This is a genomic window from Microcoleus sp. T3_A4 (assembly GCF_036700465.1).
In the GTDB taxonomy this organism is placed as follows: Bacteria; Cyanobacteriota; Cyanobacteriia; order Cyanobacteriales; family Microcoleaceae; genus Microcoleus.
In genome coordinates this window covers 14276-71946 of the sequence record NZ_JAUBOY010000030.1, presented here as the reverse complement: position 1 = coordinate 71946, position 57671 = coordinate 14276, and the positions used below count along the sequence as shown (strand labels likewise).

The following is a 57671-nucleotide window of genomic DNA, read 5'->3' as shown; positions in this document are numbered from 1 at the left end:
AGCCGGTTCCCTGTAACAAAAGTCAGAAGTCAAAACTCAAAAGCCAAAAGTCAGAATTTATTAGGAAGAGGGCAAAGGGAAGAGGGAAGAGGGAAGAATTTAGCAACGGAAATTTATGAAAGAAAATTTACCCCATCGCCTCGAATTTTCTCTCCGACACCCCAGTCCTCCGTCTCCTCTGTTATTCTTCGTCCCAAGCTTCTACAGCTATCAACTCGCTCACGGGGTCTTGCATAGAAAAATCAAACTCTAGCAATTGCTGTTTCCAGTACGGCCATTCGTCGCCGTAAAGCAGAGCAATTTTCCAAATACTGTCTGTGGGCTTGATAATGTCAGACGTGACGAGAGAATGCACCTGACGCTGGAACTTAACCATCGGCTGTATCACCTTCTGGCTCATAATACCTCTTGAATTGTTTAAATCTTGTGTAATTACCACTTCCCAGCGCACACTCTTTATCGCAGTTTCGCCAAGAACAGTTTAGCCAAGATACGTGTAGATTTTAGTCGGGAAGCTACATATTCAACTTGTATCTCAACACTGTTCGTTTTGACAAGGCCCTATAAGCAAGACTGAATAGTCAAGACCGACTTCAAAGAATTAATCATCTGTGAAATGTCGCACTGTATGCTGTCGATCGGCAGTGGAAGGTTTGCCGCCTCAATTGTTTCCACATAGTAGCATATGCAAGGGCTGCGCTCGGCTTGTTCTGGAAAAGGCTGAGTTTGCGTAGGAGAAACTGCAACTACTGCGCTTTCGCTGCTACAGCGTAATTTCCGCTTTCCTGCGGGTAAACCACACCTGTTTCACCTTCGACGCTGGGTTCGCTGTGAGAGTGGGATGTGAACTACATAAACTGATTATAGCTCTACTCACCGCAAAAGCGATCAAAAATTGTTGGATACTGTTGATCGCCACCCCTAAATGTCGATCGAACATTCAAAGGCGACAGCAGACCGGGCGTACAAGCAAGTTCCAAACCCATCGTCCGTCCTGATTGAGTCAATCTCAAATCTCAAATCTCAAATCTCAAATCTAAAATTGTATGACTTGGACAAGGCGACACATTCTCACTCTGGCTGATTTTACCTCGGACGAATACGATACGGTGCTGCAAACTGCAGCCAGTTTTCGGGATGTGCTCGGCCGCCGCACGAAGAAAGTGCCGGCCCTGCAGGGTCAAGTGGTCGCGAATTTGTTTTTTGAACCTTCTACCCGGACTCGCAATAGTTTTGAGTTGGCGGCGAAGCGGCTGTCAGCGGATACGCTGAATTTTACCCCTGGAAGTTCTTCTCTAACGAAGGGGGAGACTATTCTGGATACGGCTAAGACTTATCTGGCGATGGGAACGGATTTGATGGTAATCCGGCACGAACAAGCTGGAGTTCCGAGCACGATTGCTTCGGAAATGGATCGCTTGGGTTCGAGAGTCAGCGTTCTCAATGCTGGAGACGGCCAGCACGAACACCCATCGCAAGGTTTGCTAGACTTATTTACTATTTGTGCTCTGTTAGATACCGAACGTCCGCGGCTGGAACTTTTAGCGGGTAAAAAAATTGCTGTGGTGGGGGATATCTTACATTCGCGGGTGGCTAGGTCTAATATTTGGAGTCTAACGGCTTCTGGGGCAGAGGTTCATTTGGCCGGGCCGCCAACTTTGCTACCGCTGTTGTTTGCTGAGTGTGGCGATGGTAGGGAAGGCAAATTATTTTTGCATTGGCAGCTTGAACCGGCTTTGGCCGATGCTGATTTTGTGATGACTTTGCGGCTGCAAAAGGAACGGATGAGCGACCATTTGCTGCCGAGTTTACGAGAGTACCATTCTTTGTACGGGATTACGCGCGATCGGCTGAAACTTTGCAAGCCGGATGTGAAGGTGTTGCACCCTGGTCCAGTTAACCGCGGCGTGGAAATTAGTTCGGATTTGATGGACGATGCCCAGTTTAGCCTGATTTCTCAGCAAGTTACCAGCGGCGTGGCGGTGCGGATGGCATTACTTTATCTAATCGGCGGCGGTAAAGTTTAGGCTGTTAGTTGTTAGTCATGAATTTCGGATATTCGATTATTTTCAGGATCGATCGCCTCTTTAAAATAATCGTTACCCAGTATGGCCGGGTAACGATTAAAACTCTTTCTAGAAATGTAAAGTGCTCTAGTTAAGAGTTAGGAGATCCAGGACGCAGACACCCAGCCACCGCCTTTGAGTTGGGCCCAGCCGTTTTTGTAACGACCAGTCAATTTGACGTGATCGCCATAATATAACTTGCCGATTACATGAGAACAGCTATCGGGGCGGTTGCGGATATTCAGTCGGCCGCCATTCGTAACAACTTTGGCGTAGTTGTGATGGCCGTGATGGGCGCGATGGCCACAGCGTTTGTAGCAACCTGCGGCCTGGGCTTCGCCACCGACACTCAGAACAGATAGAGCTACTGCCATACCTGCAACGCCTATCCATGCAGAATTAGGAATTTTCAAGCCCAGTTGGTCTAACGACTTGACTTGGAGTTCGGACTCTGGAGATTCATAAGCAACAAAAGAGTGGCTCAATGCTAGTGCTTCCATAGTTTCCTCGTGATTGTTGTTAACCTTTCTTGGTGCAGACTCAGGTCAAAACCTCAATTAACAGCCCAAATTATTAACTTATGTTTCATAAAATCCACAAAAGGGCGTTAAGGTCTTGCTGTTGCCGAGTATTGGCTAATGTTCCTGAACCCTGCACAGGTATATCATGTCATTTATGTAGCTTTCCGGAACAAAAAAATAAATAAAGTTTACATCTGCTGCTAAAAATTTTGCCGACGCGGATCAGAACTCCGGGCAGAATTAAACTTAACTGTGTCATTAAAAAGGGAACGAAGTTATCGATTGGGGTTGGGAATTGCTTGTACTGAGTTGCGAATGACACTACTTATTTTGGTACTTATTTATTGAATTGCTACAGCAAGATGGGCAGTTAATTCGATCGAACAAGCATCCGGCTCGTCTTCAAGCACAATCTTAATTTGCTTCGGGTCAGTCATAGTGTAGCCGATCGCACTCGTGCAGAAGTTCGGGGCGATGGCGCCGGGCCCTCGGCCGTGCTACAAGATGGGTCTCAAGATTAGTCGCCCTAAGTCCCCGACAAGAATGCAAGACAAATCCATCGCGACTTGATTTGTGTCAAGATCAATTAACTTCTCCAGCACCACTTCTTTCGCAATGAACTCCTTCGCTACACTTTCGATCGGCACAATTCCTCAACGCCATGCATCAGACAGCTTCGCCATTACCTTAGCGCCGTTGTCTGTAGAGGAAATATACGCTTTGGCAGATGACCCCGCGAACGGAGCCGTGGTAATGATGAGCGGTACAGTCCGCAACCAAACTGACGGTCAAGCTGTAGTTTCCCTAGAATATCAAGCCTACGAACCGATGGCAGTGCGAGTATTCCAGCAAATCGCTACTGAAATCCGCCGCCAGTGGGCCGATGTCAATCGGGTCGCCATTCACCACCGCGTCGGACACTTGCAGGTGGGCGAAATCAGCGTACTGGTGGCTGTTGGCTGTCCCCACCGGGACTCAGCCTTTGCAGCTTGCCAGTACGCCATAGATACGCTCAAACACAATGTACCGATTTGGAAAAAGGAACATTGGGCTGACGGTTCTAGCAGTTGGGTTAGTATTGGAGCGTGCGAGGTTGTCGGGCATTAGTCAAGGGATTTAAGATTTGAGATTTGAGATTTGAGATTGCAGAGGGGAACTTGTTACGATCCCCTAACGTCAAAAAGTGTGGAATGTTCGATGAGCCAATTCCACCGATGAGCGACTTTATTTCCGTGTCCTGGTCTGCGGTTGTGGCGACCGTTCAAAGAGTGCAATTGCCAGCCGAAAAACTCTCTAATTATGACTTGGTGTTGCGGTGTCAGGAAGGAAATCGACCTGAGACCACGGCCTTTTCAGAACTGTTGAAGCGGTATCAGTCCCACGTAGACAGGGTTCTCTATCACTTGGCCCCTGACTGGCAAGACCGAGCAGACCTGGCTCAGGAAGTGTGGATTCGGGTCTACCGCAATATTAACCGTTTGCAAGAGCCTGTTAAATTTCGGGGCTGGCTGAGCCGCATCGCCACTAATTTGTTTTACGATGAGTTGCGGAAGCGCAAACGGGTGCGAACTCCGCTGTCGCTGGACGTACCCCGTACTCTGGAAGATGGCGAGGTTGATTGGGAAATTCCGGCAGACAGTCCGGGGCCTGATGAAGATTTGACGACTAGAGAATTTTACGACCAGTTGCGGGTGGCGATCGCAGATTTGCCGGAAGTATTCCGCACGACCATTGTTTTAAGAGAAATAGAAGGTTTAGCCTATGAGGAAATAGCCGAAATGACCGGAGTTTCTCTGGGAACTGTCAAGTCGAGAATTGCTAGAGCTCGCCAAAGATTGCAGTTGGAATTGCAAAAATATCTCGATGGTAATTAGCAAGAGTAATTTCAGAGGCGGGTTAAGAAGATTTGGTGAGGTTTGCTGTGACATCAAAACTTCTATTTTAAAATATAAATAAGCAGTAAATCATTCTAATAGCGAGTGCGTGATTCCCCAATTAGAGCAAGTCGGAAATTATGAATGGTAACTTTGAATCCGATAAAAATCAGAATCTGCAGGGTGTGGGGGATTCACTCGCTGAAACTCAAGTTAACAACAATTATGCCCAGGGCAATGTAACTACTATGATGCGCGATCGCTTTGAATTGCTAAGTGCCTACCTCGACGGTGAAGTGACGGCGACAGAACGCCGGCAAGTTGAGGAGTGGCTGACAAATGACCCCACTACGAAGCGTTTGTACTCGCGACTGCTGATGATGCAGCAGAGTTTTCAGGCAATGCCGGTGCCTCCTGCAGAACAATCTGCCGAGGAGTTGGCGACGAAGGTTTTGCAGCGGGTGGAACGCAAGCCCAAACAAACTTGGATTCTGGGTGGAGGTGCAATCGCAGCTTTGTTGATTGCGGTGGTGTCTGGTGTCGGTGGCGGCCGCCAATTGTTTGCTCCCCAGTTTGCTCAATCGCCCGTTCCTGCTGAATCTGACGGTTTGATTATGGCTTTAAACGAGCCTCTGGTGGAGATGGTTAATCCCAACGATTTGATGCTTGGGGTGAATGCACCGATCATGGATATTCCCAAAGTTGATGTAGCAACCCCTCAAAAGTCCTTGCCAAAGGCGCAGTAGGATTTCTGTTTGGAGCATAAATGAAGTTGCTAAGCTCCCTAGAAAAGGGGGCTTTTTGCTGTTTGTCCCAGTTTTTCAAGGTGGATATATCCTTTGACATTTTCCTGGCTTGGAATGACTTATTGTGGGGTGATCGCATCTTAATATCGGAGTAGGTAGCGAGTGGAATTAGAGCGGGCGATCGCACTTGTCACGTGTTTTTTGGATATTGGCGATCGGCAACAGCAATGTCTCCTCAATTTCCTGCCGCACAGCAGGAGATACATTACAACCGCTATTGAGGCAATATACCAGCAATTTATTAGCATCGTAATACTTCCTCAGCAAGGACTTCTGCTGTTTGCTAAATTGCCAATCGTGACCTATATTGCGATAGGAAATTATGATTTGTCTTAATTCCCTAGTCCAAACTTGTCCGTTAGCTTGCCACCATTCCCTAAATATTTCCTTGTCACCATCAGGGTGAGGGAGTTGTTTCTTAAGTTTTTGCAGTGCTTGCATCAGTTCAGGTTCAACAAGAGGGACAAGAAGAATGTCGTGGGCAAGACTAAGGGCTGGGTCAATAGCACCGTCGAGTACAGGCAAAATGGCAAGGTCAAGAACAAGGTCAAGGGTAAATTCAACAGCAGGGTCAAAGGTATGTTTAACGGCAAGGTAAAGGGCTGGGTCAAGGAAACGTTCAGGGTGACGATTAAGAGCAAGCTTAAGGCATGGAAGAAGGGAAAAGTAAAAGAATCTTACTGCCGCAGGTTTGTACGGAAAATCAACAGAAAGGGATTTTTGGTTGACCCACAGTAGGAATTGCTGTAACTGCTCATCCTTAGCGATCAGCCCATCAACTTGCTGTTTGATTAACAGCAACAAGTCATCAGCTTTTTGCAACATCCCAACTGCTAACAACAAAACTTCTCGCCAACGCTTCTCTGTCAGGTGACTGACCAGTTTTCCCAAAGCTTGTGGAGCGGAATTATGAACTATTTCTGTAGCAGTCAAATACTCTTGAAATGTTAGATGAGAAAACGAATAAATCCCTCTTGCCCTCTCCACTAATAATCCATGTTGTGCCTCGATCGCCTTCAGGACAACCTCACTATCCATTTCTAACTGAACGCGGTCAGTTGTGGCATCGGGTAAGTTAGCCAGATAGTCGGCAATCAATTGCTGAACAGTATTTTTTTCAAAAAAATAATCGCCATGCTCAAAAGTAATAGCTGCCACAAAAGCAAGTAAATGTTGTTTGCGGGAAAAATTCAAATCTCGATAAACTTCATCCCGTTGAATGCCTCTGGTTTCATCCCATTTTCTGAGCATAATTTCCATTCCTTCCTCATACAACTTGGCTCGGTTGGATGGAAAATCAGCTTTGGCTTGGAATACTAAACAAGTCAGATTAAGCAAAATTGGCGTTACTGCCAGTTCTCTGATTGGCTGATTTTTTTGCAGTTTCAGCTTCTCTACAAATTGAGATGCTAAAGCTTTCCCTGCCTCCATATTCTGGGAAAAAGCGACAAACCAATTGCTCGCAAAGGCAGCGGTTTGATCGCAAGTAAAATCCGCTACCTCAACACAGGTAAAGGCTTCGTCGTGAAATCGGTACTTAGCAGCGGCAATTCGACAGGTAATAATAAACTGATTGTTGTAATACTTTTGGACAAACTGACGAATCTGTCTGACGACTGCATCGCTATCTGATTCTGGCACTTCGTCTAAGCCGTCCAATAAAATCAAACCTCTGCCTTGACTGAGTATGAATTCTGTTTGCGAGCGCCCTTCTACTCCGCAACTGGCAAATTCGTCGCTGATATATTCTAATAAGTCAAGATTAGGGATTTCAGCAAAGGTTTTCAGAGGGATAAAAATCGGTATTTTGTTGGCTTCAAATTTGGCGCGATCGCACTGAATGGCGATGTGTTTCAAAAAAGTAGTTTTACCGGAACCAGGTTTGCCGAGTACCATCAATTTAGAGTGAGATTTCACCGCATCCAATCCTGGCACTCGTTTCTGGCATACTTTACCTAATCCCAAGCGGTTAAAGTTATCCGCATCTGGGTTGAAGTCTCTGAGTAAATCGCGAATTTCTCCCGGCTGCCAACTGGTAATTTCCTCCAAAATGTTGACTTCAACGTACAGGTTGCTGACATCAACAGGCTGTGCAATATCCAACAGTTGCATTTTGCTGTAAAGCTGTTGGATTTTGGTGTGGCATTTTTGCCGTATTTCTTGCACTAAGGAATCAATGTCTAAATTCCGTGGCTGCGGATTTTCTGGTGGAGGACGATCGACAATTTCTTCCCAATTCAACTGCAAAACGGTGCAGAAAGCCTTGAAAGCATTGGCTTTAATAGGTTCTTGTCCTCGTAAAAAACGCCTCCAAGTTGGCAGCGACAGGCCATCGGCATAGGGCCCGGCTTCTGTCCAAGTTCGATCGGGTTCTAATGTTTGACTAGCTTCTACTAACCATTTGGGGTCTTCTATAGTCGAGCCCCTTTCTCTTCTAGCTTGCCTAATTTTTACTAATCCCTCCTCAGAGGCTTTGAGGGTCGTCATTATATAATTTACTTCTCTAATTGTCAATGTCTGTTTTCGCTCAGTTTAGCGATCGCAAACTGAGTTTGTCAAGACCCCAGCAACAAAGAGAAAATGATCCTGACAACAACTGCACGACCTACGGCAAAAGTCAGGCATAAATCATGCAAAATTTATTGTTCAGAATGCCACTCTTTTTTGTAGGCGAACAACACCCATTAAATGATGACAAAGGAGGGAAACATGAGAAATAATGCAGAGGAAATACCGTCAGGTGGGATAGGTATAAAACTAATTAGCAAAATTGCAGATGAGCTAAGTTATACCCGCACTTCTGAGGGGCGAAACTGTCTGTTAATTGTGAAATATTTTCAGCTTGATCTAATGCCAACCCAACCTACCACTCAGCTTGGTTATTTTAAACAGGCAATTCATGTTTTGAATGCCTTTAATTTGCCGTTTCACAAACAACGAATTGGTTCATTCCATAGAAGTTGTCACCAGCAAATTAAAACAATTAACCTTCAACTAAATACTGACCTCAAGAGTGTTGCTCAAGTTTTATGGTGGGTCGAGGAGTTAGACTATCTACGCATTCCCGAAGCAGTTTTGCAGCAGTGCAAACTTGCTACGATCGAAGGGTTTACGAATGCTGTTCGCCACGCCCACAAAAATCTGCCCTTAGAAACTCCGATCAACCTTGAAATAACCGTATTTAACGAACGCCTAGAAGTCAACATTTGGGATATGGGAGAGCCTTTTGACCTCCAAGCCAAGTTGATTGAAGAATTGCCAATTATTTGGAACGACCTGGGCTTTACTCTTGACTAAGGCACTTCTGAAAGTGCCAGCTTTCCATTGACAACAGAAAGGAGCTTTTTGGTGATGATTACTGATAATACTGCCAAGATTTTAGTTGTGGATGATGACCCATCCATCCGCAATTTAATTCATCGCTTTTTAAATCATAAATATCAAGTATATTCGGCCGTAGATGGCGAGACTGCTTTAGCATTGTTTGAGAAAGTAAAGCCACTGCTAGTAGTTCTTGATTGGAATTTGCCGGATACTACAGGCTATCATCTCTGCCAGGAAATGCAGCGCCGTACTAATGCTTTTGTGATCATATTAAGCAGCCGCACAGACGAAGCTGATAAACTTAAAGTCCTTTCTGCAGGCGCTGATGACTATATCTGCAAACCATTTGCTCTGGCCGAGTTGGCAATTCGTATAGAAGTTGTGTTGAGACGCATGAGGTCTGTCACTTGATCGCGTATTGTATTCGATCAATTCGCGATCGATTCAGCGCGTCGGGAAGCAACACTCAACGATCGCATTATAAAGTTAACAGGCATGGAATTTAAGATATTGTATTTTTTGGCAAGTCATTCCGGTCAATCTTGGAGTCGCCAACAGCTAATCGAAAACATCTGGGGGTGGAACTGCCACGACACAGGAGAAAAGCAACTTGTTAGCGTACATATCGGTCAGATTCGCAAGAAAATGATTGAAGTTGATGCTACTGGATCGCAGTTTATTAAAACTATTCGGGGTTACGGTTACAGGTTCGAGCCGCCTTCGCCCACTGCAATGGCACTTTCCTAAGCTCATCGGCATTAACCACTTTATTTGGTGAAAAACCTATTTTCCCACCTGCCGTCGGGCAGCCAGATGCCTCCTAGGGAACGAACGCGATCGGGTAACATGAAGTAAGCCCAAGCCGTGCCTAAAGGTTTGAGGTGTCGATCGAAGATTTCGATTTCCTGCCGCTGATATTCGTTTTGTGTCGGTTCCCGCAGCGGATGATAGTCTTCCAATCGGTCTAAATCGTCCAAAATAGCCGAGTTTGCGAAACAGAGGAGAAAACCGCAGACTTTGCCATCTCCGGCCATCATCGCAGGATAGCCGATCGGCAGCGCAAAAAGTTGACCGCGGGCGATCGCGGGGCAAGCATCCACAACTTTTCCTTCGCAGTAGCGGAGGTAGTTGGACTCCCCCGGTTTGAGTGTGCCGTAGACAAAGACTTTCATCGGGTAGGGCTTAACCGCTAGTTTTTGCTAACATAGATGGCTAAGCTAATAGTTTAAGTCTCGCGGGCGATCGCGACTGCAATCTTGATAAATTTCGTTGTTTACCCTTTCTTATAATTCATGACTCTAGCAGTTAGTTTTATTGATTTTGGACTTCGGCCTTTGTACTTGAGCTCTTTTTTGCCGTCCCTGCCCCTGGACAGCTTGTTTTCGACTCAAGGGATTATGGTGATGCTGCTGGCTGCCTATGCGGGGGCGATGTGGATGTTTCTCACCAGTGCTCCGAAGGTACACACGGTGATGGTATCGGATCTCGGACAAGCGAGGGAGTTCTATGAAGGTATGCTAAACTTGCCAGTAGCAGAAGTGCCGCTGCACTACTACTACAATTACGAGCAAACTTTGGGCACAAGTGGTATCGATCCGCTGTATTTGTCGCCGAATGTCGGGAGGGCAACGACCTCTCAAACGCTGGGGAGTCCCGAGGGTTTGTGGTATCAGTTGATGAAAAATACCCAACTGCACATCATTAGCGGGGCCGGTGCAGGGGAAAAAAATCGCCAGCGTCACGTTTGTTTCGATCGCGATTGTTTGGATCAGCTATTGATGAGGGTACAAACTCGCGGCATTAGTTATAAAATTCGCCGGGAAAAGCCTCTGAATTTTTTGGTCAAAGATTACGATGGTCGCGTCATTGAAATGTCTGAGGTTAGTAATTAAGCTGACAGGCAAAAAATTTTAGATATAGAAATCCGGTTTCTCCCAGAAAGCGGGTTTCTAAAGCTACGAGTTTGCCAGTCATTGTTGCTATGACTTCTTCGTCTCCGTTACAACTTAACTAAATCTTTAATTTCTCCCAAACATTGTTTAAAACCGAGAACTTGATTCAAGAGGTAAAGCAGATGGGACAGACAAAATTAGTCGAGCAGTTTAATCAAGATGGATATGTTAAGCTACGGGGCTTTTTTTCAGAAGCCGAGATGAGAATACTGATCGAGGATATTAAAGAAGCCGATCCGAAGCACATTGACAATAATCTGAATAAAGGAAGCTTAACTTTTCACAGTCAGCTATTCCAATACAGTGAAAAGATCCAAAACTTCATCTCTCAACCCCGACTTGTGGAACTGCTTGCACAATTCATTGGTTCAAATTTCTGGGTGCGGTGGGATCAGGCAGTAGCCAAAGGACCAGGAGCAGAAACCTTTCCTTGGCATCAGGACAATGGCTATAGCAACCTTAAGGATAATCACTATCAACTGTGGATTGCACTTACCCGAATGACCCCCGAAAATGGTGGGCTGTGGTTACAACCGGGCAGTCACAAAAAACGGCTGCCGCACAAAGTTGAAGGTAACTATGCTGTGTATGATGGAACTCCTGACAGTCCACTCTTCATTGAAGCAGAAGCGGGGGATATTGTTTTGTTTTCCTCGCTGACACTTCACAGTACCACACCTAATGTTTCCCAGGAAACCCGCTGGGCTTACGTGATTGAGTACATGTCTCTCAATCACGTCGATCCTTCTATCAAACCACCCTATTTTGTGGTTGCCCGTAACGGTAAATCCCAGCCAGAGTTTGTTAATCTTCATACAGGTTTGCTGAACCCCTGGAATCATTTGAAATACGTTGGTTATCGCTGGAATCTCAAGCAAATGTGGCCAAGCAGGCTGAAACTACTTCTAAAGAGAGCAGAGTTGGTAGGAAAGAAGTAATACCAATTCTTACTGTACCCTCACTAGGTGAAGCCCGAACGTACTTCGCAAGTCATTCGTACTTCACCTAGAACCCTAGAAGCATTAGGTTGATTTAACCGGATTTGATATCACTTAGTGATTACTTCAACGCCCGATCGCTCTAATTCTATATCTGTCAAAGAGACTGCTTTCCGGCTGAAAATTTGGAAGTAGAGAGAAACAAAAAACTCTTTGACTGGAAAAACGATAAAAGTCAAGGGATTAATTGTCACGATGATATTCCGGGCATCGGCTTTAGCTTGTTTGACAACTTGCTGCGCTACCCAGTCGGGAGACATGATGCCGATCGGGTTTAAGTTGCTTTTAAATGGCCCTAAAATCAGTTTGCGAACGATGCAGGGCGCGTCCAGCCGCCGCAGGGTGACTAAATCTCCCAGGGCGCGCTTGCTGAGTTCGTACAGGGGACTGACAGCGGGAATTACTTCTGCTTCGGAAGTGTTGATCCAGACTTCTTTGCAAGCGATGTTTTCGTTAGTGCGGACTGTTAAGAAAAACAGTTCCATCAGCCGCCACGCGGAAAAAGTGTTAATTTCATAGGAGTTTGCGATCGCCTCTCCTGTTCTTTCTCCCTGTACGTTAATTCCGTGATTGATGACGAGAATATCGACTTTTTCTAATAATTCTGCTAAATCTGCCTCTTGACCTATTTGCCAATTTATGGTTTTTACAGGCAAATTTTCGCCGTCAATATTCAAAGTAATTGTTTGATTTCCCGATGTGAGGGCGATAACTTTTGCACCAGCTTTGTGCAGGTGTTTGAGAAGCAAACGCCCTAAAGTTCCCGATGCACCGGTGACGGCTACAGTTTTGCCTTTGAGAGAAAGTGCTGTACCCATAAGTTTATCTATTAAGGTGAAAGTACCGCAATAGTAAGCATTTTGATTGTCGAAGTGATGCCGCCAGTGATAAGGCTTATTAACTAACCACTTGCCCGGGGGAGTCAGAAAGTCTCCCGGTTGGTGGGTGATGTCGGTTAATTCGTCTGCGCCTTTGATGCCGCACCCGCGGGCGATCGCGCTCAACAAAAAGCCTAAAGTATAAATACAACCGGCTGCTGCACCCCAGTGGTATTGCGGCAGCCGAAAATAAGCTACAACCCACAGCAACAAGCCCAAAACCATCATCGCCGCACCTTCGGGCACGTCGTGACGCCAGTGTGCTTGCTTGTAAATTGTCTCGCTGACGGGGGTCAAATTCGGGCGGAAAACGCGGTGATGCCAAGTGTGCAGCTTTTGCAGGGGTGCCCAATAATGGGACACGACGTGATAAAAGTCTCGTATTATTTCTGCCCAGCAGACAGAAGCTATTGCCACAGCGCCGACTATCAAGTAATTTACCATGCTCGCATTAGTTTGAAATTTGAGATATTAGAGATTGTCTGTTTTGAAAGATAACTCAAAATGGCTTTTATTGCTAGTCTGGAAGTTGACTCAGGCGTTTTAAAATCTGCAAAACGCGGTACAATTCATTGCCGGGATTGGAAATAACAAATTCAGCCGATCGCGCATACTGGGGAGTTTCGCCTCTAACTAACTTGACAAAATTGAAGTTAGCACCTGTGGCAATCATCCCAAAAGTAGGATTTTCTGGGTTCGGATCTGCCAGCATATATGTCAGGAGTTGGGCAAGTGCTTCGTCAGTTGAAAACGAAAGTTGTTTGGATTCTATTACTGTCACCCACAAGTTTGCTTTCATAATTAGGATATCTATTCTGCCTTCGATTATTCTGCCTTCGTCTTCCTCTTGAATGGCGATCGACTTTTCGGCTTTGACTTGAAAAGGAGACTCATACAGACCGGCAATAAACAAAATGGGGCTGATGATTGTTAGCTTGACTGCATTTTCCAGTACAGGCGGGGGGTCTACCAAGTTGAAGTATATGTCTTGAACGCGATCGAGCAATTGTTTTTCCGAGTCGGTTACTTCGGGTAAGTTTTCTTGCCATTCTCGGAAAAATTCGCTGTTGCGAACTCGCTGCAAGCCGAAGTTATCGATTAGATAGCGGAGGTTGATATCTCTTGATTGTAGTTTTTGCATTGTGATTAATAAAGGGTTTTATGATTATTAATAAGTTTAGCATAATTGGGATTTTTAACCGCAGATGAACGCAGATGAACGCAGATGAAATTCTGAGTAAGTTAATTGGGCCCAGATGTCTGTTCATGGGGATTTTTGATTGCCAATTCGCTGTTTTTGTCCAGCTTGCATTTCCAGCAATTGTGGCACGGTGACAAAACGATATCCCTGCTGTTTAAGTTTGGGAATAATTGCAGATAGCGCCTCGACTGTTTCCTGGCGATTTCCCCCGCCGTCGTGCAATAATACGATCGCCCCCGTTGAAGCTTGGGATAGCACGGTAAGGGCGATCGCAGCAGCCGGAGGTTGCAGAAAGTCTTTAGGATCGATCGACCACATCACCACTACATAATTCTTCTTTTGAGCGTCATTTGCCAAACCGTTATTTAAGTGGCCGCTGGGGGACGAAACAAGAAACTTTTTGCCCCAGTCGATCGATAAATATGAACGCCAGTATTATCTATTTCATCCGATGCTGTTTTTTCGGTAACATTGTGAGAATAGTGATGCCAAGTATGATTTCCGATCGCATTTCCCGTTTGCACAACTCTTTTCGCAATTTCTGGATACTCCCGCAAATTTGCACCCAAGCAAAAAAATGTAGCGGCCGCGTTATGTTTCTGCAAAATTTCTAATATTTTCAAAGTTTCAGGCGAAGGGCCATCGTCAAATGTCAGGGCGATAACTTTTGAGTTGTTAATACTGGCTTTATAAACAATTTTGCTGCGAAATTGCGCGGGCGGTGCAAAGACTAAAGGTTGTTCGGGAGGTTTGGGAGAGGGAGTTGCGGGGGGAGAATGTGGTGTTTTTTGTTTGGGAGGTTTCAGCAGGTTTGGTGGGGGATTTTCAACGGGTGCGATTTGTTGGGCGAGCGAATTTGAGTTTGCAGTTTGTCGCGTTTCAGAAATAAGGGAAATTAGGGCGATCGATCCGATTAAAAACAATATTTTTAGCGCCCATTGACTGGCCAATTTGGTACTCATTTGCCACAGCATTTATTTCTGATAATATAACTCTGGCTTACAGCTATGCCGAAAATTAGATAAAATCGCAAGATACCGACGCATAACAACAGGAGAAAAGCCATGATTGCTCCCGCAAATCTCAGCCGCATCAGCATCCCTCCTTTGGAAAATGGCGATTTGCTCACCCGTGCCGAATTCGAGCGACGCTATACAGCAATGCCGGGACTCAAAAAAGCAGAATTTATCGAAGGAATTGTTTATATTGCTTCACCCTTACCCTTTGAACCCCACGCCGAACCCCATGCTCGCCTGATGACTTGTCTTGGCTTCTATGCTGCTTTTACCAAACATACTTGGCTCGGCGATAACCCCACCGTGCGTCTCGACGTGGATAACGAATTCCAGCCCGATGCTGTACTGCTAATTGATTCCCGACGCGGCGGTGCAACTAGCCTCAGTGATGACGGCTACATTGTAGGCGCGCCGGAATTTGTTGCCGAAATTGCTGCTAGTACCGCTACGCTCGATCTGCGGGACAAAAAGCGAGTTGACCGCCGCAGCATGGTGAAAGAATATCTCGTTTGGCAAGTAATCGATCGCCGGATTGATTGGTTTTCCTTGCAGGAAGAAGAATATATTTCTCTGCTACCCGATGCAGAAGGAATTATCCGCATCCTTGTTTTTCCGGGGTTGTGGCTGGCTGTTCCAGCACTCTTAGACGGCGATATGCCAAGTGCGATCGCAACTCTTCAAGCCGGCTTAAACAGTGACGCACATCAAGAGTTTGTCCAACAGTTAGCTGCTTTCCCAAATCCCATTTTGTAGAGACGCTACAAATCGCATCTCTACAAATAATCCCTCTACAATCGGCAAGTTTGCCGTGCCCTTTCATCCTCCGGTTCTTGCCACCCAAAAGCAAAATGACTCACCGCATTAATTTGTGGCGTCGCAGAGCGAATTGCCGCCATTTGAATCTCCAAAGACGGCCGATTTTTCAGAGGTTTTCCCCAATCTCCAGCAATGGCAGGAATAATTTTTGCTCCCGCAGGCGCTAAACTTACTGTTCGCTGCACCTGTGGCACAATGCAGCTTACATCGCCGCAATTTCCGTAAGACATGGCGTGGAATTCTATAGCAGCCGGAAAAGTGTCCCAAGGCTGCAATCTCGAATCATATCCCCCTTGATTTATCGCTTGATTTGCAGTGGGAAAAAACACCGCTCCTACAGGAATTCCCATCCTTTGAGCTGGTTGAATTGCTATCCCCAAAAAATCTAAAATCCCTTGAACGGCGTGAGCAACGCTTAGTTTCCACAAATCTTTTTGCAGAATGCCGGTATCGGGAAGCCGCGGTGTCGGTGTCGGTTTTGGTGTGGGAGTTGCAGGGTTTGGCTTGTTAGCGGCGGGAGTTGTTGAGGCTGTTCTTGATACGGCATTCTGCGTTCTTGAAGGTGAAGTTGCTACTGACATGGCCTGCGGAATTCGACCCTGCCAAAGAGGTTCTCGCTCAGTTGGATACTGTTTGACTAATGCTTGAACGTCAGTAGTATTTATAAATCCCTTAGTCAAATATCGCTGAATTAAATCTCGCCCTTGCTGATTGCTAGCCCGCTGCAAAATAACTTGCTGCGATGCTGGGCCGTAAATCCACAAGTCTTGAACTTTGGTAGCAACTGAAGCGGGCCCGATGCCCCGTAGATAGCGAATGTAGTCGAACAACATTCCTTGGGGCTTGCGCTTGACTATTTGATTTACTAACAAAGTATAGTCTTGCCGTGCTTGCGGGTTGTACGGATCGATAAAGGCTTGATTGCCCGGAACTTCTCCGAAGTCCTCGTTAATTGCTGCGTATTCGCTTACTGTTAAACTTGTCTGATTTTTACCGTTGATAGCGAGGGTTTGCTGTCTGTCTGGACGCTGAGCATAGCTATAGCCAAAGTTCATGGTAAATAACCAGGCGTAGACTTTTAAACCTCGCTGTTTGCCTTTGGCGATCGCCTTTTCTAACAAGTCGTATTTCTCGTAACCGCGATTTCTCAAAACAGAAGGCCAAACCGTAGGGTTGTCTGCTGCTGGTAGCAGCACTTGACCATCGTAAAACACTTCGACATAGACTTGGTTGTAGCCTTTATTCACAACTTTGTCTAATACTCGATCGAGTTCTCCGGGTCTGACATCGCACGGATACAAACGCAACCAAACTGCTTGGGTTTCGGGCCAAGTTTTTTGGCGGCATTCTGCTATTTCCCGCGCGTGTTTGTTCAAAATAGCAAAATATGCTTGCTGAGATTCCCGTTTTCCCGACAGCGCGGCGCGGCGCAAGTCTTCTTTTTGATTTACCTGTTCTGGGGATAATTGGCAATAGGCTGATGTTTGGGCAAAAGCTGGTTGATTTCCGATAAACGGCCACACAAGTTGGCTGATGAAGCTACTGGTTAAAACAGCAGTTACCGCACTTAAAAAGCGTCGCTGGTGTTGAAAATTCGCGATGCGAGTTGGTGCAATTTTCATGGGAGAATTGAATGGGGTTTTCTGGTTTAAATTGGGTGGCGATCGCATTTTGCCGATCGCGCTCAACAAGCAGCTACAAATTTTCTACTTTTTTCCGTTGACTTAGTTATGGCACAAGTCGATCGCACAATGCAAATTCTATCTGGCGGCTATTTAAATCCAATAAGGGCGATCGGGCAAGATAGGACTCGGTGATTAAACCGCTGCTATGTTATACAAACTTTCCTCTGCCTAAGTGTTTGCACGCAGGCACGCGCCTTCGCGGACTCAAAAATAAAAAGGGTAAAAAGCCCGGATTTGATATCATATCCCGTTCGATTTCTCAGGACTTTTTCCCTAAATCGTGCATAAAAAAGCGCCTGGTACAGTGGGCGCTAAAAGCAGTTGATATTTCTACTAAAAATTGTTAACACTCAAATATCAAGGATGAAAGATGAATTATTAAAATTTATCCTTGCTCCTAAATTTTGAGATTAAGCTCCTCTGTTAAGAGCAGCTTCAATCTGCTGAAATTCTGACTCAAGACGCTTTTTCAATTTTTCAGGAACGGGACGGTTTGGATAGGAACTGTAATGTCCTGCCAAAGAGTTTAATGCCGTCCGCATTGTCGTGAAAGAGGCCAGCTTGGTAAGAGCGGGATCGCGGCGGTAGGCAGCAAAAAAATCGTTGATACTTGTGCGAGCCTCGGCTTGAGCGGCTGCTTTTTCCGGCGTACCCTCTGGCAAAGTGAGCGCTGTTCTCAAGCTCTTCACTAATGCTAATGTGTCTTGGCCATAATCTCCACTCAGAGTGGCCGGAACATTGGTACAGCCCGCTACGCCGATGACAACAACTAATACCAAGGCTAACAGACGGGAAATGTAATGCTTCATAAGGTTGAGAAAAATGGAAGCGAAAGCGGTAATCAAAATTAACCTTTATCCTATCTCGAAGTGAGCTAATAATGCCAATTTTTCAATTTTTTTGTATCTTTACCATGAAACAGAAAATTTGTCAATCCAAACTCTAAAATCTAAAATCTAAAATCGATTGATTTGTCCAGCAACGACGGAGAGAATTTGGGTTTGTCGCAGCCACTGAGCATCAAAAGCGCCTAGGTGAGTTGTAGTAATCAGAGTTTGAAATCTTTCTTGAATTGTTTCTAAAAGTTGATTTTGGCGGCTCAGATCGAGTTCTGCAAGTACGTCGTCGAGCAACAGTAAAGGCGCTTCGCCGACGACTTCTTCAATAAGCTGCAGTTCGGCTAATTTTAATGCTAATACCAGAGTTCGCTGCTGACCTTGGGATGCGTATTGACGAGCTGGGGTATTGTTAATTGTAAATGTAATATCGTCGCGGTGGGGGCCGACTAAAGTTGTTCCTTGAAACTGTTCTGCGATCGCCCTTTTTTGAATTTTCTCTAAAAATGCTTGTCGCACTCCTTCGAGATTATCTTTAGCGATTAATTCCGCCCCTACTTCAATATTAGCATCGTATTTCACATCTAAAACTTCTGCTGAACCGCTAATTGAACGGTGCCAATTTCGAGCTAAAGGCATCAAACGCTCCAAAATTCGATCGCGCCTGCGGATGACGCGAGCGCCCGCTGTCGCCAACTGCGCGTCCCACAAAGCTAATTCTGAACTGGGAATGGGGAATTGGGAATGGGGAATTGGGAATGGGGAATTGGGGATGGATAAGTCTTCTGTATTTTCCGCTTCGGGACTTTCGGGTGCAATAAATCGCATTTTGTCAAAACTGTCGGAAAATTCCGCTTTGCGGAGTTCTTTAGAACGTTTCAACAGAGCGTTTCTCTGGCGCAAAATTTGGTTGTAATGCTGCAAAATATGAGCGTAAATCGGTTCTAACTGGATGACTAGGCGATCGATCCAATTGCGCCTTCCTTCGGGCCCGCCGCGCACTAAGTCCAAATCCAAACAAGAAAACTGCACTACATTTAAGACGCTCAAAAAGTCTAAATGGCGACGCAGCGGTTCACCGTTGATCTTCAGTGTTCGACGCGCCCCAGAGCGAAGAGTTAAAGCTAAGTCGATCGCTCCGGTTTGACGTTCGAGTGTAGCATCAATTTGCCCGATCGGCTTTGAGTCGAGTATTAAATCGCGATCGCGCCCTACCCGGTGGCTTTTTAATGTAGAAAGCAACTCTACCGCTTCTAACAAGTTAGATTTTCCTTGAGCGTTATTTCCTACTAAAATGGTTTTGGGAGCGTCAAACGCTACCTTTTGATCAAAGTAGTTCCGAAACTGCCGTAGGTGAAGCGTTTTCAAATACATAATATTAGTAATTGGTAATTATTGGTAATACAGTCATCGTGGGGGGTACAATCGAGCGCCATTTACCCGCTGGCAATTGCGAGCCTTTTTTTCAATTGCGATTTTCGCGGAGCGTGGCGCTTGCAATGACATTATAACGAAGTAATAAATGTTTAATTGTGGACTAATATCTTTAGTCTTCATAGCGATGACTTGCGCTGTGAGCCAGGGGTTTTCTACCCTGGCGAATGTTGAGAACAGTGCTAATCAGGCGAGAGCTCTAGCTAATAAAAAAACATCCAGTATGCGTTAGCCCTTAACACTATTTTCGAGATTTGTAAAAGCGCACAAACAGTTTTTCCATTTCAATCCAGACAAACATCAGGGCGCTGAAACCGAAGCAAACCATCAATTCAAAAGGCGACAAATAGTGAGTGCCAAAAAATGCTCTCAGTGGCGGAACGTAAATCAGCATTAATTGCAAAGCAGTAGTAACAATCACAGCTCCCCAAACAAAAACATTACTCAAGGGATTTAACTCGATAGTTAGCTGAGTGTTAGACCGAATTGCGATCGCGTGACCCATTTGCGCCAAACAAAGAGTTGTGAACACCATTGTTTTCCAAGCATCGGGATCTCCAACATGGTTAGGGTTGGTGGTATATCCATAAGCCCAGGACATCATCGTGATCGTCAAAATTGCAAAAATAATCCCGATCCGAATCATGTAAGAACCCAAACCCCGCGCAAAAATACTTTCTCGCGGACTGAAAGGAGGCTTTCTCATCACGTTCGGTTCCCCCGGTTCCACGGCCAAGGCCAAAGCGGGAACGCCGTCTGTTACTAAGTTCATCCACAAAATTTGCAGCGGCGTCAGCGGCACTCCTCCCAAACCAATTAAAGGTGCGGCCGCAATTGTCAAAACTTCGCCGATGTTGCTGCCCAAAATGTACTTAATAAAGCGGCGAATATTGCTATAAACCACTCGCCCTTCTTCAGCGGCGGCGACAATAGTTGCGAAGTTGTCGTCGAGGAGCACCATATCGCTAGCTTCTTTGCTGACATCGGTGCCGGTAATACCCATTGCGATGCCGATATCGGCTTGTTTCAAGGCGGGGGCGTCGTTAACGCCGTCGCCGGTCATGGCGACAAATTTGCCCCAACTTTGCAAAGCTTGGACTATTCGCAATTTGTGTTCGGGGGAAACGCGGGCGTAAACGCTAACCTGTTCGACTTGCTGTTTGAGTTCTTCTTGGCTGAGCTTTTCTAATTCTTGACCGGTAAGAACTCGATCGCCCTCTGTTGCAATACCTAAATCGTAGGCGATGGCTTTTGCTGTCAACTGGTGATCTCCTGTAATCATCACCACCCGAATGCCTGCATCACGGCACTTCACCACTGCTTCCCGCACTTCCGGGCGCGGGGCATCCAGCATACTGACGAGTCCCAGCCAAATCATGTCTTGTTCGCTGGTTTCCTCGGAACCTTCGGGCGGCAGGTTTTCCCAGAGTTTGTAAGCAAACCCGAGGACTCGCAAACCGCCGCTTGCCATGTTGTTGTTTTCGACGAGGATGCGATCGCGCATTTCCTGATTTAAAGGTTGTACTCGATCGCCGACTATAATGCCTTTGCAGCGCTCCAAAGTCAACTCGGGAGAACCTTTGGTCAGCATCAAATAATTGGGCTGCTGTCCTTCAACTGCTGGAAATCCCGAATGTCCCGATCGGCCGGGCACTTCGCAAATTACGCTCATCCGTTTGCGTTCGGAAGAAAAAGGAAATTCCGCCGTCCGCGGCAGCAATTGAGACTGTTTTTCCTTATAAATGCCTGCTTTTCCGGCTACACAAAGCAGAGCTCCTTCTGTGGGGTCGCCTAAAATCTGCCATTCTTGCTGTTCTTGTTGCAATACTGCGTCGTTGCAAACTGCACAGGCAATTAATAAAGATTCAAGTTCTGGATATTCCTCTAAATTATTAATTTTGGCAGATGTCAGGCGATCGGTAAAATCTCCGATCGGCGCATAGCCGTCGCCTGCGACGGCGACAGTGCAGTCGCCCGTAGAGACTAGCTGAACTACCATTTTATTTTGAGTCAGAGTACCTGTTTTGTCAGAACAAATGGTTGTTACCGAGCCCAAAGTTTCTACCGCAGGCAGTTTGCGAATCAGGGCGTTTCGCTTCACCATCCGCCTAGTTCCGAGTGCCAGAGTAACTGTCACGACTGCTGCGAGCCCTTCGGGAACCACAGCCACAGCCATGCTTAGAGAAACTTCTAGCAACTCTTCCCACCTGCTGGTATCCAACCCGATGCTGCCGTTTTGGAAGGTAATCATGCCGCCGATGACGACAATTGCGACTAAGGCTAGGGCACCGGAGACAAGAACATTTCCCAACTGGCCCATCCGCTGTTGCAGGGGAGTCGGTTCGCTTTCTACTGACTGAAGCATGGCGGCAATTTTGCCGAGTTCAGTTTGCATTCCGGTGTTGGTGACGATCGCCTTTGCTCGTCCCTGAACAACTTCTGTGCCCTGAAAAATCAGGTTGAGTCGATCGCCCAAGGAAGCATCTTCGGGAAGTTCTAGATCGGCTTGCTTGGTTACTGCTAGGGCTTCCCCTGTCAAAGCTGATTCTCTGACTTGCAAGTTGGAAGATTCGATCAAGCGTGCGTCTGCTGCTATTTTTACCCCCGCCTCCAACAGCATCACGTCTCCAGGTACGAGTTCCTTGGCTGCTATTTCTGAAGTTTTGCCGTCCCGCAGGACTCTGACTAGGGGAGAAGCGAGGTTTTTGAGGGCTGCGAGGGCTTTTTCAGCACTTTGCTCTTGGAAATAGCCGAGAATGCCGTTGAGTATGACGATCGCAAAAATGGCGATCGCATCTTTGGGAAAAGTATTCGACCGAAAGTCCAAAAAACCCGAAATCACGGCCACACCCATCAGCATCAACAACATGATGTTGGTGAACTGATCGACAAAAATCGACCACGGACTGCGGCCTCCTGTTTCTTCTAGTTCGTTGGGGCCGTATTGCTGCAAGCGTTCTGACACCTGTTGGCTGCTCAATCCAGCGTCTTTGTTGCTGCTTAGCTGCTGGAGAGTTTGGTCAATTGCTACGGTGTGCCAAGAAGAGGGAGAATTTGAAGACATAAATTACGATCGATCGTGGGGCATAAAGGTGGTTGTGGCCGGACAGCTACAGCCGATCCATCTGGCTGATTACAGTGAGAGAGTTTTAAGTTTTGAGTTCTGAGTAAAAAACTGTTTAACTTGCGACTCGTTTTGGGCGGTTCGATGCCGGGGAAGCAAAAAGCTTTTAACTTCACTGCGTCTGGCGGCTCGATCGCGCCGTTTGTAGACCTACCGCTGATAGCACTTATCCACCTTACTACTAAAAATTAGCAATTCTTTCGGCTATTACACAGAAAAGAAGCTGAAAGCAAAAATGACTTTAGTCCGGGGATGTAAGCGTGCGCCGCAGGTTAAAACTACCTTAAAAAAAACGTAATAAAACGCGCGTATCCGAACTCATCTATTCCCCATTGTTTGATTTTAAAAGAAAAATGGCGCTGCGGTAACAAATCTCGATCGCCTATGTTGGTTTTCTCACCCTCCACAATGCTCAGCTTGCCACACGCTTGCGTGGGACTAGCCTGTGGGAAGCAGAACATAGATACAGATAGATAGATGAAGAAAGTATTTTTTGCAACCGCTGCAGGACAAACAGTAGATGCTTCCTCTGGGGTCAAATCCAATGACTCCCCAGACCAAGCATCCCCGCGTTATGAAATACCGGGCCCGGTATTTCAACTTCCAACGGCTGAGTTTACTCACTCAATGCTGATAGTTCTGGTAAAAGCTGAGGCTGTGGCGAGGGGGTTCACAATCTTTTGGATTTTTCCCACACCGAATTTTGCAGGCCTCCTGACATTGGGCAGAATTTTTGGTTTTTTCCCTATTCCCCAGCCTTCTTTTACGAAAACTTTAATTTACTTAATACTTCTTAACAATTCCGCTTTTCCAGAGAAAGCCAACAAAGGCGATCAGCCCACGGGACGGTTCGGGGGGGTTCTACCGCCACAGCAGGGCGATCGAAGCAAACTCTTCGTTTATGAGTACCCTCGCGCATCTACCCTAGGAAGGAGATTTGCCCGTACTTGCACCCCAAATATTTACCTTCTTAGAGAGATAAGTTTCTGTAATAATTTGTAATAAACAAACGCAGGCGAGCATTGTATAAAGATTATCAGAGGGTTGAAACGACAGGCCAAAGTTAACAAAAACCCTGATTGACAAGGTTTGTCGCATCTCATAAAAGGTGTAAAATTTTCTAAGGTTTCTTAAACCTCCGTTGCAATGTAACAATAGTGCAGGTAGCGGAAAGGGAGAGATCGATGGGACCAGCAGATTAGCTGGCATCAAATTTCAACCCTTGCAGGCACTCGTAGCCTGAACAAATTTAACTTAACGGTTTTATACCGCAACCAAACTCAATTAACTCAAATAGGAGAGTTCTTTCATGTTTGACGCATTTACAAAAGTGGTTTCCCAATCTGACGCTCGGGGCGAATTTCTAGCTCAGGGTCAACTAGATGCTCTCAGCAGCATGGTTTCCGACGCCAACAAGCGGATTGACGCAGTAAACCGCATCACCGGCAACGCATCCAGCATCGTAGCCAATGCAGCTCGCACCCTGTTCGCTGAACAGCCTCAACTGATCGCTCCTGGTGGCAATGCGTACACCAACCGCCGCATGGCAGCTTGCTTGCGCGATATGGAAATCATCTTGCGCTACGTCACCTATGCAACATTTGCAGGCGACGCCAGCGTTTTGGACGACCGCTGCTTGAACGGTCTGCGTGAAACATACCAAGCTCTGGGAGTTCCCGGTGGCTCAGTTGCAGCCGGCGTGCAAAAAATGAAAGAAGCAGCGATCGCGATCGCTAACGACCCCAACGGTGTTACCCGTGGTGATTGCAGCTCGCTGATGTCTGAAATCGGCAGCTACTTCGACCGCGCAGCCAATGCAGTCGGCTAAAAATAGCCAAGCGAACCTTTCTTGTAAAGAAGCGAGCATCGCATTTTTGCAAACAATCATTTTTGTACAAAAACAACACAACATTAGGGAGAAACCAGAACAATGAAAACCCCTTTGACTGAAGCAGTAACCGCAGCCGATTCTCAAGGCCGTTTCCTGAGCAGCACTGAACTGCAAGTCGCCTTCGGACGTTTCCGCCAAGCAGCAGCAGGTTTGGAAGCAGCTAAGGCTTTGACCGCCAACTCTCAGCGCTTGATCGACGGTGCAGCTCAAGCTGTGTACAACAAATTCCCGTACACACAACAAATGCAAGGCCCTAACTACGCTTCTACCCCAACCGGTAAAGCCAAGTGCTCTCGCGACATCGGCTACTACCTGCGGATGGTAACCTACTGCTTAGTTGCAGGCGGCACCGGTCCAATGGACGAGTACCTGATTGCAGGTGTTGACGAAATCAACCGGACATTTGAATTGTCTCCTAGCTGGTACGTTGAAGCTCTCAAGTACATCAAAGGCAACCACGGTCTGAGTGGCGACGCTGCAACTGAAGCGAATTCCTACATCGACTACGCAATCAACGCTCTGAGCTAGATTTGCGTGATGCCCGGAATTGTAAGCTGCTGTTAGCTTAAGTGTTAGCGGTTGTTTAGAATTCCGGGCATCTGCGATCGAAGCCTAGTTTTGCAAATACTTTTTTTAAGCAGTTTTCAGTTTTTAAAGCAAAAAAGGGAGAAGCGAAGATGGCGGGATTAGGTGCAGCAGAACGGTTGGGAATAAAAGCATTTGAAGAAGCGGGACGAGTAGAACTGCGCCCCCACTGGACGCAAGACGATGCTAAAGCAGTAATTCGCGCTGCTTACAGCCAAGTTTTCGGCAACGAGTATTTAATGTCGAGCGAACGACTTACCAGTGCTGAATCTCTGCTGATGCAAGGGCAGATTTCAGTGAAAGATTTTGTGCGGTCAATTGCACATTCCGAAACTTATCGGAAAAAGTTTTTTTATCCGAACTCGCAAACGCGGTTAATTGAGCTTAATTATAAGCATTTGTTGGGTCGCGCTCCTTACGACGAGTCGGAAATTGCTTTCCACGTTGATTTGTACAATGCAGAAGGCTACGAAGCTGAAATCAATTCTTACATTGACTCAGTTGAGTATGAAGAAAATTTTGGCGACAGTATAGTGCCTTACTATCGCGGTTTCGCGACCCAAAGAGGTCAAAAAACCGTCGGTTTTAACCGGATGTTTCAATTGTACCGGGGTTTTGCTTCTAGCGATCGATCGCAAAACCAAACCCAAGCCCGGCTGACTTGGGAAGTAGCGAGAAATATGGCTTCGCCGATACACACAGCCTCCACCGGAAAAGCCCTTGGCGGTACTTCCGGCGGTTCTCGCGACCAACTCTACCGAGTCACCGCAATGCAAGGTGCGGCTAAGTTTTCGCCTCAAGTGCGGCGGACAACTACCGAATATCTCGTGCCTTACGAGCAACTTTCGAGCCGCTTACAGCAAATCAACAAATGTGGCGGCAAAGTGGTAAGTATTACCACAGCTTAAAGTTTGTAAAGACGTTTTTTTGAAACGTCTTTAGCAAATTAGGACTAAGGCTAAAAAATTCTTCAATTTTATGTGTAGAGGTAAGGTGTGCAGTGCACACCCTACTTTGAGGCATATTATCCTTAGTCCTAAAAATTTCAAGTGCAACCAAGCATTAAACTTTTGTCATTAATAATTTAGGAGAAAATCTGGTGGCGATTACGACAGCAGCGTCCAGACTGGGAACATCCGCATTGAGCGATGCGCCGAAGGTAGAACTGCGCCCGAACTACAGCAAAGACGACGTTGAAACTGTGATTCGTGCGGTTTACCGTCAGGTGCTGGGCAACGACTATTTAATGAAATCCGAGCGACTTACAAGTTCCGAGTCTTTGCTGCGGGACGGCAGTTTGACGGTACGAGAATTTGTACGCGCTGTAGCTAAGTCAGAACTGTACAAAACCAAGTTTTTCTACAACAGCTTCCAAACTCGGACGATCGAACTAAACTACAAACACTTGCTCGGTCGCGCTCCCTACGACGAATCTGAAGTAGTTGAACACTTAGATTTGTACCAAACACAAGGCTACGACGCTGATATTGATTCTTACATCGATTCAGTAGAGTATCAAGAAAACTTCGGCGAAAGTATCGTACCTTACTACCGCGGCTTTAACACCCAGCGTGGTCAAAAAACCGTTGGTTTTACCCGGATGTTCCGCCTGTATCGCGGCTATGCAAACAGCGATACATCTCAACTAGAAGGCAATAACTCTCGCTTAGCTGTCGAACTCGGCACTAACAGCGCTACGGCTGTAGTTGGGCCTTCTGGCGGTAACGAAGGTTGGGCATATCGGCCTTCTGCTAGAAACGTAACTCCCAGCAGCACTTTCGGCGGCGCTGCTGCTTACGGCAAAGAAGGGCGGCTGGTGCGCGTGGAAGTTTCGGGTATTCGCACGGGCGGCTATCCCAGCGTGCGCCGCAGCAGCAAGGCTTTCATCGTACCTGTTGAGGAGTTGTCCTCGCAAATGCAGAAATTTCAACGCATGGGCGGGAAAATCGCCAGCATTACTGCAATTTAGTCAGTTGGCAGTTGGCACTTGGCAGTTGGCAGTTACTAGCTTTTAGTCAACAGTCAACAGTCAACAGTCAACAGTCAACAGCGATGCCCTGAGCGAAGTCGAAGGGTCAACAGTCAACAGTCAGAATCACCAATTACCAAGAAGCTTATGTTGGGTCAAATTGTAGCTGGAAAAAGTGGCAATACAGCTTCGGCTGGTCGCTGCTTTCGGTATGAAGTTGTCGGCTTGCGCCAAAGCGATGAAACAGATAATGTGGATTATTCGATTCGATCGAGCGCGAGTACATTTATCACCGTGCCTTACAATCGGATGAATCAAGAAATGCAGCGGATTACTCGCATGGGCGGGAAAATTGTCAGCATTCATCCTTTAAACGCGAGTGCAGAATCATCCCATGAGTCATCCCATGAATCATCTGGTGATCACCAATAGTTGGGTGGGAGGGGCGATGAAAATCGCTCCTAGATAAGCTAGAAGGGGCGATGAAAATCGCTCCTAGACAAACAAAGTCCACTCCAAGCGGACTAAGAGTTAATGTAACCCGCCCAGGCGGGTTTTGTCTGTTTAGTAGCGATTTTAATCGCCAAGTTTCCTTGCAGGTTTTGTCTGGGTAGCAGCGATTTCAATAGCCGAATAACTAACAACTATAGCAATCCTCGCATCATTTGTGAATTTCTTACTCCCTCCCCTTGATAAGGGGAGGGTTGGGGTGGGGTAAAAAGTTTACGACTCCTGCAAGGATTGCTATAATAACTAATAACTAATGACTATGAATTATTACGAATCCGACTCACCGCCGGCGGGTGTAGCTGAGGGCGAGTCTTTAACTGTTGAACAGGCGATCGCAAATTTGCACTCCCAAGATTACAGTCTCCGGTATTATGCTGCGTGGTGGATTGGCAGATTTCGAGTCAAGGAACCTGCAGCTATTGCAGCTTTAATTGCCGCATTGGAAGAAGAGTCAGAACAAACAAAAATTGGCGACTATTCTTTATTACGAAATGCGGCACGGGCTCTGGGTAAATTGAGCGACAAACAAGCCTTGCCGGCCCTGATTCGCTGTTTGGAATGCGCCGATTATTACGTGAGGGAAGCGGCGGCTCAAGCTCTAGAAATGTTGGGAGGTCGTGATTCTATTGAGCCACTAATGAAGCTATTGGATGGGGGCGTAGCTGTCGCTGTGCGAGTGCCAGGAAAATCCCACCTCGTGCAACCTTACGACTCGGTAATTGAAGCTTTGGGAACGCTGAAAGCGACAGAAGCAATACCGCTAATTTCACCTTTTTTGGAACATTCTGTGGAGCGGGTGCAGTACGCTGCGGCGCGGGCGATGTATCAGTTAACTGGTGAGCGGGTTTATGGAGAGCGGTTGGTAAGTGCTTTGAATGGGGATAATTTGCAGTTGAGGCGATCGGCTTTGATGGACTTGGGGGCGATCGGCTATTTGCCGGGAGCGCAAGCTATTTCTGAAACTTTAGCAGAAAATAGCCTGAAATTGATTGCGCTCAAAGGAGTTTTGGAGCATCACCTCAATCAACAAGAATCTCTATCTTTGTCAGATGAAGCTATCCAAGTTATGGATTTAATGGATAGTTTACTTTAAAAAAATTAGTTCACAACTAAAATAGGATTGCTGTAGCTATTATCAATTGTCTGCCGTATATTTATGACACAGTATATTCAGGACACAGCAGTGCTGTGTTCCTACGGCATATCTGTATTTTAGGCAGGACACAGCAGAGCTGTGTCCCTACCTATTTTGATGAGAATGTTGGTGGGTGAGGTTGCAAAAAGTTCGATCGCGCGATCGACCCAACCTACAATTAAAATGGTCACGGTAAAGCTTACAAATAAATGGCATTAGAACTAATTCAGGCTGTCGAACAAGCAGATTCTTCCGAAGGCTTGTTAAACGCAGTCAAAGCACTGGCGGCAGCTTCCTCAAAACAAGCAATTCCTACCTTAATTACAGTGCTCGGTTACAACAACCCAGGCGCTGCTGTTGCAGCCGTTGATGGGCTGATTAAACTCGGAGAAGCTGCGGTGCTGCCGCTTCTAGAACAGCTTGACGGCTACAATTACGGGGCGAGAGCTTGGGCTGTTCGGGCTTTGGCGGGAATTGGCGACCCCAGGGGTTTGGAGATTTTGCTCGATGCAGCGGCGAATGACTTTGCTTTGAGCGTGCGGCGGGCGGCGGTTAGGGGTTTGGGGACGATTTGCTGGGAATTGATGCCCACAGAAGAAATTGCAGATGCTCAACTTCGCGCTGTGAAAACGCTACTGCAAGCGTCCCGCGATCCAGAATGGGTGGTTCGCTACGCAGCAGCGGGGGGTTTGCAAGCTTTGGCGGCTGCTGCGACTGTTAAACCGGATTGGTTAGCGGAAGTTTCGGCCAGACTTGAGGAAATCACCCAAACCGATGAAACTACTTCGGTGAAAGCCCGGGCTTTGCTTGCTAAGAAAATATTGTCACTTGGGTAGGGTTTGGGCGATGGTCTCTTCCAAGTCCCCTTGAGTGAGAGTCGTTAATATAAAGACTTCTTGTACGGTTTTGCCCTGTCTGGCGATGATTTTAAATCCCCCGCGGATGGGTACTGACACTCTTAATGTCATGCGGGGGATGTGTCCTTTAACTTTGTTGATGACGCCCGGAGTTACTGTTTGAATGCCGATTTTTAGCGTGAGGCGCTCTAAAATTGGTATCAAACCGGGAAGGTGGGTAGAGTGGTTCCAAACTAGGCGGCCTTTGGGTTGTGCGTTCATAAATATTTAACCAAATTCAACATACCCAGTCTAAGCCACCCCTGGGGGGAACCAATTTGAAATTCCCTCAACTTATGTATCAATAACGTTACTGTGAGTGTCATTGCCAGCAAACCGAGACAATCTCAAACCGAGATTTTTGGTTCGGGGCGCGCAAGCTAAGATTTGATGGCGCAGAATTGTCCTGTACTTTTTGATGTGGTGGGTTGGTAACTGTCGGTTTTTCTAGTTGAGTGGCGATCGCCCCGAGCATTGCTGCGACGCTGCAAGGTTTTTTGAGATAGCCGTCTGCTTTAAGTTCCAGGGCTTTTTCCATTTCGGAGGCTGTCATAAAAATAAACGGAATGCTGGCGGTTGCAGGGTGCGATCGCACGGCTGCGAATACTTCAAAACCGTCGAGTTCCGGCATCATGACATCAGATAAAATTAAATCGGGAATTTTGGCAGCTAACTGGATACCAACTTTTCCATTTTCCGCGCCGACAGCTTCAAAACCGCGCGATTCCAGAAGTTCTAATACGGTTTCTCGGATTAAGTTATCGTCTTCAATTACTAATATTTTTTTCATTTGTTTGAGCTGGCTGTTTACTTTATTTGTATGGCTCTGTTATAATTTTTACAGGTAAGTTTTAAATAATTCAATAGGGTTATTGCAAAAAACCGCTTTTGACTGGCTACTTTTTACGGCTTTGTGTATGCTCGCAGTCACCAAAATAATTGGGTTATCAGCAGCTTTACCTTGTGTTAGCGCTAGAAGTCGCTCCGGCGTACCTAGGATTTTGAACGTATAAACTCCGCCCTTCAATAGTTTATTTAATCAAGATTCCAGCCGCCTGACTCAAAAAGTTTCTATTTGAATGGCGATCGCAGTTACGTGTAATTAATAAATCCGCCGATGAGCTAAGCGCGAAAATCCAACCTGTGCAGTTCACAAATTTCGGGCAATCGGGTAAAATATAACTTGCTGTATCGCTATTAAGTGAGGAAAAAGATATGTCAGAATTTCTAGACTTTCTCAGACATCAGTTTGCCTACGTTGCCATTGGCGAATTTAAACCCGGAAAATTTGAAGCGGCAGAACAACTTTTTGAAAAAGCCGTGGCAACTTATGCCACAGGTTTTAAGGGAGCATACCTGCTGCAATTGCCCAATACAGACAAAGGTATTGCCATCATTTTTTGGGAAAGCGTAGAAGATATGGCAGCCAATCAAAGCGAAGCTTATCAGGAAATCTTGAAGCAGATGACGCCTTTGTTTGCGAAAATACCAGACACAAATGTTTATGAAATAGTCAGTGAAATTCAGCCCAAAAGTGAATAATTAAAAAACCTGCAATCGGCGCGTCATTCCCATTCCCATCGGCGTTTTTCGCCCGACTCCGCTATAAAGCGCAAAATCGGCTAAAGTGTTAATTTGCTTGATAGTAGCAGGAGCTATATCTCCCATAATTCGGTAACTAATATCGCCGACGCAGCCAATAAATTTACTGCGAGAATCTGTACAAACTTCGGTTTGGATATCGAAGAAACTGGGAAAAATAGCTTCTGTGAAAGTAGGCTCGATCGCAATCGTGCTGTACTTGTTCCAGCGATTAGCTAAACTGCCAAAAATACTCTCACGAGTGGGCATAGCACTATCGTATACACCTTGCCGAAAATTAGTAGGAGTGCAAAAACTAAAAGCAATTTGACGCTCAGTTTCCGAAGCTCTATCGAACAATTCGGCGTAAGTACAAAAGTTGACCCAAGGCTGGCTTGATTGCGGTTCGCTCAAAATATTAGTAATGTATATATTTGTCGGCCCGAGATGCCAAGGGCGCTCGAAATTAAGTTGCTGCCAAAGTTGAGTTAGGCGATCGAACAAACCGTCATCCAGCAGAGAAATTCGCCACCAAATCGGCGTATTTTCCTGAATTGCTTGCTTGTGTTCCCACTGTACAGCCTGCGAAATGGTGCGGGAAGCCGGAGGCAAAACTCTCTTCTGTGGCTGGGGTGTGCTGCTTTTGTAAGCCTCTTTTCTGCTTACTTGAAACGGGCTTAAAGTGAAAGCTTTTTCATGAGATTGATCGTGCAGGTAGGCGCTCAAATCGCTATCTACAGCACTCACAAGGTTCAAAAACAAAGCGTGGAGATGCCGCCCCGTTAAAAACTGGGATGGAATTGGTGCAACTGGCAGCAGGTTTAAAACAAGGCTGTGGGGCATTTTTAAATTCTATACTGTGTCTCTATATATTTTCAGCTCGTATTAATATTACAGCTAAGTTGCAACTTATATTAAGGAATTTTAATCACGTAAGGTGCAGAGTGTGCACCCTACGTTTAGAGAGATTTGTGCGCCTACGGCACCCTAGGTTTAGGTTGTGATCTTGAGGCCAATCTCTGTGCGGTAAATTTTTAGGCAATCGAGATTTCTGGCGACAAATAAACATCTTGAATGGCGTGGAACAATTTTACGCCTTCTTCAAAAGGACGCTGAAAAGTTTTGCGGCCGGAAATTAAGCCGCAGCCGCCAGCGCGCTTGTTGATTACCGCCGTGCGAATTGCTTCTGCAAAATCGCTTTTCCCGGAAGCACCGCCGGAGTTAATTAAACCCATCCTTCCCGCATAACAGTTGAGCACTTGATAGCGAGTTAGATCGATCGGGTGATCCGTTGTCAAATCCGAATAAACACGCTTATCGGTTTTGCCGTAACTGTGACCACTAGCTTTAGCAACAGCTTCGTAACCGTTATTGCATTCGGGCAATTTCTGCTTGATAATGTCAGCTTGAATTGTCACTCCCAAGTGATTTGCTTGCCCTGTTAAATCGGCGGCAACGTGATAATCTTTGTCTTGTTTAAAGATATCGTTGCGGAGATAGCACCACAGAATAGTCGCCATTCCGTATTCGTGAGCGTGAGCAAAAGCCTGACTGACTTCTTGGATTTGTCGCGTCGATTCCGGGGAACCAAAATAAATTGTTGCTCCGACTGCTGTTGCTCCCAAATTCCAAGCTTGCTCCACTGAAGCAAACATTATTTGGTCGAATTGATTGGGATAAGTTAGCAACTCGTTGTGATTTAGCTTGACAATAAAAGGGATTTTATGCGCGTATTTGCGAGATACGCTTCCCAAAACTCCCAGGGTTGTCGCGACAGCATTGCAGCCAGCCGAAATTGCTAATTTAATGATATTTTCGCTGTCAAAATAGATGGGATTCGGTGCAAAAGAAGCGGCGGCCGAGTGTTCGATTCCTTGGTCTACTGGCAGGATAGATAAATAGCCAGTATTGGCCAAGCGTCCGCTAGAATAGAGTTGCTGAAGCGATCGCAAAACTTGAGGAGAGCGATCGGTGTGAGCAAAAATGCGATCGACCCAATCCGGGCCCGGCAAGTGCAACAAATCTTTAGAAACTTTTGCTTGATGGGTGAGTAAGTCTTCGGCTTCGTCGCCAAGCCAAGACTCGATGGCATTGGGAACTGATAGTGTAGCTGTCATACAGATTTCCCTCTGAATTTCAATTACAGGCTGATGATTGCAGACATTAACCTTGCTGATATTGTAGCGAAAAAATCATATTTTCCATCCCGTCAACGCTCGACCCAGTTTTTAACAAGTTAGCGACAACAGCAGCTAGGACGCGCTACTCTATAAATAAGCTGGCAGTTCAGCCGGATCTGCGCTGCCAGCGATCGCCGATCGACTCACAACTTTGCCATCACAATGTCATACACTTACTTTGATTCTGAAAACGGTCACAAATCCTTCGAGATGCCCGGTGCCAGACCCCACTACAACCCCGATCGCCCTGGTCAAGTAGAGCACATTTTCCTCGACTTAGTGCTGAATATTCCCAAACAAAGCTTTCATGGCACTTGTAGCATCCGCATCAATCCAGTCCGCAGCGGTATTGACAAATTAACCTTAGATGCGGTAAACCTGAATATTAAATCAGTAAAAGTCGGCGAACTTGAGCAAAATTTCGACAGCGATGGCGAAGTTCTGCAAATTCAACTACACGAACCAACAGAAGCTTACCAACCAATTACAATTGCGATCGAATACTCGGTCGAAAAACCCCAGCGCGGCCTTTATTTCGTCGGCCCGGACAAACACTATCCAGACAAACCAACACAAGTTTGGACTCAAGGCGAAGACGAAGATTCCCGCTTCTGGTTTCCCTGTTTCGACTATCCTGGCCAACTCGCTACTTCAGAAATTAGAGTCCAAGTTCCGAGAGAACTATTTGCTATTTCCAACGGCGAATTAATTAGTACAAAAAACGACGGCGACGATAAAATTTATCACTGGTCGCAAACCCAGGTACACCCGACTTATTTAATGACCTTAGCAGTCGGAGATTTTGCCGAAATCAAAGACGAATGGAACGGCAAACCAGTTAATTATTACGTGGAAAGAAGCCGCGAAGCAGACGCTAAGCGCAGCATGGGGAAAACGCCTCAAATGATTGAATTCTTCTCTAAAGCATTTGGCTATCCTTACCCTTTTCCCAAATACGCTCAAGTCTGCGTCGATGATTTCATCTTCGGCGGTATGGAAAATACTTCGACAACTTTGCTGACAGATAGGTGTTTGTTAGACGAACGCGCCAGCCTCGACAATCGTGGCACTGAAAGCTTAGTTGCCCACGAATTGGCTCACCAGTGGTTCGGTGATTTAGTAGTAATTAAACATTGGTCTCACGCTTGGCTGAAAGAAGGTATGGCTTCTTATTCTGAGGTGCTGTGGACTGACAAAGAATACGGCAAAGAAGAAGCGGCTTACTATATGTTAAATGAAGCCCGCAATTATTTAGCGGAAGACAGTTCCCGCTATCGGCGCCCGATCGTTACTCACGTTTACCGCGAAGCCATTGAATTGTACGATCGCCATTTGTACGAAAAAGGTGCTTGCGTTTATCACATGATTCGCGCCGAGTTGGGCGACGAATTATTTTATAAAGCAATTCACACTTTTGTGCGGGATAACGCTCACAAAACTGTAGAAACCATCGATTTGCTCAGGGCGATAGAAAAAGCTACTGGTCGCAATCTCATGTTTTTGTTTGACCAGTACGTTTATCGTGGCGGTCATCCAGATTATAAGGTTGCTTATTCTTGGGACGGAGATAACAAACTAGCCAAAGTTACTGTAACGCAAACTCAGGTAAAAGACAGCAAAAATGGCAACGGCAACGGCAACGGCAACAGCAAAGATGTATTCGATCTAAAAATACCGATCGGCTTCGGTTACAAGCCGGAAAAAGAAGCAGACGATGACAGTTCGGTACCTTCAACCTCGAACCTAAAAAATTTCACAGTCCGAGTGCATGAGCGCGAGCAAAGCTTCTATTTCCCTCTCGAAAATAAGCCTGCTTTTATCAGTTTTGATGTCGGCAATAAATACTTAAAAACTGTTGTTTTAGAGTATGGAATGGCGGAACTCAAAGCTCAGTTGCAGTTCGATCCCGACCCGGTTTCGCGGATTTATGCTGCCCAAGCTTTGGCGAAAAAGGGAGGACTGGAAGCGGTGAAAACGCTGTCAGAAGTTCTCAAGAAAGAGCCGTTCTGGGCAGTACGGGCCGAAGTTGCCGGTCAGTTAGTTGAAATTAAACTAGACCAAGTTTTTGAAGGTTTAGTAAGTGGTTTAAAAGATAAAGATGCTCGTGTTCGTCGCGCTGTGGTGAATGCGCTGGGTAAAATCCAAACTCACGAAACTTATAAAGCGCTGAGATCGATCGTCGAAAAAGGCGACGACAGCTATTATGTAGAAGCAGCAGCAGCGACTGCTATTGGCGGAATCTCAGCAGCTAACCCCGACGAAAAACCAACCGACGAACAGGTACTCAAAGAGTTAAAATTGGTGCTGAAAGAGCGTCAGGGGTGGAATGAGGTAGTGCGATCGGGTGCGATCGCAGGTTTGGCCCAGATGAAAACTTCTGAAGATGCGCTGAATCTAATTTTGAAATACACAGCCGCCGGTACTCCGCAAGCTTTGCGCTTGGCTGCAATTCGAGCTTTGGGCACAATTTCGAGTGGTCAAACGAAGGTCAATTTAGAACGGATTTTGCAGCGATTGGCAGAATTATCTAAAGAGACGTTTTTCTTGACTCAAGTCTCTGTAGTAGCGGGATTAGGACAAATGCAAACTCGCAAAGCAATTCGCATTTTGCGTTCTTTAGCTGACCAAACTCCCGATGGCCGCGTCCGCCGCATGGCTGATGAAGCTGTGCAAAGAGTGCAGAAAAATGCTGGTTCTGATGCAGCGGTCAAGCAGTTGCGGGAGGAATTAGACCAGGTGAAAAAGGAGAATCAAGATTTGAGGAGTCGGATGGAAAATTTGGAGGCTAAGGCGAAGAAAGATTAGGTGTAAAACCCCATACCGGCCCAGGTAAAGGCAGATATTGGCGATCGGCTTTTATCTGCTTGTCGGTAGAGGATTGCACCTGGTTATTATAATAATATTATTGTTCAGTGGCAGTGCATGGGAATTTCCTCTTTTCGACAAGCAGGAAAAGCCAAATATGTTTATTATCCACTTTATTGCTATCTCAACTTTGCAATTGTCGAGAATCAGGATGCTGTTTTTATTTTTTAGTTGTAAACCCTTCATGAGGTTACAGCAGCTTTTGCAGCCAGAAATATGCAGAAATTATGAGTATAAAAATCGCTTTACTGGTTGATCAATCGGGGGTAATTCCCTATCGCATTCAAGACGGACAAATTGAAGTAATGCTGATTACTTCTTCGGCTAGCAAGCGCTGGGTGATTCCCAAAGGATTAATTGAAACTGATATGACTCCCCAAGATTCCGCTGCCAAGGAAGCTTGGGAAGAAGCAGGTTTGTTGGGTAAAGTGTTCCCGGATTTGCTGGGAACTTACGAGTATCAAAAATCCGGCTATACTTGTCAGGTAGAAGTATTTTTAATGGAAGTCCAAGCAGTTCTAGAAAATTGGCCGGAAGCTAGCAAGAGAAAGCGGCAGTGGGTAAGTATTCCTAAAGCAATTAAGCGGGTTAATGAACCGGAACTCAAACTCATTTTGGCGGATTTGCCGAATCGGTTCTGGTAATTTACTCATGGATGCAGAACCTAATTATCTAAGGTGCGCCGAGGCGCATCTTAGCGCCATAATTCTTCGCGCGTCCAACCACTTTTTGGTCTTAGTATAAACTTGTAGGGTGCGTCCGTCAGCTAAATGATTGGAAAATAGAGCTATGATTACTGACGCACCCTACAAACTTATGATATCAGTGCGAAAAGTTTCCCCTTAAGCGTTAGCTGACAGAAAAGGAATACTTTCGGCTAAGTTATCCGTAACTTCAATTCCCTGTTTTCTCGCCCAAAACTGGCTCAAAAAGTGAATTTGTCGCAAGCCGACAACTAAATTTAAACCTGGTACAAAAAGCCACCAAACTGTTAGGGGTTCTTTGATTCCTTCTTGGCGGTACAATTCGTTAACTGTCTTGTAAAGTTTGAACTGCACGATGTAAATCCAAGCAATACCCAGCAAGGAAAACCAACCAAACCATCCGGGAACGTCAGGGTCGAATATCCGCAAAGCTTGAGGGACGGCTACTCCTAAAACAAAGGGAAGCAAGCAAAGGGTTCCCGACCAACCGCTGCCGTTATAGCGACGCCATTCTTCTTGAATAATCCATTTGTACCATCCGTAATATAGCAGCAAGCTGACTGCAGACAGCAAAATTACTCGCCACAAAGAGCGGGGTTTACCTAAAGGTTTGTCGGACATTTTTTGATGTAAGAGATGAGTCGCTATCTTGATTGTATTAACATTTGTTAATTATTGCAAAATCATTTCTCGAATCGATCGCGCTGTTGCAGGGGCTAGCAGAACACCGTTGCGATAGTGGCCGCTGGCGATGAGAACGCGATCGTTACCGGGAAGCATCTCGATAATTGGGGCCGATCGCCCTTCCGGCCGCGGGCGCAATCCTGACCATTTCCTGATGATTTCCGCTTCTGCTAAGGCGGGACAAAGTGCGATCGCCCTCGCCATCACTTGCGCCAACATATCAGCATTCCCCTGAATTTCCCCGCCATTTTCGGAAAACTCCACTGTCGCCCCCACCCAAAATTCCTGATTTCCCAAAGGCACAATGTGAACGTCATCGCAAGTAATTACTGGCCTAAAATCTGGGTTTCCTAAAGGCTTGGCCGATCGCAAATGCAGGGCTTGTCCCAACACCGGGCGAATGTCAACCAACTGATTTAAGGATGCAGTCACAGCAGCAGAACCCAAACCAGCGCACACAATTAGTCGATCGAACTCCAAACTAGCAGCAATCTCCGCTGCTTCAACGGGCACCCCAAACTCAAAAATTACCCCATTTCGTTCAGCAGCATCAACCAAAGCCAAAGTTAGCGCCGTCGGATCGACTTGGCGGTCTTGAGGCGAATAAATCGCAGCAATAATCTGATTATTTAAAGAGAGATGAGGGCAGCGATCGCGCACTCGTTCCACATCCCAAAGTTCCAATTGCCAACCTTGAGAGTCGCGAGTGGCTATCAACTTTTCCCACTTACTTAAATCCTCTCCCTCCGAACAAAGCATTAAAATTCCCTGTTTGTTAAAAGGAATTTTTCGCCCCGTAACTGCTTCCAATTCAGGAATCAAAGTTTCGTAGCGCTGAAGGCTGGTTTCCCTCAAATGCCAATTTCTACCCTTAGTTTTGTGGCTGATAACTCCCATCAAAACACCGAGTGCGGCGCCAGTAGAACCTTGTGCCGGCGGCTGTTTGTCGAACACAGTAACTTTCAGTTCGGGAAATTGACTTAGTTCAAAGGCGATCGAAGCCCCAATAATACCGCAACCAATAATTGCAACGCGAACCATTCAATTTTAGATTTTAGATTTTAGATTTTAGATTTTATAGAAGTTTTTCGTAGGCTTCTGAGCGTAAAACGTGTCAAATTAACAGTAAAACCCTCTGTTGTTATTTATCGTTTGTGTCAAAGTCTCGATCCCCCTAAATCCCCCTTAATCAGGGGAGTAGGGGTTGACTTTGAATGCTCTGCCCCCCTTTTTAAGGTGGAGTTTGAATACTCTTGTCCCCCCCTTACTAAGGGGGGTTAGGGGGGATCTAGACTCGACTACAAGCGATATTTATTATGGGTTTCAGTCTTAATTTGACACCCATCAATTGCCAAGCCTACAAAGCCCTAAAGCTATTAAGCTTTAGGAATTAGCTGCAAGAAGGTATCAAAATCATTGACAGCTTTCTGATAGCTGGCCGTGACTTTTGCATAGTCAAGCTCTTTAGCAGCAAGATCAATGTTAACCAAATCGGTAAACAAACTCTTAGTTAAATCAACAGCTTGTTGTTGAGCACTAGGCAACAAACTCGCAGAGACGGTTTTCATGGTGTTCCGCAAGTCGCCTAGAGGCCCGTGAATGTAAGTTCTGGTATCAATCCAATTCCGTTGTTGAATTAGAGTGCCCAATTTATCCATGCGCGATCGGAACTCGGTCAGGGTAGGAACATAGCGCTGAATTTGCTGGGTCTGGGCTGCTGTGTAAGTCGTTGGAACTTTTGCTTCGACACTGCTGCAACTAACCAGAAATGCCATCAAAAACGCCATCATCAAGGCAAAAATTGAACGGGGACGAGTCATATCGATTTTAGATTTTAGATTTTAGATTTCTCGTTCTCAGGCTCTGCCTGGAAATGCAGCTCGGCGAGGAGCTGGTTCACTGACCTAGCACCGAGAGTTATGTACAAAATATTATTTTACCTCCTGGCGGCGCAGAAAAGTTATCACAGCATCGCCAACTTTTTCTGACCAATGTTCTTGAGGATAATGCCCCGCTTGTTCCAGTGTGACTAACTCTGCATTTTGCAGGGAAGCGACTAGCTTTTTAGCAGGTTCAACACTCAGCCAAGGATCTGTCAAACCCCACACAAATAAAGTTGGTCGAGTCCATGCTTTCAAGCCGGATTCAATTTCGGCCATAGACTGCGGCAATTGAATATTGCGGACTGTATTCATCAGCGATCGACCTGCATCCGAACTCTTCAAAAACGGGCGACGGTAAACATCTAAATCCTTGTCTGATATTGTCTGGCGGCTGCCACCTTCTAGAGTTCTGTCAACCAAAAGCGGGTCTTGAGTCATCATGTCGCCAATAAAAGGCAGCCCCAACTGCTGCATTTTCCAAGGCAATTTTATATCTGCTGAAACTGGTGTATTTATGATGGCTAAACGCTCAATTTTATCGGGATTGCGTAAAGCGTATTGAATGCCGGCTGAAGCTAAAAATCCTTGGACCACGAGGGAAAAGCGCTCTAATTCTATAGCTTTAATAAAGCCAGCGAGGGCGTCAACAAAAGCATCGGGAGTGTAGGCAAAGTCGCGCTTGTCTGGTTTGGTCGATCGCCCGTAACCCACCCAATCTGGGGCGATCGATCTAAATCCCTGTGCAGCCAAATCCGGCATCATTACAGTCCAGGTAAAACTCTGGGACGGCAAACCGTGCAGCAGCAGTACGGGCGGTTTACCAGTTTCGTTAACCGGATTTGTTTCCCGATAAAACCATTTCAGCGGGCCTACTTCAACTATCTTCTCATCAATTAACATTATTTTACTGGTTATTTATCAAAGAATAAGGCGGGGAATACCCGCCCTACTTACCTAATAGTTGGGTGTGCATAGAACACCTTACCCAACTAATTACAGCCGCGTTTAGAAATTCATTTCAGCAGCTTGAACTTTTTCGACCTGTTTCTTCTTGAGAACCAGCATGATTTGAGCCAGCATGGTTATAGCCACGAAAGCCATCAATCCTTTAACTCGATCGGCACTTTGCAGCACAATCTCCACGTCTTTTTGACCGAAGCCGCCCACATTAGGATTGTTCGTCAAAAGTTCGCCTGCTGCAACTGTTTGTCCTTCAGTAACAATCAGTTCTGGGCCTGCGGGAATCGTATCAACAACGGCTGCACCTTCAGCAGGTTGAATTGTCACTTCATAACCGCCAGCTTCCGGTTGAGCAATCTTAGAAATGCTGCCAGCTACCGAAGCATTGTAAACAGTATTATTGCTCTTTTCGCCAGTAGGATAAACCTGACCGCGACCGCGGTTGCCACCAACATAAATTTGGTATTTGCCGTAGTGAACAGACTTGTCAGTTGCCGGATTCGGGGACAAAACTGGGAATACCAATTCTTTATACTGTTCTCCCGGTACTGGGCCCACTAAAACAATATTTTCTTGGGTTTCGCTGTAAGGTTGGAAGTAAAGATCACCGACTTTTTCCTTCATTTCTTCGGGAATTCTGTCAGCGGGAGCAATCTTGAAACCTTCGGGCAACATCACAACTGCACCCACATTCAAGCCACCTTTGCTGCCGTCGCCGACAACTTGCTGCACGCTAGTATCGTAGGGAATCTTGACAATAGCTTCAAACACTGTGTCAGGCAAAACAGATTGCGGTACTTCAACTTCAGTCGGTTTTGCACCGAGGTGACAGTTAGCGCAAACAATGCGACCTGTGGCTTCGCGGGGAGTAGCGGGTGCTGTTTGCTGAGCCCAGAAAGGGTAAGCAAAAGCTGCTTGGGGAAGTGCGATGTCGCTGGTGAGGAAAAATCCTGCGGCTACGATCGCAATTAAGGCTGTTTTCGCGATCGTCCTGGCACTGCGGCGAAATATCGCAGATAAATTAGTTTGTGGCATTAGAGTATTCAATCTCAAAGGTCTAACAATTTAGTCATTGGTCATTAGTTATTCGTCATTAGTTATTGGTCATTGGTCATTGGTCATTGGTCATTGGTCATTGGTCATTAGTTATTGGTTATTGGAACCAACTACTAACTACTGACTGCTGACTACTGACTGCTGACTAATGACTAATAACTATGACCACCAAGGTTCTTCGCCGGTGCGGAAATCTGTTTCTGTCCAAGTTGTAAAAGCGATCTTGTCATCTGCGACAGTGGCGTGGGCCAGGGCCAGAGACAAAGGCGCGGGGCCGCGCACCACTTTGCCCTCATTATTGTATTGAGAACCGTGGCAAGGACAGATAAATTTGTTTTCGCTAACATTCCAAGGCACGACGCAACCCAAGTGAGTGCAGACTGCATTGATGCCGTAGTCGGCGATAGATTGGTCTTCTTTCACCACAACATAGGTGGGGTCGCCTTTGAGACCTTGGGCTAAGCTGCGATCGCCCGCCGGGTGCGAAGTCAAATATTCGCTAACGATGATGTCGTTACCCAAAGCATCTTTAGCTGTCACTCCGCCGCCAACTGCCCCACTCGCCGGAGGAACAAAATATTGGACAACGGGATAGAGTGCGCCCAGTGCCACACCTGTGACTGTACCGAACGTCAGCAAATTCATAAATTGGCGACGCCCCATATCGGGAACATCGGGATTTCCAGCAGAAGATTGAGCCATGACCTGCCTTTACGGTTTTAAGTTACGTTTGTTTGTTAGCTGTTAGCGAACCTGTACGTGCAGACAACTGGGATAATTGCCGTTAATCTGCTCGCACAAATTTTAGGCCGCGAAAATTCCTTTTAAGAATGCGCCTTCCAGCCTTTATTAGAGTATTATTACATTTTTTGAACTTTGTCTTTTATTGTTTAATGGATTAACTCAGGAGCAACCATGACGGGTAAGGATTTACACCAGCTACTGCTAGAAAAATGGGGAAAGTCTTACGATATCAGATTGCGGCGAACACGGGGCAAGATTTTTGTGCAAGTTATGTGGAAATATTTAGAACAGGCATCTTTTCCGATGACGGAGGCTGATTATTTCGAGCATTTGGATGCGGTGGCCAATTACCTCAACGGCTGGGGGAGCACAGAACAGGTGAGAGAATATATCGTGACTACTCGCGATCGCCCCCGCTTGGGTAAAGCTGTCAGCATTCCTCTAGATTTGGGTGAAAGAGCCTCGGAATGGTTGCTAGACGAGTTTTGAATCAGTCAGTCGATTTTAGATTTTAGATTTTAGATTTTAGATGGACTCCACAGCCGGGATCTGGGGGAGTTCCCTAAAGTTTTGTGTCGCGCCGCGGCTGGATTAGTTGAGCCCAAAGTCCCGAAAATCGATCGGCGAGCTTGTCATACGACTTGCTGCTGGTGAGAAACTAAGCTGTGGCGCATCTAATTTGCACAGTTGTTTTGATTCAAAGTCTTGTGTGGCGGGCTTTGCTGCGCGCCCCCAACTGTGGGATTTAAATGCCACAACAGTTTCTGGGGCTTTTTAGGGGCTTTTTAAATTTTGGGCGATCGGACTTCTAGCTTACCAAAATCATCCGAAGCAATTTCTGTCAACAATTTCACATACAATGAGTGTCAGATATCTTGTGAAATTTAGGAGAATGTTGTAATGGGTGTTGCACTGGGAATGGTTGAAGTCTTAGGATTTCCCGCTGCAGTAGAAGTTGCGGACTCAATGGTGAAAGCAGCCCGTGTTACTTTAGTTCGCTATGAGAAAATAACCCGCGCCTACTGGACAATTATAGTGCGAGGAGATGTTTCTGAAGTGCAAGCAGCCGTTGCTGCTGGAATTGAATCAGTTAAAAAGGTCGATGGCGGAAAGTTGCTATCGTATCACATAATTGCTCGTCCCCACGAGAATCTGGATTACATTTTGCCGATCGGCTACACTCCCGAAGTAGAACAGTTCCGAATGTAGTCAAAGTTTTGACAAAACTTTGGTGTGGAATTTTAACTTTTAGTGATTATAGAGGCGCGGGCGATCGCGTCTCTATATTTTTATGGGGAGTCGATCAATCTTTCTGTGAAGTTTTTAGCGTCCTAAAAGCTTCACCAAACCAACCCCGCCAAAATACAAGCTCAGCACCGCACCTCCTAAAAGACTTTGCGTTAAAGGGTCAGTAGAAGGTGTTAAAACCGCTCCCAAAACTGCTGCTCCCAAGACTACATACCGCCAGCCGGAGAGCATTTGGTTGGAAGAAACTATGCCCAAAACACCGAGCAATACTTGGAGAATCGGGATTTGAAAAGCTAAGCCGGTGCTGAACATTAACAGCAGCACAAATTTAAAGTATTTGTCGATCGACCACAACTGCTCTACAACATCCGCCCCATAGGTAACAAAGAAATTCAGCGCCGCCGGAATCAGAGCGATGTAAGCAAAGACTAAACCGCCCAAAAATAGGAAACTCGATCCGAAAAACACCGGCCCCAGCAACCTGCGTTCTTTGCGAGTCAAGCCGGGGAGAACAAACAGCGCTATCTGGTAAAAAATAAACGGAGTGGCGAGGAGCAAACCGCTGTATCCGGCTACTTCGATAGAAACAAAGAAATACTCGCCGGGAGCTAGTTGCAGAAACTTCACGGGCCCGGCCGGTACTTCTAGCAGTTGCACGATGGGTTTAACTGTGAAAAAGCAACCGATTACAGCGATTACTACTGCAATTAGCGAGTAGAAAAGTCGCAGACGCAATTCTTCTAAATGGTCGAATAAAGACATCTCAACTTCATCGGGAAGTTCGTCGAGAAATTCGTTTTCTAAGTTGCGAGAACCTATCGCACCGCCGGCGATTGGTGCAATGCTGTTTTCCTGGCTAATTGCTTCGAGGTTGTTGTCGGAACCTTGTTCGGATGTCTCCAAGTTTGAGGGAGCAGTCATAGGGAATGGGTAATTGGTAAGGGTAATTGGAAATTGGTAATTGGAAATTGGTAATTGGAAAGGGGTAAATGAGAATAGTTATTTCATAATTGCTCAGACTTCCTTCTTCATTCTTTATTCTGACTTCAGCAGAAGGAACGATCGATAATTAATCCGTGTAGCGGTGTCAAAATCCATGTCGTGCCTTGATTATTCAATGACGATCGCAATTTTGCCGATCGCGCGGCCCGTTTCGCTGTAAGCGTGGGCTGCTGCTACTTCTTGTAAGCTGTAAGTGCGATCGACAATCGGCTCAACTTTATCGGATTCTATTAACTCCCGCAAAGCCCCTAAATCGCTGGGGTTGGCATTGGCTAGAATGAATTTAGCTTTTTTACCCGAGATAAACCAGCTAGTTAACATCGGTGCGAGGTTCTCGAAACTTGGCAAAGTCGATATATAAATTCCCTCTGGTTGCAGCACTTTTTCGCATTCAGCAAATGTTCTCGTCCCGACAGCATCTAAAATTATATCATATTTATCTGTCTGTTGAGTAAAGTCAATTTCTGCGTAATCCAGGACAAAATCGGCTCCTAAACTCTTCACCAATTCTCTATTTTTAGCACTGCAAACTCCCGTTACTTCCGCATTCATTGCTTTCGCAACTTGCACGGCAAAAGTGCCGACTCCGCCGGAAGCGCCGTTAATCAATACTTTATTTCCTGCTTGAATTTGACCCAAATCCCTGAGCGCTTGCAAAGCAGTTAAACCTGCGATCGGTACTGCTGCTGCTTCTGCATGAGTGATGTTTTTCGGTTTAAAGGCGGCATCCGATTCTGCCACGACCGCGTATTCGGCGCAAGCACCCCCACTCATGGGATTTAAGAAAGTATAAACTTCATCTCCGGGTTGAAATTTGGTGACTTCCCGGCCGACTTCCACGACAACTCCCGAAATGTCAGAACCGACGATTCGAGGAAAGTTAAATCCTGTTAATAGTTGCAGGTGTCCTTGCCGGATTTTCCAGTCTACGGGATTGACGCTGCTAGCCCGAACTCGCACTAACAATTCGTTGGATTTGGCGATCGGCTTTTCCAACTCTCGGTACTGCAATTCCTCGGCTGAACCGTAGCGATCGAACGCAACTGCTTTCATGGCAAATTTTCCGGTTTATTTCCAATGGAACATTCAATCCTTTACAATTACAGCACATTCGATCTCAATGTGACACAGTAAATTGAGTCACCCTTGTAGCAGCGGGCGATCGACTCTTGGAGGCTTCCAGACAGGACGCAGGCGTGAGGCAATGGGTTCGCTGGCAAGCGTGCGATCGACTAGAGATTAAAATTAATAGGAACAGGGCGGGCGATCCCATAACCCTGAGCATAATCTACTCCAATCTCCCGCAATTTTTCTAAGATAGTCTCGTCTTCGACAAACTCAGCTATAGTTTCAAGATTCATCGCATGGGCAATACGATTAAAGCCTTCAACTAGCGCTTGAGAAATCAAATTATGACTAATATTCTTGACAAAAGCACCATCAATCTTTAAATAATCAACTGGTAAATTCATCAGATAAGCAAAAGAACTCAACCCACTGCCAAAATCATCTAAAGCAAAGCAACAGCCAATCTTTTTGAGTTCGCCCATGAAATATCTGGCTTGCTCAAAGTTTGCGATCGCTGCGGTTTCCGTGATTTCAAAACCAATGGTTTGTGGGGGGACTTTGTATCGAGAAAATTGTTCGATTAAAAACTTCAAAAACTGATTGTTACTAATGCTAGCCCCAGAAAGATTGATCGTATACAAGCCTTGGTTAACATCTTTTTCCGGTAATTTGTGATAATTAGAGAAAAAAGTTTCGATTACCCAACAATCGATCTCAGTTATCAAGCCATAACGCTCGGCGGCGGGAATAAACTCATTTGGAGATACTACTTCTCCATTTTCGTCCAGCATTCTGAGCAAAATCTCATAATGCTCTACTAATGGGTTAGAGCTAATAGAGACAATCTTTTGGCAGTAGAGACGAAAATGATTGGTTCCCAACGCTCGGCTGATTTGGGAAATCACCAGTCTCTCACCACGTTGTTTAATTACTTCCTCATCATCTAGGCTATAAACATGAACACAGTTGCGGCCTCTGGCTTTGGCGGCATAACAAGCTGCATCAGCCTCTCCCAGAACCTGCATCAAATCTTTGCTGGTTTGGTTAATGGCAACAACTCCAATGCTGACCCCGATGATAAAGGTTTTGCTATTCCAAATAAACCGAAACTGATGCACTAAGTCTTTGAGTTTTTCTGCAATCTGAGCTGCTTGAGAGAGCGAACACTGAGAGAGCAAAATACCAAATTCATCACCTCCCAAGCGAGCCAGCATATCACTAGCACGGACTCCCTGTTGAATAAGTGCGGTGATTTGGCGCAGTAGCTCATCGCCAGCAATATGCCCTACGGTATCGTTAACGACTTTGAACTGATCTAAATCTAAATAACAGAGAGCGTGCTGCTGATTGCTATCTTGACAAGAGGCGATCGCCTCAACTAGCTGCTGCTCAAATCTTCGACGGTTGATTAACCCCGTTAGGGCATCGTGACTGGATTCCCAAGAAAGTTGACGGGTGAGATAGCGCGATTCAGTAACATCATGAAAGACCATGACTGCCCCGATAATTTTACCTTGGCGGTCTCGAATCGGTGCTGCCGAGTCAGCAATGGGATACTCCGTTCCATCATGGGAAATCAGAATAGTATTGTTAGCTAAGGTCACAATTCGCTCCTCTAATAGAGCCTTGTTTATAGGATTCTCTACTAGCTCTCGCGTTACTTGATCGACAATTAGGAAAACTGTAGAAAAAGGAACTCCTTGAACCTCATGAGTTTTCCAGCCTGTCAGCCGCTCAGCTATAGGGTTGAAATATGTTACATTACCTTGGGCATCAGTAGTAATGACCGCATCGCCAATGGATTGCAGAGTCACTTGAGCCAATTCCTTTTCGGCAAAGAGAGACTCTTCGAGACGTTGCCGTTCTTCAATTTCTCTCAAGAGACGTAAATTTTGCTTTTGGAGGCTTTGTTGCAGCCTTCGGATGGTTAGGTGGGTTTCGACACGAGCTAATACTTCTTCGACTTGGAATGGCTTAGCAATATAATCTACCCCTCCCGCAGCCAGCCCTTGCACCTTATTAAAAGTTTCATTTAGCGCACTTAAAAAAATTATTGGAATGTCTACGGTGCGCTCATCAGATTTTAATTGTCGGCAAACTTCATACCCATCCTGATCGGGCAACTTAATATCTAGTAAAATTAACTCCGTCGATGGAGATTGGGCGGCTCTGAGCGCCATTGCACCTGTCGTGGCACTGCGAACTTTATAACCCTGTGTGCTCAAAGTATCCCTGAGAAGACGCAGGTTATCAGGCAGATCGTCAACAATTAAAATATTACCTCGGTAGTTTGTAGCTGGATCGCTAACCCGATCGCTAGTTCTATCGATAATCATACTGATTTCCATAGTTTCTTGCTAGACGACTATAAACATATGCACAAATAGTATAGTTGAATTATTAGGTTAAAAAAGTTACTTTACCCACAAAGAATTCCTGCGCTCCCGGAGATATGGGGCTGGCAAGGGGGCGCAACCATACAAAATCTCCATTGTTCGGGTAGGGACAGTCCCCCCGTGGTTGCCCTTCTTCGCTTCGCCTAACATGATCAGAAGAACATTGTTTCAACCCAAGCAGGCGACTTATGAACAAGCGCATTTCTCAAATGGCAAGTCTACTCGTCATTGCGATCGGATGTCTCGTGCTGCTGGGTTGGCAATTTGACATCTCCCTACTCAAAAGTGGTTTTCCTGGTATGACTTCGACCATGAAAGCAAACACGGCACTTTGCTTTTTGTTGGCTGGAGTGTCTTTGAGATTGTTACAGCACCAAAGACTAACCCGAATGCACTATAGAATCGCTCAAGGGACAGCAGGATTCATCATCATCATCGGTGTGCTGACGCTGAGCGAGTATCTCTTTGGTTGGCATCTGGGCATTGATGAGTGGCTTTTCCGGGATGTCGTGTCTTCAGCGACTCCTTATCCGGGAAGAATGGGAGTAAATACCGCCCTAAATTTTGTGCTGATGGGAGTAGCACTATTACTGCTAGGGAAAAATTCCCAACGGGACACTTGGTTGGCTCAGATTTGCAGTAGTATTGCAGCTTTAATTTCTCTGCTAGCTTTATTTGGATACATCTTTGAGGTCAAAATTTTCGCCCAACTAATCGTAGTTACAACAGCTCAAGTACCATCCACGATCCTAAGCTTTTTCATCCTCTATGGGGGAATTTTATGGCTCCGACCCAAGGAAGGATTAATGCAAGTAGTAACCAGCCCGCTAGTCGGCGGACTGATGTTGCGGTGCTTGCTGCCTTGGGCAGTAATCTTTCCAGTGGTAATGAACTGGTTCACTCTTCATGGGGAAAAACTAGGCTGGTATAACGCTGAATATGGCTATGCCTTGCGGTCAGCCATCATGGTTTTCACGTTCTCAATTCTCATTTGGGGGACGGCTCGTTTTTTGAACCTGATAGATTACAAGCGCCAACAAGCCGAAAAAGACCTTAAAAAACTTAACGAAACTTTAGAAATTATTGTGGCTGAACGAACAGATACTTTACAAAAATCGCAGGCTCGTTTTGCAGGAATTCTGGAAATCGCCAGTGATGCAATTATTTCCGTCGATCGCACTCAACAGATTACCCTGTTTAATCAGGGGGCGGAAAAGATTTTTGGCTATAAAACAGAGGAAGTTTTAGGGCAACCCCTGAGCTTACTGCTGCCAGAGCAGTTTAGGAATGCTCACCAGCAGCATATCCAACAATTTGCTCAATCTTCTGGTAAAGCGCGAAGGATGGGAGAACGAGGTGAGATTTTGGGTCGTCGCCAAGATGGCACCGATTTTCCTGCTGAAGCCACTATTTCTAAGCTGGAAATGGGAGACGAAACGGTATGTACTGTTATTCTGCGCGATATTAGCGATCGCAAAAAAGCCGAGGAAGAATTACTTCAAACAACAACGCTGCAAAAAGCCATTTTAGATAGTACCAACTACACCATCCTTTCCACAGCCGCAGATGGTACGATTCTTACCTTTAATAAAGCCGCCGAGAGATTGCTGGGATATAGTGCCGAAGAAGTTGTGGGGAAAGCCACACCTGCGATCCTTCACGACAAGGAGGAAGTCGTGCGGCGCGCCCAAGATTTATCTGCTGAGATGGGAATCTCTATCGAACCAGGATTTGAGACTTTTGTTGCTAAGGCACGCCTTGGAATGCCAGACGAGTACGAATGGTCCTACATCCGCAAAGATGGCAGTCGCTTTCCATTACTCCTCTCGGTGACGGCTTTATATGACCCAGAAGGCAAGATCACAGGGTTTCTCAGCATTGGAAACGATATTACCCTCCGCAAGCAAGCAGAAGCATCACTGGCACGCATGGCAGCGATTGTGGAACATTCTGGTGAGGCAATTATTAGCAAGTCCTTAGACGGCATCATTTTAAGCTGGAACAATGCAGCAGAAGAAATCTTTGGCTACAAGGCTGAAGAAACCATAGGACAATCGATTAATATTCTAATTCCACCTCATCTTATCTACGAAGAACAGCATATTCTAGCCACGCTTCGACAAGGAGAAATAATTAAAAACTATGAAACTGTGCGCGTCCGCAAAGATGGACAGCTTATCGACATCAGTTGTACCATATCACCTCTGGAGGACACAGCAGGCAGAATTGTTGCGGCTTCTGTAATTAAACGCGACATCACTGCTCGCAAGCGTGCTGATCTCGAACGCCAACAAATGGAGACAGCTTTACAAAAGAGTGAAGAGCAGTTTCGCCATGCGTTTGAAGATGCCTCGATCGGGATGGCGATCCTTTCCCTCGATGGGCATTTTATTAAGACCAATTCAGCTTTCTCTCAGATGATTGGTTATTCCCCAGAAGAACTTTTAGGGTTAACTTTTCAAAGCATAACCCATCCTGAAGATTTAGAAGAGGATATAAAAAATGTCAATCTGCTAGTAACAGGCAAGATGTCACTTTATTCCCAACGAGAAAAGCGCTATATCCATAAACACGGACATATTATTTGGGGTTTACTTAACGCCTCGGTAATCAGAGACAAGAAAGAAAATCCGCTAAGTCTTATTGCTCACATTCAAGATATTACGGAACGAAAAGAATCTCAAAACAAGCTAGAACTGCAAAGTATTATTATGAATAATATGGCAGGTGGTGTATGTTTAGTCAATGCCTCAGACTTGACGATCATTTACGCTAATCCTAAATTTGATGCGATTTTTGGCTATACAGAGGGCGAACTCGCAGGTCAACCCGTTGGTGTAATAAATTATGTCGAGACACAGGTGACACCCGACGAAACCGTTGAAGATATTGCGACTCAACTCGATCGGGACGGGGAAGCGCAATATGAAGTCTACAACAAAAAAAAAGATGGCACACTCTTTTGGTGCAGAGTTCATACCTCTAAGTTTGAGCATCCTGAATACGGAACTGTATTTGTTGCGGTTCAGGAGGATGTATCGCAGCTAAAACTTGCTGAACAAGCCTTACAATCCACCACAAATCGCCTTAACTTTCTCCTGAACTACAGCCCCGTCGTTATTTTTAGCAGTAAAGCTGATGGCGACTATGGCGCAACCTTCGTAAGCGAAAACATCAAAGATGTAATGGGCTACGAAACCAAAGCATTTTTAGAAGAGTCTGGATTTTGGATGAATCATCTGCATCCCGATGAAATAGACCAGGTGCTTAATGGAATAACTAACCTGTTCACAGATGATTTTTATTTTCAGGAATTCCGTCTTCTGCACGCAGATGGGAATTATCGCTGGGTACTCGAACAACTCAAGCTAATTCGCGATCGTGCAGGTAGACCAGTGGAAATCTTGGGATATTTAATTGATATTAGCGATCGCAAACAATCTGAGGTGGAACTTCGGCAGGCGAAGGAAGCAGCAGAAGCAGCCAACCAAGCCAAGAGTGTCTTCCTCGCCAATATGAGCCACGAACTCCGCACCCCCCTCAACTCGATTTTAGGATTCACGCAATTGATGAGCGATGAAAGCGCTCTGACTCCTTCTTTACAAGAACGCTTACAGATTGTCAACCGTAGCGGTAAATATTTGTTGGACTTGATTAACGATATTTTAGATTTATCCAAAATTGAGAGCGGAGGGATGACGCTCAATCCTTCTGACGTTGACTTGACAAGTTTACTGACTTGTATTGAAGAAATGTTGCTAATTAAAGTCCAACCCAAAGAATTAGCGCTAATTGTCGAGCGAGATCCCGATCTTCCCCAATTTGTAAATACCGATGAGAAAAAACTATATCAAGTCTTGGTCAATCTGCTCGGGAATGCGATTAAATTTACCAAGCAAGGAAGCATCACCCTACGGGTAAAAGCAGGACAAAGAGATCAAACCTCCTGTCACCTATGTTTTGAAATCGAGGATACAGGTGTGGGAATTTCGCCAACAGAAATTGATAAATTGTTTAAGGTTTTCGTGCAAGCCGAAGCTGGGAGTAATTTGAGTCAAGGCACTGGGCTGGGTTTAGCGATCAGTCAAAAACTCGTCCAACTCATGGGCGGTCAAATTCGGGTTAAAAGCACTTTGAACCGAGGTAGCACTTTTTCCTTTGAGATTGGTGTACAGTTACCTCAAGCAGAATCCTTACCCCCAGAATCAATTAATCAAAGAGTAATTGGTTTAGCTCCTGGACAACCAACCTACCGTATCCTTGTTGTTGAAGATTTAGCAGACAATCGCCGCTTGTTAGTCGAGATCCTTACCTCCATTGGCTTTGAGGTGAGAGAAGCAACACAGGGAGTTGAGGCAATCTCACTGTGGGAGAGTTGGCGGCCACACCTGATTTTCATGGATCTGCGAATGCCAATCATGGACGGCTACACAGCTACTAAATATATTAGAGAACGCCCTAACAACCAAGAAACTGTCATTATTGCTTTAACTGCCAGTGCTTTTGAAGAAGAGCGAGAGAGCGTTCTCATGGCTGGCTGTAACGACTTTATAAGCAAGCCATTTCAGAAGAAAAAACTTTTTGACAAACTCGCTACATATTTGGGAGTACAATATATCTACGAAGCCCTAGGACAAACTCCACAAAAACTATTAGTTGAAAGTGTGTCTGTAGAAGATATATCTGTTATGCCCCCTGAGTGGTTAGAACAAATGTATCAAGCCGCTTACTATCTCGATACCGAAGTTATGAATGAATTAATTGTAGAAATTCCCGAATCTAAAGCAGGTTTGTCCCAGGCACTAACTGATTATATCCACAATTTTAATTCTGACCGAATTATGGATTTAATTCGACCTCTACTCCCCAATCCCCTTTAGCTATCGAGTTTAAGGACAAAGAAGCTATAGTGCTTTCAGCAGTGGCTATATTTCCAATAGAAACCAACAGGGGAAAGGATTTGGAAGTTATTGGAGATGTGTGTTGCAGATATCTATCAGCATGAGGCAATTCCATATACATTAGATGGAATGTGCTGTATCATATAGCAATTATATTTTTGGTGTAAAGGGGATTTATTTTTTTTATTAACCGCAGAGGGCGCAGAGGCCACCGAGAAAGAGAAAAGAGATAGAGAAATGATTGATTTAACAGGAAAGGTAATTTTAGTAACTGGTGGCTCGAAAGGGATTGGTGCAGTGACGGTGCAGACTCTGGTTAATGCTGGGGCTGAGGTGATTTTGCATTACTTTCGCAGTCAGAAAGAAGCTGAAGCGATAGCAGCAAGTGTTGCGCGCGATCGCTGTTATTTATTAGCCGCAGATTTTATGGTGGAAAACGCGCCCTCGACTTTGTGGCGAGATGCTTTAAAATGGCGCGGTCATATTGATATTTTAGTTAATAATGCGGGGATTATGCAGTCAGCGGGTATCGAGGACAAATTCGATATTTGGTCGTCAGCTTGGCAGCAAACTCTACAAGTAAATTTAGTTGCCGTTGCCGATTTGTGCCGGGAATCTATTCTGCATTTTCAAACTCGCCGAGTCGGTACAATTATTAATATAGCAAGTCGCGCTGCTTTTCGGGGAGATGACCCGAATTATCTGCATTACGCCGCTTCTAAAGGTGCTATTGTTGCTTTAACTCGCAGCATTGCTAGAGGGTTTGCGGCTGATAATATTTTGGCTTTTACAGTTGCACCGGGATTTGTCAGTACAGAAATGTCTAATCAGTTTATTCAGGAGTTCGGTGAAGCTGATATTATTCGCGATATCCCGATCGGCAAAATCGCTCCTCCTCAAGATGTTGCCAATGTGATCGCGTTTTTAGCGTCGGGTTTAGCTGCACACGCTACCGGGACTACGATCGATATTAACGGAGCCTCTTATGTGCATTGAGACAATAACTGTAAAATACCTCTCAAGGCTCACGCTGATATCTTTTAAAACTCACTAATTTATCACTTTAGCAAGACGCTAAAAACATCATAAATGAATTAGTGTTAGATGAAAAGATAGTCTGAGGAAAGTTGATTATGACAACAGATAACGGCACCAACACCAAACGAGTTGCCATACTCATCGAAAATGGAGTAGAAGATTCGGAATTTCTAGTTCCTTACAACGCCTTAAAACAAGCAAATTTTGAAGTAGTTGTCCTCGGTTCGCGGACAAACGAAAAGTATGCAGGGAAACAAGGAAAAGTTGCCCAGCAAGCTGACGGAACTACCACAGAAGCAGTGCCCGCCGAATTCGATGCAGTAGTCATTCCCGGCGGTATGGCTCCCGATATGATGCGGACTAATCCCAATACAGTACGTTTTGTACGAGAAGCATTTGAGCAAGGCAAAATAGTCGCTGCTGTTTGCCACGGCCCGCAACTTTTGATTGAAGCCGACTTGCTGAAAGGTAAAAATGCGACTGGTTTCTTGGCAATTAAAACAGACATGATTAATGCCGGAGCTAACTACATTAACGAAGCTTTAGTAGTTGACGGCAACTTGATCACTTCCCGCCAACCTGGAGATTTAGCAATATTTACCACCGCAATTCTGGCTCGCCTCGGTTACGGCGGACAAGCAGTCGGTTTGCCAGAAGAAACTGACAAAAATGCAGAATGGTGGAAATTAGCTAATGGTTGGGGAGGTTCTACACAAGGCGACATTGTTAAAGGTTTGAATACCGCCCTCGCAGGGGAACGCTATGCTTGCGAAGCATTTCAAAATTATGCGGAAAAAACCCAAGACAGCGATTTGCGATCGCTCTTGAGAGAAATGATTCAAAACAAACAGAACCACATCCTCGCTCTCGAAAAACGCCTCAACGATTTTGGTGAAAAACCCTCAATTCCTGCCCAAATTGCTGACAAATACGCTAAATTAAAAACCTCAATGCAAGGAACCGATGAAACGTTCTTGCTGCGGAGCACTCTAGGTGAGTTGCAAACCGGTGTTGTCGATGTCAACAACCTGCGGGTGAAGTTCACAGATCCGGTATCAACGGCTATTTTGACAGAGATAGAATCGGATTTGTCTAAGTGTGAACAAGTCGTTGCTAAACTCTTCCGCGCCCGTGCAGTTTCCCAGGAAATTAAGTCGCCTAAACCTTCGACTAGCCCCGCTGTAAAAATGTAATCAGCCAGGGGATAAATAAGTTTGTAGTTTTGTTGAGAGGTGAAAACCCGCACCAATATCGCAACTACCAACTTGCTCTGAAATCCTACAATATACGCCTTGGCGGTAAAATAAAACCCAACACTAAAAAGCAGATATTCAACTAACTGCAAGGTGGAGGGTTTTATTAAATGGGTTTTATTTTTGTTTCAGCCCCCCGGATACATTCGTAAAGTCGCTTTCTTCAATTTTTCAATTCAATTATTTAATCTAAAATCTAAAATCTAAAATCGATTGACTTGTTCCCTCTTCCTTTAGACAGGAGACACCTGGGCTATAAATGCGCTACTGTGTTGCCAATATTTTGATGAGGAAAAAAAGGCTGTGGTTCCCTTACGCGATGAAAATCCCATTACTATCACTCCCTATGTCACCTATGGGCTGGTTGCGGCAAACATATTAGTATTTTTGTACGAACTCAGTTTGGGCGATCGACAATTAACCCAATTCTTCTACTCTTGGGCCGTAATTCCTTGCCAGTTAAGCAATATGTGTCGGGTTGCTCTGCCAGTTTCGCCATTTCCCGAATGGACGACACTAATTAGCTCCCAATTCCTGCACGCAGGCTTTCTCCACATTGCCGGAAATATGTTATTTTTGTGGATTTTTGGCAATAACGTAGAAGACCGTTTAGGACACGTCAAATTTATAATATTTTACCTTACTTGCGGCGTTTTAGCATCACTAACTCAGTGGTATTTTTCCTCAGCATCTGCCATTCCGTCCCTAGGTGCTAGCGGCGCGATCGCAGGCGTGATGGGAGCTTACATTCTCAGATATCCCCAAGCCAAAGTTCTGACACTGCTTCCCTTGGGAATTTTTATTACCACTGTCAGAGTCCCCGCTTTCTTCTTTCTAGGATTTTGGTTTGCACAGCAAGCATTGAGCGGTCTGGCTTCCTTGAATGCCCCGGCAAGTGTCGGCATGGAATCCGGGGGAGTTGCCTACTGGGCCCACGCCGGCGGCTTTGTTTTCGGCGCTATTCTAGGCCCTTTGTTGGGACTTTTTTCTGAAGATAATCAGATTTAATTCTTCACCGCAGATGAACGCAAATTAACGCAGATAAACTGCCAAGAAAATCGGCGTTTATCTGCGTTTATCTGCGGTTTCAAACCTCTGATATTCCTAGATAAATGTCAAGTCAAATTCCGAAAGAGCAGAAACCCCAGTTACACCATTTAACTTCGCCAAAATGCGAGAATCGGCGCCAGTGAGGTTATTGCCATTGCCGTCATAAATAATGTAAGTATTGCCACCGGAATCGTAGGCAAACAAGAAAGCACTTCCTCCCAGAATATTTGCAGAAACCGTTGTCTGCACATTTAGCAGAACTTGGGTGTTACCGCTGAGATTGGCAAATCCGGGGGCAAAATTAAACTGATCGGCGATCGGCACACCGAGACCGCTAAAATCAGTAATCACATCGTATCCGCCCGCCGCGATCGCAGCCTCGATCGCAGCCGAAGAAGCCGCATCAAAAGCCGGCCCACCTTGTGCAGGGCTGGTATAACGGAATTGATTGTTGCCGCCACCCCCTGTCATGGTATCTGCGCCGAGGCCCCCTACGAGCACATCGTTATCCAAACCGCCGTTAATCGTATCGTTGCCACCTTGACCGTCAATAGTATCACTGCCCGCCAAACCGTTCAAATTGTCCGGCAAAGAACCCCCAACCAAATTGTTAGGCCCGCTATCAGCCGGCAAGATTTGAACGGTGACAGTACCTACGCCCGGAACTGTCCCGAATCCGTCGCTGACGCTGTAGGTGAAAGCAGTTGTACCCGCTACGTTGCCGGGGATGAATTGCACTTGAGAGACAAGATTTACAGCTATTCCGAGTTGCGGTGTGCTGACATTGATAATGCTGAGCGTCCCTTTTTGCGGGCTGGAATCGTTCGCCAGTACGTCGATAAAAGTGGGCAGCAAATTATTCGTATTGGTAAATACGATGCCGTCATCAACAACAATTGGCGGCAGGAGAGTTGGAACAGTTACGGAGGTATCGAAAGAATTGATGTTAATTGCGACTGAGGCTGCTGCCGTGCCGCCTTGGTCGTCAGCTACGCTGTAGCTGAAAGAACCGGCTTGCCCGATCACGTTTGTTCCAGGTTGAAATTTCAGTCCAAGTAAATCCTGAACGGTTAACTTTTGGTTCACGGTGACGGGGTTTGTACCCGTAATTACCTGACCAAAAGTAGGATTGGGAAGTCCGACTACCGCGATCGACAGTGGATCGCCCTCCGGGTCGCTGGGCGCCGAAATGCTCAGAGACAGAGGCAAATTCTGCAAACCAGTCACCGTTTTGCCAGCTTCCACGATCGGCGGCTGGTTAGGAGTCGGAGATGTAAAACTCGGCGGAGTCGGCCCGCCACCCAAAGGCGGAGGAGTTGGGGTTGTCGCAGTTGGAGTCGGGACTATGGAAGGACTCGGACTCGGAGTTGTCCCGCCCGCAGTCGGAGTCGGACTCGGACTCGGACTCGGAACCTGTGTCGGCAATGTCCCCGTTGTTGGTGTGGGATTCGTGGTTGTCCCCGTTGTGGGATTCGTGGTTGTCCCCGTTGTGGGATTCGTGGTTGTCCCCGTTGTGGGATTCGTGGTTGTCCCCGTTGTGG

Annotated in this window: 56 protein-coding genes (1 of these 56 cut by a window edge); 29 read left to right on the top strand and 27 right to left on the bottom strand. The window is 45.9% G+C overall.

The genetic code is table 11. The features are described 5' to 3' along the window. Positions 1-16, top strand: partial view of a protein kinase domain-containing protein gene (locus tag QUA07_RS17995; protein WP_333327450.1) — the final stretch only. 1226 nt of this gene lie to the left of the window's left edge; only the last 16 of its 1242 coding nucleotides appear in the window; the start codon falls outside the window, past its left edge; the stop codon is at positions 14-16. 165 nt (positions 17-181) lie between these two features. Here the strand turns inward: QUA07_RS17995 and QUA07_RS17990 are convergent, their stop codons facing one another. Beyond that, positions 182-400: a DUF4327 family protein gene (locus QUA07_RS17990; RefSeq protein ID WP_193973492.1), complete on the bottom strand. Its 219-nt coding sequence runs from the start codon at positions 398-400 to the stop codon at positions 182-184. A 469-nt stretch (positions 401-869) separates the two neighbouring features. After that, the gene (locus tag QUA07_RS17985) at positions 870-1007 is read right to left on the bottom strand and encodes a hypothetical protein (RefSeq protein WP_333327447.1); all 138 of its coding nucleotides are present in this window, start codon (positions 1005-1007) and stop codon (positions 870-872) included. Between the two features lie 39 nt (positions 1008-1046). Here QUA07_RS17985 and QUA07_RS17980 point away from each other — a divergent pair, with 39 nt between their 5' ends. Next, positions 1047-2027, top strand: a complete 981-nt coding sequence (locus tag QUA07_RS17980) for an aspartate carbamoyltransferase catalytic subunit (protein ID WP_333214740.1) — start codon at positions 1047-1049, stop codon at positions 2025-2027. Between the two features lie 137 nt (positions 2028-2164). Here QUA07_RS17980 and QUA07_RS17975 read toward each other — a convergent pair whose 3' ends face one another. Continuing rightward, the gene (locus tag QUA07_RS17975) at positions 2165-2566 is read right to left on the bottom strand and encodes an SH3 domain-containing protein (protein ID WP_333327445.1); all 402 of its coding nucleotides are present in this window, start codon (positions 2564-2566) and stop codon (positions 2165-2167) included. 636 nt (positions 2567-3202) lie between these two features. On the opposite strand from QUA07_RS17975, the gene QUA07_RS17970 reads away from it, so the two are divergent. From QUA07_RS17970 to QUA07_RS17960, 3 genes are all read left to right on the top strand, one after another. Further along, positions 3203-3694, top strand: coding sequence for a molybdenum cofactor biosynthesis protein MoaE (locus tag QUA07_RS17970; protein ID WP_333327442.1), 492 nt, complete (start codon positions 3203-3205; stop codon positions 3692-3694). A 107-nt stretch (positions 3695-3801) separates the two neighbouring features. Continuing rightward, on the top strand, positions 3802-4461 hold the full coding sequence (locus QUA07_RS17965; RefSeq protein WP_041622468.1) for a sigma-70 family RNA polymerase sigma factor: 660 nt from the start codon (positions 3802-3804) through the stop codon (positions 4459-4461). Between the two features lie 140 nt (positions 4462-4601). Further along, a complete protein-coding gene (locus QUA07_RS17960) occupies positions 4602-5207 on the top strand; it encodes a zf-HC2 domain-containing protein (RefSeq protein ID WP_333327439.1) in 606 nt (201 codons plus the stop codon). A gap of 168 nt (positions 5208-5375) precedes the next feature. On the opposite strand, the gene QUA07_RS17955 is transcribed toward QUA07_RS17960, so the two are convergent. Continuing rightward, on the bottom strand, positions 5376-7754 hold the full coding sequence (locus tag QUA07_RS17955) for an NACHT domain-containing NTPase (protein WP_333327437.1): 2379 nt from the start codon (positions 7752-7754) through the stop codon (positions 5376-5378). Between the two features lie 222 nt (positions 7755-7976). Between QUA07_RS17955 and QUA07_RS17950 the strand changes: the two genes are divergently transcribed. The 3 genes from QUA07_RS17950 to QUA07_RS17940 are packed head-to-tail and all read left to right on the top strand — an operon-like array spanning position 7977 to position 9338. Beyond that, positions 7977-8564, top strand: a complete 588-nt coding sequence (locus QUA07_RS17950) for an ATP-binding protein (RefSeq protein WP_333327434.1) — start codon at positions 7977-7979, stop codon at positions 8562-8564. A gap of 54 nt (positions 8565-8618) precedes the next feature. Continuing rightward, positions 8619-9002: a response regulator transcription factor gene (locus tag QUA07_RS17945; RefSeq protein WP_333327431.1), complete on the top strand. Its 384-nt coding sequence runs from the start codon at positions 8619-8621 to the stop codon at positions 9000-9002. A 6-nt stretch (positions 9003-9008) separates the two neighbouring features. After that, positions 9009-9338 (top strand): response regulator transcription factor, encoded by a 330-nt coding sequence (locus QUA07_RS17940; protein ID WP_333327502.1) that lies wholly within the window; start codon positions 9009-9011, stop codon positions 9336-9338. A gap of 20 nt (positions 9339-9358) precedes the next feature. On the opposite strand, the gene QUA07_RS17935 is transcribed toward QUA07_RS17940, so the two are convergent. Then, the gene (locus tag QUA07_RS17935) at positions 9359-9763 is read right to left on the bottom strand and encodes a gamma-glutamylcyclotransferase (RefSeq protein WP_333327428.1); all 405 of its coding nucleotides are present in this window, start codon (positions 9761-9763) and stop codon (positions 9359-9361) included. 120 nt (positions 9764-9883) lie between these two features. On the opposite strand from QUA07_RS17935, the gene QUA07_RS17930 reads away from it, so the two are divergent. Together QUA07_RS17930 and QUA07_RS17925 are read left to right on the top strand one after the other, a co-directional pair. Next, the gene (locus tag QUA07_RS17930) at positions 9884-10483 is read left to right on the top strand and encodes a glyoxalase-like domain protein (protein WP_333327426.1); all 600 of its coding nucleotides are present in this window, start codon (positions 9884-9886) and stop codon (positions 10481-10483) included. A gap of 182 nt (positions 10484-10665) precedes the next feature. After that, positions 10666-11481 carry a phytanoyl-CoA dioxygenase family protein gene (locus QUA07_RS17925; RefSeq protein WP_333327423.1) on the top strand — a complete coding sequence of 272 codons (816 nt, stop codon included), beginning with the start codon at positions 10666-10668 and terminating at the stop codon, positions 11479-11481. A gap of 110 nt (positions 11482-11591) precedes the next feature. Here QUA07_RS17925 and QUA07_RS17920 read toward each other — a convergent pair whose 3' ends face one another. The 4 genes from QUA07_RS17920 to QUA07_RS17905 all read right to left on the bottom strand — a co-directional run bounded on the left by QUA07_RS17920 (position 11592) and on the right by QUA07_RS17905 (position 14582). After that, positions 11592-12863, bottom strand: a complete 1272-nt coding sequence (locus QUA07_RS17920) for a bifunctional sterol desaturase/short chain dehydrogenase (RefSeq protein WP_333327421.1) — start codon at positions 12861-12863, stop codon at positions 11592-11594. Positions 12864-12936: 73 nt separating this feature from the next. Continuing rightward, a complete protein-coding gene (locus tag QUA07_RS17915; protein WP_333327418.1) occupies positions 12937-13560 on the bottom strand; it encodes a restriction endonuclease subunit R in 624 nt (207 codons plus the stop codon). A 123-nt stretch (positions 13561-13683) separates the two neighbouring features. Then, positions 13684-13977, bottom strand: coding sequence for a hypothetical protein (locus QUA07_RS17910; protein WP_333327415.1), 294 nt, complete (start codon positions 13975-13977; stop codon positions 13684-13686). 8 nt (positions 13978-13985) lie between these two features. Continuing rightward, positions 13986-14582, bottom strand: a complete 597-nt coding sequence (locus QUA07_RS17905) for a polysaccharide deacetylase family protein (protein ID WP_333327412.1) — start codon at positions 14580-14582, stop codon at positions 13986-13988. A 102-nt stretch (positions 14583-14684) separates the two neighbouring features. On the opposite strand from QUA07_RS17905, the gene QUA07_RS17900 reads away from it, so the two are divergent. After that, entirely contained in the window at positions 14685-15389 is a 705-nt protein-coding gene (locus QUA07_RS17900) for a Uma2 family endonuclease (protein WP_333327409.1), read from the top strand. Between the two features lie 35 nt (positions 15390-15424). Here QUA07_RS17900 and QUA07_RS17895 read toward each other — a convergent pair whose 3' ends face one another. From QUA07_RS17895 to QUA07_RS17880, 4 genes are all read right to left on the bottom strand, one after another. Continuing rightward, on the bottom strand, positions 15425-17074 hold the full coding sequence (locus QUA07_RS17895) for a family 10 glycosylhydrolase (RefSeq protein WP_333327406.1): 1650 nt from the start codon (positions 17072-17074) through the stop codon (positions 15425-15427). 473 nt (positions 17075-17547) lie between these two features. Beyond that, a complete protein-coding gene (gene psb27 / locus QUA07_RS17890; protein ID WP_242717360.1) occupies positions 17548-17946 on the bottom strand; it encodes a photosystem II protein Psb27 in 399 nt (132 codons plus the stop codon). Positions 17947-18093: 147 nt separating this feature from the next. Further along, positions 18094-19347: a DNA replication/repair protein RecF gene (locus QUA07_RS17885; RefSeq protein WP_333327403.1), complete on the bottom strand. Its 1254-nt coding sequence runs from the start codon at positions 19345-19347 to the stop codon at positions 18094-18096. A 301-nt stretch (positions 19348-19648) separates the two neighbouring features. After that, the gene (locus tag QUA07_RS17880; protein ID WP_333327400.1) at positions 19649-22471 is read right to left on the bottom strand and encodes a cation-transporting P-type ATPase; all 2823 of its coding nucleotides are present in this window, start codon (positions 22469-22471) and stop codon (positions 19649-19651) included. Positions 22472-22591: 120 nt separating this feature from the next. On the opposite strand from QUA07_RS17880, the gene QUA07_RS17875 reads away from it, so the two are divergent. From QUA07_RS17875 to QUA07_RS17835, 9 genes are all read left to right on the top strand, one after another. After that, a complete protein-coding gene (locus QUA07_RS17875; RefSeq protein WP_333327397.1) occupies positions 22592-22723 on the top strand; it encodes a hypothetical protein in 132 nt (43 codons plus the stop codon). Positions 22724-23008: 285 nt separating this feature from the next. After that, a complete protein-coding gene (locus QUA07_RS17870; RefSeq protein ID WP_333327394.1) occupies positions 23009-23533 on the top strand; it encodes a hypothetical protein in 525 nt (174 codons plus the stop codon). Between the two features lie 307 nt (positions 23534-23840). Beyond that, positions 23841-24359, top strand: coding sequence for a phycocyanin subunit beta (locus tag QUA07_RS17865; protein WP_333037001.1), 519 nt, complete (start codon positions 23841-23843; stop codon positions 24357-24359). A 102-nt stretch (positions 24360-24461) separates the two neighbouring features. Continuing rightward, complete coding sequence (gene cpcA, locus QUA07_RS17860; protein WP_006631256.1) at positions 24462-24950, top strand: phycocyanin subunit alpha; 489 nt, start codon at positions 24462-24464, stop codon at positions 24948-24950. Positions 24951-25099: 149 nt separating this feature from the next. Then, entirely contained in the window at positions 25100-25915 is an 816-nt protein-coding gene (locus tag QUA07_RS17855) for a phycobilisome linker polypeptide (protein WP_333327392.1), read from the top strand. A gap of 191 nt (positions 25916-26106) precedes the next feature. After that, positions 26107-26976, top strand: a complete 870-nt coding sequence (locus QUA07_RS17850) for a phycobilisome linker polypeptide (protein ID WP_333327389.1) — start codon at positions 26107-26109, stop codon at positions 26974-26976. Between the two features lie 147 nt (positions 26977-27123). Continuing rightward, positions 27124-27408 (top strand): phycobilisome linker polypeptide, encoded by a 285-nt coding sequence (locus QUA07_RS17845; protein ID WP_333327386.1) that lies wholly within the window; start codon positions 27124-27126, stop codon positions 27406-27408. 331 nt (positions 27409-27739) lie between these two features. Then, a complete protein-coding gene (locus tag QUA07_RS17840) occupies positions 27740-28579 on the top strand; it encodes a HEAT repeat domain-containing protein (RefSeq protein WP_333327383.1) in 840 nt (279 codons plus the stop codon). Positions 28580-28830: 251 nt separating this feature from the next. Then, on the top strand, positions 28831-29457 hold the full coding sequence (locus QUA07_RS17835; RefSeq protein ID WP_333327380.1) for a HEAT repeat domain-containing protein: 627 nt from the start codon (positions 28831-28833) through the stop codon (positions 29455-29457). On the opposite strand, the gene QUA07_RS17830 is transcribed toward QUA07_RS17835, so the two are convergent. Both QUA07_RS17830 and QUA07_RS17825 read right to left on the bottom strand, forming a co-directional pair. Next, positions 29446-29739, bottom strand: a complete 294-nt coding sequence (locus tag QUA07_RS17830; RefSeq protein WP_333327376.1) for a DUF2103 domain-containing protein — start codon at positions 29737-29739, stop codon at positions 29446-29448. The genes QUA07_RS17835 and QUA07_RS17830 overlap by 12 nt on opposite strands. Positions 29740-29839: 100 nt before the next feature. After that, entirely contained in the window at positions 29840-30307 is a 468-nt protein-coding gene (locus QUA07_RS17825) for a response regulator (protein ID WP_333327373.1), read from the bottom strand. Positions 30308-30732: 425 nt separating this feature from the next. On the opposite strand from QUA07_RS17825, the gene QUA07_RS17820 reads away from it, so the two are divergent. After that, positions 30733-31059 carry an antibiotic biosynthesis monooxygenase gene (locus tag QUA07_RS17820; RefSeq protein ID WP_006631248.1) on the top strand — a complete coding sequence of 109 codons (327 nt, stop codon included), beginning with the start codon at positions 30733-30735 and terminating at the stop codon, positions 31057-31059. Here QUA07_RS17820 and cas6 read toward each other — a convergent pair whose 3' ends face one another. Both cas6 and QUA07_RS17810 read right to left on the bottom strand, forming a co-directional pair. Next, the gene (cas6, locus tag QUA07_RS17815; protein ID WP_333327370.1) at positions 31060-31941 is read right to left on the bottom strand and encodes a CRISPR-associated endoribonuclease Cas6; all 882 of its coding nucleotides are present in this window, start codon (positions 31939-31941) and stop codon (positions 31060-31062) included. It abuts the gene before it with no gap. Positions 31942-32132: 191 nt separating this feature from the next. Continuing rightward, a complete protein-coding gene (locus QUA07_RS17810; RefSeq protein WP_333327367.1) occupies positions 32133-33215 on the bottom strand; it encodes a class I fructose-bisphosphate aldolase in 1083 nt (360 codons plus the stop codon). 225 nt (positions 33216-33440) lie between these two features. Between QUA07_RS17810 and QUA07_RS17805 the strand changes: the two genes are divergently transcribed. Together QUA07_RS17805 and QUA07_RS17800 are read left to right on the top strand one after the other, a co-directional pair. Further along, positions 33441-36083 (top strand): M1 family metallopeptidase, encoded by a 2643-nt coding sequence (locus QUA07_RS17805; protein ID WP_333327364.1) that lies wholly within the window; start codon positions 33441-33443, stop codon positions 36081-36083. A gap of 287 nt (positions 36084-36370) precedes the next feature. Further along, the gene (locus QUA07_RS17800) at positions 36371-36787 is read left to right on the top strand and encodes an NUDIX hydrolase (RefSeq protein ID WP_333327361.1); all 417 of its coding nucleotides are present in this window, start codon (positions 36371-36373) and stop codon (positions 36785-36787) included. 198 nt (positions 36788-36985) lie between these two features. On the opposite strand, the gene QUA07_RS17795 is transcribed toward QUA07_RS17800, so the two are convergent. The 6 genes from QUA07_RS17795 to petC all read right to left on the bottom strand — a co-directional run bounded on the left by QUA07_RS17795 (position 36986) and on the right by petC (position 42132). Next, positions 36986-37468 carry a hypothetical protein gene (locus QUA07_RS17795; RefSeq protein WP_333327358.1) on the bottom strand — a complete coding sequence of 161 codons (483 nt, stop codon included), beginning with the start codon at positions 37466-37468 and terminating at the stop codon, positions 36986-36988. 51 nt (positions 37469-37519) lie between these two features. Next, on the bottom strand, positions 37520-38572 hold the full coding sequence (locus QUA07_RS17790; RefSeq protein WP_333327355.1) for an FAD-dependent oxidoreductase: 1053 nt from the start codon (positions 38570-38572) through the stop codon (positions 37520-37522). A gap of 335 nt (positions 38573-38907) precedes the next feature. Beyond that, on the bottom strand, positions 38908-39351 hold the full coding sequence (gene psbQ / locus QUA07_RS17785) for a photosystem II protein PsbQ (protein ID WP_333327352.1): 444 nt from the start codon (positions 39349-39351) through the stop codon (positions 38908-38910). A gap of 111 nt (positions 39352-39462) precedes the next feature. Further along, on the bottom strand, positions 39463-40314 hold the full coding sequence (locus QUA07_RS17780; protein WP_333327350.1) for an alpha/beta fold hydrolase: 852 nt from the start codon (positions 40312-40314) through the stop codon (positions 39463-39465). Positions 40315-40419: 105 nt separating this feature from the next. Further along, the gene (gene petA, locus QUA07_RS17775; protein WP_333327347.1) at positions 40420-41409 is read right to left on the bottom strand and encodes a cytochrome f; all 990 of its coding nucleotides are present in this window, start codon (positions 41407-41409) and stop codon (positions 40420-40422) included. Between the two features lie 180 nt (positions 41410-41589). Continuing rightward, on the bottom strand, positions 41590-42132 hold the full coding sequence (petC, locus tag QUA07_RS17770) for a cytochrome b6-f complex iron-sulfur subunit (protein ID WP_333327344.1): 543 nt from the start codon (positions 42130-42132) through the stop codon (positions 41590-41592). A gap of 213 nt (positions 42133-42345) precedes the next feature. On the opposite strand from petC, the gene QUA07_RS17765 reads away from it, so the two are divergent. Both QUA07_RS17765 and QUA07_RS17760 read left to right on the top strand, forming a co-directional pair. Then, positions 42346-42663, top strand: coding sequence for a DUF3067 family protein (locus QUA07_RS17765; protein WP_333327341.1), 318 nt, complete (start codon positions 42346-42348; stop codon positions 42661-42663). A gap of 411 nt (positions 42664-43074) precedes the next feature. Beyond that, complete coding sequence (locus QUA07_RS17760; protein ID WP_333044070.1) at positions 43075-43383, top strand: carbon dioxide-concentrating mechanism protein CcmK; 309 nt, start codon at positions 43075-43077, stop codon at positions 43381-43383. A gap of 114 nt (positions 43384-43497) precedes the next feature. Here QUA07_RS17760 and tatC read toward each other — a convergent pair whose 3' ends face one another. From tatC to QUA07_RS17745, 3 genes are all read right to left on the bottom strand, one after another. After that, a complete protein-coding gene (gene tatC, locus QUA07_RS17755; RefSeq protein WP_333327339.1) occupies positions 43498-44343 on the bottom strand; it encodes a twin-arginine translocase subunit TatC in 846 nt (281 codons plus the stop codon). A gap of 189 nt (positions 44344-44532) precedes the next feature. Further along, complete coding sequence (locus QUA07_RS17750; RefSeq protein ID WP_333327334.1) at positions 44533-45477, bottom strand: NAD(P)-dependent alcohol dehydrogenase; 945 nt, start codon at positions 45475-45477, stop codon at positions 44533-44535. Between the two features lie 179 nt (positions 45478-45656). Next, positions 45657-47828: an EAL domain-containing protein gene (locus QUA07_RS17745; protein WP_333327331.1), complete on the bottom strand. Its 2172-nt coding sequence runs from the start codon at positions 47826-47828 to the stop codon at positions 45657-45659. 248 nt (positions 47829-48076) lie between these two features. Here QUA07_RS17745 and QUA07_RS17740 point away from each other — a divergent pair, with 248 nt between their 5' ends. The 4 genes from QUA07_RS17740 to QUA07_RS17725 all read left to right on the top strand — a co-directional run bounded on the left by QUA07_RS17740 (position 48077) and on the right by QUA07_RS17725 (position 56088). Beyond that, positions 48077-52768, top strand: a complete 4692-nt coding sequence (locus tag QUA07_RS17740; RefSeq protein WP_333327328.1) for a PAS domain S-box protein — start codon at positions 48077-48079, stop codon at positions 52766-52768. Between the two features lie 258 nt (positions 52769-53026). Continuing rightward, positions 53027-53785 (top strand): SDR family oxidoreductase, encoded by a 759-nt coding sequence (locus QUA07_RS17735; RefSeq protein ID WP_333327326.1) that lies wholly within the window; start codon positions 53027-53029, stop codon positions 53783-53785. A gap of 137 nt (positions 53786-53922) precedes the next feature. Next, entirely contained in the window at positions 53923-55020 is a 1098-nt protein-coding gene (locus tag QUA07_RS17730) for a DJ-1/PfpI/YhbO family deglycase/protease (protein ID WP_333327323.1), read from the top strand. 363 nt (positions 55021-55383) lie between these two features. Then, a complete protein-coding gene (locus QUA07_RS17725; protein ID WP_333327320.1) occupies positions 55384-56088 on the top strand; it encodes a rhomboid family intramembrane serine protease in 705 nt (234 codons plus the stop codon). Positions 56089-56184: 96 nt separating this feature from the next. Here QUA07_RS17725 and QUA07_RS17720 read toward each other — a convergent pair. Next, positions 56185-57671: Ig-like domain-containing protein (locus QUA07_RS17720; protein WP_445305899.1), on the bottom strand; the 1487-nt coding region annotated here is incomplete at its 5' end.

What these genes read in the sequence shown, in the direction of transcription:
- QUA07_RS17990 (WP_193973492.1), bottom strand. Translation starts at nt 400, where the DNA reads ATGAGCCAGAAGGTGATACAGCCGATGGTTAAGTTCCAGCGTCAGGTG.
- QUA07_RS17980 (WP_333214740.1), top strand. Translation starts at nt 1,047, where the DNA reads ATGACTTGGACAAGGCGACACATTCTCACTCTGGCTGATTTTACCTCG.
- QUA07_RS17975 (WP_333327445.1), bottom strand. Translation starts at nt 2,566, where the DNA reads ATGGAAGCACTAGCATTGAGCCACTCTTTTGTTGCTTATGAATCTCCA.
- QUA07_RS17970 (WP_333327442.1), top strand. Translation starts at nt 3,203, where the DNA reads ATGAACTCCTTCGCTACACTTTCGATCGGCACAATTCCTCAACGCCAT.
- QUA07_RS17965 (WP_041622468.1), top strand. Translation starts at nt 3,802, where the DNA reads ATGAGCGACTTTATTTCCGTGTCCTGGTCTGCGGTTGTGGCGACCGTT.
- QUA07_RS17960 (WP_333327439.1), top strand. Translation starts at nt 4,602, where the DNA reads ATGAATGGTAACTTTGAATCCGATAAAAATCAGAATCTGCAGGGTGTG.
- QUA07_RS17955 (WP_333327437.1), bottom strand. Translation starts at nt 7,754, where the DNA reads ATGACGACCCTCAAAGCCTCTGAGGAGGGATTAGTAAAAATTAGGCAA.
- QUA07_RS17950 (WP_333327434.1), top strand. Translation starts at nt 7,977, where the DNA reads ATGAGAAATAATGCAGAGGAAATACCGTCAGGTGGGATAGGTATAAAA.
- QUA07_RS17945 (WP_333327431.1), top strand. Translation starts at nt 8,619, where the DNA reads ATGATTACTGATAATACTGCCAAGATTTTAGTTGTGGATGATGACCCA.
- QUA07_RS17935 (WP_333327428.1), bottom strand. Translation starts at nt 9,763, where the DNA reads ATGAAAGTCTTTGTCTACGGCACACTCAAACCGGGGGAGTCCAACTAC.
- QUA07_RS17930 (WP_333327426.1), top strand. Translation starts at nt 9,884, where the DNA reads ATGACTCTAGCAGTTAGTTTTATTGATTTTGGACTTCGGCCTTTGTAC.
- QUA07_RS17925 (WP_333327423.1), top strand. Translation starts at nt 10,666, where the DNA reads ATGGGACAGACAAAATTAGTCGAGCAGTTTAATCAAGATGGATATGTT.
- QUA07_RS17920 (WP_333327421.1), bottom strand. Translation starts at nt 12,863, where the DNA reads ATGGTAAATTACTTGATAGTCGGCGCTGTGGCAATAGCTTCTGTCTGC.
- QUA07_RS17915 (WP_333327418.1), bottom strand. Translation starts at nt 13,560, where the DNA reads ATGCAAAAACTACAATCAAGAGATATCAACCTCCGCTATCTAATCGAT.
- QUA07_RS17905 (WP_333327412.1), bottom strand. Translation starts at nt 14,582, where the DNA reads ATGAGTACCAAATTGGCCAGTCAATGGGCGCTAAAAATATTGTTTTTA.
- QUA07_RS17900 (WP_333327409.1), top strand. Translation starts at nt 14,685, where the DNA reads ATGATTGCTCCCGCAAATCTCAGCCGCATCAGCATCCCTCCTTTGGAA.
- QUA07_RS17895 (WP_333327406.1), bottom strand. Translation starts at nt 17,074, where the DNA reads ATGAAAATTGCACCAACTCGCATCGCGAATTTTCAACACCAGCGACGC.
- psb27 (WP_242717360.1), bottom strand. Translation starts at nt 17,946, where the DNA reads ATGAAGCATTACATTTCCCGTCTGTTAGCCTTGGTATTAGTTGTTGTC.
- QUA07_RS17885 (WP_333327403.1), bottom strand. Translation starts at nt 19,347, where the DNA reads ATGTATTTGAAAACGCTTCACCTACGGCAGTTTCGGAACTACTTTGAT.
- QUA07_RS17880 (WP_333327400.1), bottom strand. Translation starts at nt 22,471, where the DNA reads ATGTCTTCAAATTCTCCCTCTTCTTGGCACACCGTAGCAATTGACCAA.
- QUA07_RS17870 (WP_333327394.1), top strand. Translation starts at nt 23,009, where the DNA reads ATGAAGAAAGTATTTTTTGCAACCGCTGCAGGACAAACAGTAGATGCT.
- QUA07_RS17865 (WP_333037001.1), top strand. Translation starts at nt 23,841, where the DNA reads ATGTTTGACGCATTTACAAAAGTGGTTTCCCAATCTGACGCTCGGGGC.
- cpcA (WP_006631256.1), top strand. Translation starts at nt 24,462, where the DNA reads ATGAAAACCCCTTTGACTGAAGCAGTAACCGCAGCCGATTCTCAAGGC.
- QUA07_RS17855 (WP_333327392.1), top strand. Translation starts at nt 25,100, where the DNA reads ATGGCGGGATTAGGTGCAGCAGAACGGTTGGGAATAAAAGCATTTGAA.
- QUA07_RS17845 (WP_333327386.1), top strand. Translation starts at nt 27,124, where the DNA reads ATGTTGGGTCAAATTGTAGCTGGAAAAAGTGGCAATACAGCTTCGGCT.
- QUA07_RS17840 (WP_333327383.1), top strand. Translation starts at nt 27,740, where the DNA reads ATGACTATGAATTATTACGAATCCGACTCACCGCCGGCGGGTGTAGCT.
- QUA07_RS17835 (WP_333327380.1), top strand. Translation starts at nt 28,831, where the DNA reads ATGGCATTAGAACTAATTCAGGCTGTCGAACAAGCAGATTCTTCCGAA.
- QUA07_RS17830 (WP_333327376.1), bottom strand. Translation starts at nt 29,739, where the DNA reads ATGAACGCACAACCCAAAGGCCGCCTAGTTTGGAACCACTCTACCCAC.
- QUA07_RS17825 (WP_333327373.1), bottom strand. Translation starts at nt 30,307, where the DNA reads ATGAAAAAAATATTAGTAATTGAAGACGATAACTTAATCCGAGAAACC.
- QUA07_RS17820 (WP_006631248.1), top strand. Translation starts at nt 30,733, where the DNA reads ATGTCAGAATTTCTAGACTTTCTCAGACATCAGTTTGCCTACGTTGCC.
- cas6 (WP_333327370.1), bottom strand. Translation starts at nt 31,941, where the DNA reads ATGCCCCACAGCCTTGTTTTAAACCTGCTGCCAGTTGCACCAATTCCA.
- QUA07_RS17810 (WP_333327367.1), bottom strand. Translation starts at nt 33,215, where the DNA reads ATGACAGCTACACTATCAGTTCCCAATGCCATCGAGTCTTGGCTTGGC.
- QUA07_RS17805 (WP_333327364.1), top strand. Translation starts at nt 33,441, where the DNA reads ATGTCATACACTTACTTTGATTCTGAAAACGGTCACAAATCCTTCGAG.
- QUA07_RS17800 (WP_333327361.1), top strand. Translation starts at nt 36,371, where the DNA reads ATGAGTATAAAAATCGCTTTACTGGTTGATCAATCGGGGGTAATTCCC.
- QUA07_RS17795 (WP_333327358.1), bottom strand. Translation starts at nt 37,468, where the DNA reads ATGTCCGACAAACCTTTAGGTAAACCCCGCTCTTTGTGGCGAGTAATT.
- QUA07_RS17790 (WP_333327355.1), bottom strand. Translation starts at nt 38,572, where the DNA reads ATGGTTCGCGTTGCAATTATTGGTTGCGGTATTATTGGGGCTTCGATC.
- psbQ (WP_333327352.1), bottom strand. Translation starts at nt 39,351, where the DNA reads ATGACTCGTCCCCGTTCAATTTTTGCCTTGATGATGGCGTTTTTGATG.
- QUA07_RS17780 (WP_333327350.1), bottom strand. Translation starts at nt 40,314, where the DNA reads ATGTTAATTGATGAGAAGATAGTTGAAGTAGGCCCGCTGAAATGGTTT.
- petA (WP_333327347.1), bottom strand. Translation starts at nt 41,409, where the DNA reads ATGCCACAAACTAATTTATCTGCGATATTTCGCCGCAGTGCCAGGACG.
- petC (WP_333327344.1), bottom strand. Translation starts at nt 42,132, where the DNA reads ATGGCTCAATCTTCTGCTGGAAATCCCGATGTTCCCGATATGGGGCGT.
- QUA07_RS17765 (WP_333327341.1), top strand. Translation starts at nt 42,346, where the DNA reads ATGACGGGTAAGGATTTACACCAGCTACTGCTAGAAAAATGGGGAAAG.
- QUA07_RS17760 (WP_333044070.1), top strand. Translation starts at nt 43,075, where the DNA reads ATGGGTGTTGCACTGGGAATGGTTGAAGTCTTAGGATTTCCCGCTGCA.
- tatC (WP_333327339.1), bottom strand. Translation starts at nt 44,343, where the DNA reads ATGACTGCTCCCTCAAACTTGGAGACATCCGAACAAGGTTCCGACAAC.
- QUA07_RS17750 (WP_333327334.1), bottom strand. Translation starts at nt 45,477, where the DNA reads ATGAAAGCAGTTGCGTTCGATCGCTACGGTTCAGCCGAGGAATTGCAG.
- QUA07_RS17745 (WP_333327331.1), bottom strand. Translation starts at nt 47,828, where the DNA reads ATGATTATCGATAGAACTAGCGATCGGGTTAGCGATCCAGCTACAAAC.
- QUA07_RS17740 (WP_333327328.1), top strand. Translation starts at nt 48,077, where the DNA reads ATGAACAAGCGCATTTCTCAAATGGCAAGTCTACTCGTCATTGCGATC.
- QUA07_RS17735 (WP_333327326.1), top strand. Translation starts at nt 53,027, where the DNA reads ATGATTGATTTAACAGGAAAGGTAATTTTAGTAACTGGTGGCTCGAAA.
- QUA07_RS17730 (WP_333327323.1), top strand. Translation starts at nt 53,923, where the DNA reads ATGACAACAGATAACGGCACCAACACCAAACGAGTTGCCATACTCATC.